The sequence below is a fragment of the Halorientalis sp. IM1011 genome (assembly GCF_001989615.1).
Lineage (GTDB): Archaea > Halobacteriota > Halobacteria > Halobacteriales > Haloarculaceae > Halorientalis.
Genome location: NZ_CP019067.1, coordinates 3,315,491 through 3,371,033, shown reverse-complemented (window position 1 = coordinate 3,371,033; position 55,543 = coordinate 3,315,491). Strand labels below are relative to the sequence as shown.

56 protein-coding genes and 3 rRNA genes (1 of these 59 only partly in view) are annotated in these 55,543 nt (G+C 65.5%); 29 read left to right on the top strand and 30 right to left on the bottom strand.

The features are described 5' to 3' along the window. Positions 1-5: 5 nt before the first annotated feature. Positions 6-302, bottom strand: a complete 297-nt coding sequence (locus BV210_RS17545; protein ID WP_077204668.1) for a PRC-barrel domain-containing protein — start codon at positions 300-302, stop codon at positions 6-8. Positions 303-438: 136 nt separating this feature from the next. Between BV210_RS17545 and BV210_RS17540 the strand changes: the two genes are divergently transcribed. Then, complete coding sequence (locus BV210_RS17540) at positions 439-954, top strand: hypothetical protein (protein ID WP_077207911.1); 516 nt, start codon at positions 439-441, stop codon at positions 952-954. 12 nt (positions 955-966) lie between these two features. Here the strand turns inward: BV210_RS17540 and BV210_RS17535 are convergent, their stop codons facing one another. The 6 genes from BV210_RS17535 to BV210_RS17510 form a co-directional block, all read right to left on the bottom strand. After that, the gene (locus BV210_RS17535) at positions 967-2,310 is read right to left on the bottom strand and encodes a metallophosphoesterase (protein ID WP_077207910.1); all 1,344 of its coding nucleotides are present in this window, start codon (positions 2,308-2,310) and stop codon (positions 967-969) included. Positions 2,311-2,374: 64 nt separating this feature from the next. Continuing rightward, the gene (locus BV210_RS17530; RefSeq protein WP_077207909.1) at positions 2,375-4,570 is read right to left on the bottom strand and encodes an LUD domain-containing protein; all 2,196 of its coding nucleotides are present in this window, start codon (positions 4,568-4,570) and stop codon (positions 2,375-2,377) included. Continuing rightward, complete coding sequence (locus BV210_RS17525) at positions 4,567-5,064, bottom strand: LUD domain-containing protein (RefSeq protein ID WP_077204663.1); 498 nt, start codon at positions 5,062-5,064, stop codon at positions 4,567-4,569. The genes BV210_RS17530 and BV210_RS17525 overlap by 4 nt, the downstream gene beginning before the upstream one ends. 84 nt (positions 5,065-5,148) lie before the next feature. Then, positions 5,149-6,132, bottom strand: a complete 984-nt coding sequence (locus tag BV210_RS17520; protein ID WP_077207908.1) for a TRC40/GET3/ArsA family transport-energizing ATPase — start codon at positions 6,130-6,132, stop codon at positions 5,149-5,151. 31 nt (positions 6,133-6,163) lie between these two features. Then, positions 6,164-6,460: a hypothetical protein gene (locus BV210_RS17515; RefSeq protein ID WP_077207907.1), complete on the bottom strand. Its 297-nt coding sequence runs from the start codon at positions 6,458-6,460 to the stop codon at positions 6,164-6,166. Positions 6,461-6,542: 82 nt separating this feature from the next. Further along, positions 6,543-6,779, bottom strand: a complete 237-nt coding sequence (locus BV210_RS17510) for a hypothetical protein (RefSeq protein ID WP_077204662.1) — start codon at positions 6,777-6,779, stop codon at positions 6,543-6,545. Positions 6,780-6,917: 138 nt separating this feature from the next. On the opposite strand from BV210_RS17510, the gene BV210_RS17505 reads away from it, so the two are divergent. Beyond that, positions 6,918-7,154, top strand: coding sequence for a hypothetical protein (locus BV210_RS17505; RefSeq protein WP_077207906.1), 237 nt, complete (start codon positions 6,918-6,920; stop codon positions 7,152-7,154). Here BV210_RS17505 and BV210_RS17500 read toward each other — a convergent pair whose 3' ends face one another. Beyond that, entirely contained in the window at positions 7,155-7,376 is a 222-nt protein-coding gene (locus tag BV210_RS17500; protein WP_077207905.1) for a hypothetical protein, read from the bottom strand. It lies immediately after the preceding gene. 108 nt (positions 7,377-7,484) lie between these two features. On the opposite strand from BV210_RS17500, the gene BV210_RS17495 reads away from it, so the two are divergent. Continuing rightward, positions 7,485-8,153 (top strand): hypothetical protein, encoded by a 669-nt coding sequence (locus BV210_RS17495; protein ID WP_216640632.1) that lies wholly within the window; start codon positions 7,485-7,487, stop codon positions 8,151-8,153. 25 nt (positions 8,154-8,178) lie between these two features. Here BV210_RS17495 and BV210_RS17490 read toward each other — a convergent pair whose 3' ends face one another. Then, positions 8,179-10,053: a carbon starvation protein A gene (locus BV210_RS17490; RefSeq protein WP_077207904.1), complete on the bottom strand. Its 1,875-nt coding sequence runs from the start codon at positions 10,051-10,053 to the stop codon at positions 8,179-8,181. A 154-nt stretch (positions 10,054-10,207) separates the two neighbouring features. Here BV210_RS17490 and BV210_RS17485 point away from each other — a divergent pair, with 154 nt between their 5' ends. The 6 genes from BV210_RS17485 (at position 10,208) to bioD (ending at position 15,422) form a co-directional block, all read left to right on the top strand. Further along, positions 10,208-10,501, top strand: a complete 294-nt coding sequence (locus BV210_RS17485; RefSeq protein ID WP_077207903.1) for a HalOD1 output domain-containing protein — start codon at positions 10,208-10,210, stop codon at positions 10,499-10,501. Positions 10,502-10,618: 117 nt separating this feature from the next. Then, positions 10,619-11,023 carry a thioredoxin gene (gene trxA, locus BV210_RS17480; protein WP_077207902.1) on the top strand — a complete coding sequence of 135 codons (405 nt, stop codon included), beginning with the start codon at positions 10,619-10,621 and terminating at the stop codon, positions 11,021-11,023. Between the two features lie 213 nt (positions 11,024-11,236). Further along, positions 11,237-12,367 (top strand): biotin synthase BioB, encoded by a 1,131-nt coding sequence (bioB, locus tag BV210_RS17475; RefSeq protein ID WP_077207901.1) that lies wholly within the window; start codon positions 11,237-11,239, stop codon positions 12,365-12,367. Positions 12,368-12,379: 12 nt separating this feature from the next. After that, entirely contained in the window at positions 12,380-13,480 is a 1,101-nt protein-coding gene (locus tag BV210_RS17470; RefSeq protein ID WP_077207900.1) for a transcriptional regulator, read from the top strand. Continuing rightward, positions 13,480-14,739 (top strand): 8-amino-7-oxononanoate synthase, encoded by a 1,260-nt coding sequence (locus BV210_RS17465; RefSeq protein WP_077207899.1) that lies wholly within the window; start codon positions 13,480-13,482, stop codon positions 14,737-14,739. The genes BV210_RS17470 and BV210_RS17465 overlap by 1 nt, the downstream gene beginning before the upstream one ends. Then, on the top strand, positions 14,736-15,422 hold the full coding sequence (gene bioD, locus BV210_RS17460) for a dethiobiotin synthase (RefSeq protein WP_077207898.1): 687 nt from the start codon (positions 14,736-14,738) through the stop codon (positions 15,420-15,422). The genes BV210_RS17465 and bioD overlap by 4 nt, the downstream gene beginning before the upstream one ends. A 140-nt stretch (positions 15,423-15,562) precedes the next feature. On the opposite strand, the gene BV210_RS17455 is transcribed toward bioD, so the two are convergent. Continuing rightward, positions 15,563-16,630 carry a phosphotransacetylase family protein gene (locus BV210_RS17455; protein ID WP_077207897.1) on the bottom strand — a complete coding sequence of 356 codons (1,068 nt, stop codon included), beginning with the start codon at positions 16,628-16,630 and terminating at the stop codon, positions 15,563-15,565. Beyond that, a complete protein-coding gene (gene acs, locus BV210_RS17450) occupies positions 16,627-18,732 on the bottom strand; it encodes an acetate--CoA ligase alpha subunit (RefSeq protein WP_077207896.1) in 2,106 nt (701 codons plus the stop codon). Before acs ends, BV210_RS17455 begins: the two co-directional genes overlap by 4 nt. 156 nt (positions 18,733-18,888) lie before the next feature. Between acs and BV210_RS17445 the strand changes: the two genes are divergently transcribed. Beyond that, a complete protein-coding gene (locus BV210_RS17445; protein ID WP_077207895.1) occupies positions 18,889-20,385 on the top strand; it encodes an aldehyde dehydrogenase family protein in 1,497 nt (498 codons plus the stop codon). Positions 20,386-20,409: 24 nt separating this feature from the next. On the opposite strand, the gene BV210_RS17440 is transcribed toward BV210_RS17445, so the two are convergent. Next, entirely contained in the window at positions 20,410-21,003 is a 594-nt protein-coding gene (locus BV210_RS17440) for a protein sorting system archaetidylserine decarboxylase (RefSeq protein WP_077207894.1), read from the bottom strand. Between the two features lie 88 nt (positions 21,004-21,091). Here BV210_RS17440 and BV210_RS17435 point away from each other — a divergent pair, with 88 nt between their 5' ends. Then, on the top strand, positions 21,092-21,463 hold the full coding sequence (locus tag BV210_RS17435) for a hypothetical protein (protein WP_077207893.1): 372 nt from the start codon (positions 21,092-21,094) through the stop codon (positions 21,461-21,463). 104 nt (positions 21,464-21,567) lie between these two features. Further along, complete coding sequence (gene dpsA / locus BV210_RS17430) at positions 21,568-22,113, top strand: DNA starvation/stationary phase protection protein DpsA (RefSeq protein WP_077207892.1); 546 nt, start codon at positions 21,568-21,570, stop codon at positions 22,111-22,113. Positions 22,114-22,194: 81 nt separating this feature from the next. Here the strand turns inward: dpsA and BV210_RS20370 are convergent, their stop codons facing one another. Both BV210_RS20370 and BV210_RS17425 read right to left on the bottom strand, forming a co-directional pair. Then, complete coding sequence (locus tag BV210_RS20370) at positions 22,195-22,365, bottom strand: hypothetical protein (RefSeq protein WP_172824918.1); 171 nt, start codon at positions 22,363-22,365, stop codon at positions 22,195-22,197. A gap of 40 nt (positions 22,366-22,405) precedes the next feature. Continuing rightward, complete coding sequence (locus BV210_RS17425) at positions 22,406-22,990, bottom strand: hypothetical protein (RefSeq protein WP_077207891.1); 585 nt, start codon at positions 22,988-22,990, stop codon at positions 22,406-22,408. Between the two features lie 139 nt (positions 22,991-23,129). Between BV210_RS17425 and BV210_RS17420 the strand changes: the two genes are divergently transcribed. From BV210_RS17420 to BV210_RS17410, 3 genes are all read left to right on the top strand, one after another. Then, entirely contained in the window at positions 23,130-23,708 is a 579-nt protein-coding gene (locus tag BV210_RS17420) for a hypothetical protein (protein ID WP_077207890.1), read from the top strand. Positions 23,709-23,818: 110 nt separating this feature from the next. Then, positions 23,819-24,316, top strand: a complete 498-nt coding sequence (locus BV210_RS17415; protein ID WP_077207889.1) for an HTH domain-containing protein — start codon at positions 23,819-23,821, stop codon at positions 24,314-24,316. Positions 24,317-24,408: 92 nt separating this feature from the next. After that, positions 24,409-24,903 (top strand): HTH domain-containing protein, encoded by a 495-nt coding sequence (locus BV210_RS17410; protein WP_077207888.1) that lies wholly within the window; start codon positions 24,409-24,411, stop codon positions 24,901-24,903. Between the two features lie 122 nt (positions 24,904-25,025). Here BV210_RS17410 and BV210_RS17405 read toward each other — a convergent pair whose 3' ends face one another. The 8 genes from BV210_RS17405 to BV210_RS17370 form a co-directional block, all read right to left on the bottom strand. Further along, positions 25,026-25,397: a Zn-ribbon domain-containing OB-fold protein gene (locus tag BV210_RS17405; protein WP_077207887.1), complete on the bottom strand. Its 372-nt coding sequence runs from the start codon at positions 25,395-25,397 to the stop codon at positions 25,026-25,028. After that, positions 25,397-26,551, bottom strand: a complete 1,155-nt coding sequence (locus BV210_RS17400) for a 3-ketoacyl-CoA thiolase (protein ID WP_077207886.1) — start codon at positions 26,549-26,551, stop codon at positions 25,397-25,399. The genes BV210_RS17405 and BV210_RS17400 overlap by 1 nt, the downstream gene beginning before the upstream one ends. A gap of 101 nt (positions 26,552-26,652) precedes the next feature. Next, the gene (locus BV210_RS17395) at positions 26,653-27,768 is read right to left on the bottom strand and encodes an ABC transporter substrate-binding protein (protein WP_077207885.1); all 1,116 of its coding nucleotides are present in this window, start codon (positions 27,766-27,768) and stop codon (positions 26,653-26,655) included. Between the two features lie 45 nt (positions 27,769-27,813). After that, the gene (locus BV210_RS17390; protein ID WP_077207884.1) at positions 27,814-28,923 is read right to left on the bottom strand and encodes an iron ABC transporter permease; all 1,110 of its coding nucleotides are present in this window, start codon (positions 28,921-28,923) and stop codon (positions 27,814-27,816) included. Positions 28,924-28,977: 54 nt separating this feature from the next. Next, entirely contained in the window at positions 28,978-29,835 is an 858-nt protein-coding gene (locus tag BV210_RS17385; RefSeq protein ID WP_157526091.1) for an ABC transporter ATP-binding protein, read from the bottom strand. Between the two features lie 130 nt (positions 29,836-29,965). After that, positions 29,966-30,262 (bottom strand): hypothetical protein, encoded by a 297-nt coding sequence (locus BV210_RS17380; protein ID WP_157526089.1) that lies wholly within the window; start codon positions 30,260-30,262, stop codon positions 29,966-29,968. A gap of 17 nt (positions 30,263-30,279) precedes the next feature. Further along, on the bottom strand, positions 30,280-31,860 hold the full coding sequence (locus BV210_RS17375) for an acyl-CoA carboxylase subunit beta (protein ID WP_077207882.1): 1,581 nt from the start codon (positions 31,858-31,860) through the stop codon (positions 30,280-30,282). 1 nt (position 31,861) lies between these two features. Then, positions 31,862-32,602, bottom strand: a complete 741-nt coding sequence (locus BV210_RS17370; RefSeq protein WP_077207881.1) for a beta-ketoacyl-ACP reductase — start codon at positions 32,600-32,602, stop codon at positions 31,862-31,864. 229 nt (positions 32,603-32,831) lie between these two features. Here BV210_RS17370 and BV210_RS17365 point away from each other — a divergent pair, with 229 nt between their 5' ends. The 6 genes from BV210_RS17365 to BV210_RS17340 are packed head-to-tail and all read left to right on the top strand — an operon-like array spanning position 32,832 to position 40,674. After that, positions 32,832-33,995 (top strand): alpha-1 4-glucan-protein synthase, encoded by a 1,164-nt coding sequence (locus tag BV210_RS17365; protein ID WP_077207880.1) that lies wholly within the window; start codon positions 32,832-32,834, stop codon positions 33,993-33,995. A gap of 41 nt (positions 33,996-34,036) precedes the next feature. After that, complete coding sequence (locus tag BV210_RS17360) at positions 34,037-35,245, top strand: extracellular solute-binding protein (protein WP_077207879.1); 1,209 nt, start codon at positions 34,037-34,039, stop codon at positions 35,243-35,245. A gap of 23 nt (positions 35,246-35,268) precedes the next feature. Beyond that, entirely contained in the window at positions 35,269-36,897 is a 1,629-nt protein-coding gene (locus BV210_RS17355) for an ABC transporter permease (protein ID WP_371340830.1), read from the top strand. After that, positions 36,894-38,048 (top strand): ABC transporter ATP-binding protein, encoded by a 1,155-nt coding sequence (locus BV210_RS17350; protein ID WP_077207876.1) that lies wholly within the window; start codon positions 36,894-36,896, stop codon positions 38,046-38,048. Before BV210_RS17355 ends, BV210_RS17350 begins: the two co-directional genes overlap by 4 nt. Next, entirely contained in the window at positions 38,032-40,062 is a 2,031-nt protein-coding gene (locus BV210_RS17345) for a glycosyltransferase family 39 protein (RefSeq protein ID WP_077207875.1), read from the top strand. Before BV210_RS17350 ends, BV210_RS17345 begins: the two co-directional genes overlap by 17 nt. A gap of 24 nt (positions 40,063-40,086) precedes the next feature. Beyond that, the gene (locus BV210_RS17340; RefSeq protein WP_077207874.1) at positions 40,087-40,674 is read left to right on the top strand and encodes a gluconate 2-dehydrogenase subunit 3 family protein; all 588 of its coding nucleotides are present in this window, start codon (positions 40,087-40,089) and stop codon (positions 40,672-40,674) included. Positions 40,675-40,680: 6 nt separating this feature from the next. Here the strand turns inward: BV210_RS17340 and BV210_RS17335 are convergent, their stop codons facing one another. Both BV210_RS17335 and BV210_RS20365 read right to left on the bottom strand, forming a co-directional pair. Then, positions 40,681-41,391 (bottom strand): dolichyl-phosphate hexose transferase, encoded by a 711-nt coding sequence (locus BV210_RS17335; protein WP_077207873.1) that lies wholly within the window; start codon positions 41,389-41,391, stop codon positions 40,681-40,683. Beyond that, positions 41,391-41,603, bottom strand: coding sequence for a hypothetical protein (locus BV210_RS20365; protein ID WP_077207872.1), 213 nt, complete (start codon positions 41,601-41,603; stop codon positions 41,391-41,393). The genes BV210_RS17335 and BV210_RS20365 overlap by 1 nt, the downstream gene beginning before the upstream one ends. Positions 41,604-41,879: 276 nt before the next feature. On the opposite strand from BV210_RS20365, the gene BV210_RS17325 reads away from it, so the two are divergent. From BV210_RS17325 to BV210_RS17315, 3 genes are all read left to right on the top strand, one after another. After that, positions 41,880-43,097: a CBS domain-containing protein gene (locus BV210_RS17325; RefSeq protein WP_077208096.1), complete on the top strand. Its 1,218-nt coding sequence runs from the start codon at positions 41,880-41,882 to the stop codon at positions 43,095-43,097. A 73-nt stretch (positions 43,098-43,170) separates the two neighbouring features. Beyond that, positions 43,171-43,617 (top strand): pyridoxamine 5'-phosphate oxidase family protein, encoded by a 447-nt coding sequence (locus tag BV210_RS17320; RefSeq protein WP_077207871.1) that lies wholly within the window; start codon positions 43,171-43,173, stop codon positions 43,615-43,617. 50 nt (positions 43,618-43,667) lie between these two features. Beyond that, positions 43,668-44,600, top strand: coding sequence for a TRC40/GET3/ArsA family transport-energizing ATPase (locus BV210_RS17315; RefSeq protein ID WP_077207870.1), 933 nt, complete (start codon positions 43,668-43,670; stop codon positions 44,598-44,600). Positions 44,601-44,733: 133 nt separating this feature from the next. Here the strand turns inward: BV210_RS17315 and BV210_RS17310 are convergent, their stop codons facing one another. Next, positions 44,734-45,165 (bottom strand): universal stress protein, encoded by a 432-nt coding sequence (locus BV210_RS17310; RefSeq protein ID WP_077207869.1) that lies wholly within the window; start codon positions 45,163-45,165, stop codon positions 44,734-44,736. Between the two features lie 132 nt (positions 45,166-45,297). After that, entirely contained in the window at positions 45,298-45,495 is a 198-nt protein-coding gene (locus tag BV210_RS17305) for a heavy-metal-associated domain-containing protein (protein ID WP_077207868.1), read from the bottom strand. Between the two features lie 574 nt (positions 45,496-46,069). Here BV210_RS17305 and BV210_RS17300 point away from each other — a divergent pair. The 3 genes from BV210_RS17300 (at position 46,070) to rrf (ending at position 51,138) form a co-directional block, all read left to right on the top strand. Continuing rightward, positions 46,070-47,542: ribosomal RNA gene (locus tag BV210_RS17300) — 16S ribosomal RNA — on the top strand. 359 nt (positions 47,543-47,901) lie between these two features. Beyond that, positions 47,902-50,841 (top strand): 23S ribosomal RNA (locus BV210_RS17295). Between the two features lie 174 nt (positions 50,842-51,015). Next, positions 51,016-51,138, top strand: a 5S ribosomal RNA gene (gene rrf, locus BV210_RS17290). The 16S, 23S and 5S rRNA genes sit together here, the layout of an rRNA operon. A gap of 71 nt (positions 51,139-51,209) precedes the next feature. Here the strand turns inward: rrf and BV210_RS17285 are convergent. Beyond that, complete coding sequence (locus tag BV210_RS17285) at positions 51,210-51,560, bottom strand: hypothetical protein (RefSeq protein ID WP_077207867.1); 351 nt, start codon at positions 51,558-51,560, stop codon at positions 51,210-51,212. Positions 51,561-51,680: 120 nt separating this feature from the next. Here BV210_RS17285 and BV210_RS17280 point away from each other — a divergent pair, with 120 nt between their 5' ends. Both BV210_RS17280 and BV210_RS17275 read left to right on the top strand, forming a co-directional pair. After that, positions 51,681-52,658 (top strand): BtrH N-terminal domain-containing protein, encoded by a 978-nt coding sequence (locus tag BV210_RS17280; protein ID WP_077207866.1) that lies wholly within the window; start codon positions 51,681-51,683, stop codon positions 52,656-52,658. Positions 52,659-52,723: 65 nt separating this feature from the next. Then, on the top strand, positions 52,724-53,383 hold the full coding sequence (locus tag BV210_RS17275; protein WP_077207865.1) for a trimeric intracellular cation channel family protein: 660 nt from the start codon (positions 52,724-52,726) through the stop codon (positions 53,381-53,383). A 165-nt stretch (positions 53,384-53,548) separates the two neighbouring features. Here BV210_RS17275 and BV210_RS17270 read toward each other — a convergent pair whose 3' ends face one another. From BV210_RS17270 to BV210_RS17260, 3 genes are all read right to left on the bottom strand, one after another. Next, positions 53,549-53,989: a MaoC family dehydratase gene (locus BV210_RS17270; RefSeq protein WP_077207864.1), complete on the bottom strand. Its 441-nt coding sequence runs from the start codon at positions 53,987-53,989 to the stop codon at positions 53,549-53,551. A gap of 86 nt (positions 53,990-54,075) precedes the next feature. Next, positions 54,076-54,900, bottom strand: coding sequence for an SDR family NAD(P)-dependent oxidoreductase (locus BV210_RS17265; RefSeq protein WP_077207863.1), 825 nt, complete (start codon positions 54,898-54,900; stop codon positions 54,076-54,078). A gap of 40 nt (positions 54,901-54,940) precedes the next feature. Then, positions 54,941-55,543: the 3' portion of a branched-chain amino acid ABC transporter permease gene (locus BV210_RS17260; RefSeq protein WP_077207861.1), read on the bottom strand. It continues 384 nt past the right edge of the window; 603 of the gene's 987 nt are visible here — the last part of the coding sequence; its start codon lies beyond the right edge, outside the window; its stop codon occupies positions 54,941-54,943.

Sequence of the window (55,543 nt, the reverse complement as noted above, 5' to 3'; positions counted from 1 at the left end):
GCAACTCAGGCCGTGATCTCTTCTTCCTGCTCTTCTTCGGGCGTCCGGAGCCGTTCGATGATGTCGCTGACGAGCACCACGTCCCCGACTGCCTGCACCCAGTCGTAGGGGAGGATGACGCCGCGGTTGCCGCGGGCGCGCTCGCCGAAGAGGTCGTGATTGATCTCGTGGAGGGCCAGCCCCGTGACCTGCACGTCGTCGAGATCGAGCCGCACGTCCTCGACTTCACCGACGAAGACACCGTTGCTCGAATACACTTCTCGCCCCACCAGTGCGGTAATTTCCTGCGTTGGTCCGTCCATACGAAACCCCAGCACAGCCTCCCTCTTAACTTTTGGCAGGTGTCTGACGAGCGTCAGCCGAGGCGATGCCAGAACCCGCCGCTCGCGGCGTGACCGATGGACATACGACGCTTCGGCCCGCAGTAGACCTACCCCCGTGACAGACGACAGGTCGCCCTCGATCACGGATCTCTACTACGCCGTGGAGACGGCACTGGTCGCACCCGGTATCGTCAGCCACGAGGCCGCCCACCTGCTCGCCTGCCGGCTGACTGGCGTCGGGGTCGTCGGGTCGTCCATCCTGAACCCCTTCGCCGCCGACGCGTATCTCGACCACGAGCCCGTCACGTCGTTCCCGGTCGATCTGCTGATCGCTGTCGCACCCCTCCCGGTCAACACGGGCCTCGCGCTCGCCGCGTTCGCGCTCGCGTCCGCTGCCGGAACACCGCTCGTTGCGATACCGTGTTACTGGCTCGGCGCGTGTTTCGCGTTGACCGCGTTCCCGAGCATCGGTGACACCGAGACACTGCTAGCGACGGCCGGTGACCTCCCGGGCCCGCTCCAGCCGCTGGGGTACCTGTTGGCTACGCCGGTCAGGCTGTTCACTGTGATCCCAGGGTCTGCTGGCGTCGCAGGATTCGTCTGGATACTCGTCCTCCTCGGAGTGACGTAGCCCAGCCCTCCCCTACTCGGCCGCTTCCGGGGTCGCTTCGGTCCCGTCCGTCCCTTTGTTCGGGACGACCGTCCGATCCGGGAGGTCGGTGTCCGGTTTCCGACCCACAGTGAGCAACCGTTCGGTCAGCGTGAGTTCCTCGGGACTCGGACTTGCCTTCTGGATCTCCTCGTACTCGACGGCGACGGCGTCCGATTCGGCGGCGATCCGGATCGCACAGAGCTGGTAGGACGGGTAGAAAACTGGTGGAAGGACGCCGATGATACCGTCACGGCGGTGGAGGCGCTTGAGCCACGTGCCGCTGTTGGCCAGCACACCGCCGTCCACCTCCTTGATTCCGGGACGGTGGGTGTGACCGTAGCAGAAGACGGCGGTCTCGGGGTTCGCATCGAAGATCTCGCGGGCGGCTTCCTCGTACGGGCCTTCGGCGTCGACCGTGATCGAGGTCTCGAAGACCCCGAATCGTTCGATGGTCTTGCGTACGTCCCGTCGAAGGAAGTACAGCGGGACACCCACGAGCAGGAGCAGGCCGGCGATGGTCACGTTGACCGCGAGCAGGAACCAGAGAGCGGTCCCAGCCCTGCCGAACTGGCCGAGGAACGTGGTTCCCCATTCGATCGGGGCCGACCAGATCCCGGCCACCGACAGGCCCGCCAGCACTGCGAGGACGGCGCTGATGTTGAACAGGAGCAGGAAGGGGACCAGCGCGTACCGCAGGAGCGGGTTCATCTCCAGGTAGAAGTACTTCGAGAGCAGCCACACCGGCATCCGTTCGGTCGGCGTGACCGCCTGCACGTCCTTCAGCCAGTTGTACCGCCCGCGGTCCGAGAGCTGGCCCGCCCGACTCGTCACGAGCGTGTTGTAGTAGTACCCCAGCGGCGAGGCGTGTGGATTCCCCCAGTCGTCGATCCGGTTGTTCGGGTCCCGCTGGTGCCCGTGTTCGAAGTACACGACGCTGTCGCCGACCCGTCGCGTGACGGACTGGTCCTGGACGAGGTCGACGTTGTACTCGGCGAATCGCTCGACGTACTCGTCGTAGGCGGCGAGTTCGTGGTCGTGGTTGCCCGGCACCAGCGTAATCGCGATATTTTCGCCGGTCACGCGCAACTGTTCGAACAGCCGCGGGTACGTCTCGACCAGCAGGTCGAACTTCGCCGTCCCCTCGACCGTCGTCATCTCCCAGAGGCCGAAGGCGTCGCCGTTGATCACGAGTTCGGCGTCCTCGTCGGTTCGCTCCAGGCGTTCGAGAAAGTCCAGTAGTTCCGCCAGAAAGTCGACCTCGCCCAGTTGCTCGTCACCCCCGATGTGGAGGTCGCTGATCACGTAGTAGACCCGGTCGTCGGCGTCGGGAGGCACTGCAACTGTCTCACGAACCCACCCTCAAAGGCCTTGTTCTTCGAGCGGTCGCGTGCGACGCGGGCTACCGTGGTGCGATCAGTTCGATCGGATGGGGCACCTCGCGCTCGTAGAGCACGTCGAGTTGCTCCTGACAGGAGGTGCCGCTGGCGGTCAGCGTCGCCCCCTCGACCTCGCCGAGGTCGTCCCGGAGGTGGTCGCCCACGTCCATGCTGACCTCGTAGTACTCGCTCTTGTAGCCGAAACTCCCCGCCATCCCGCAACACTCCACGTCGGAGGTGCGGACGCTATACCCCAGATCCGACAGGACGGACTCCGTGTACTCGTCGACGCCCATCGTCCGCTGCTGGCAGTGGCTGTGGTAGGCGATGTCGGCGTCGCCGTCGTCGCCCGGCGCGTCTAGCCCCTCCGCGTCGGCTCCGTTGTCCAGCAAGCCGTAGACGTACTCCATCACGTCGTAGCTGTTCTCGGACAGTCGTTCAGCAGAGCGCTCGGGCAGGAGTTTCCCGTAGTCCCGGCGGAACATCGCCAGGTCGCTGGGCTCTATCACCACCACGTCCCGCCCGTCGTCGACGTGGGTCACCAGCGCGCCGTGGACCGACTCGGCCCGCTCGCGGGCCGTCTCGATCATCCCCTGAGACAGTGGGGCCCGCCCGCTCTCCGGGACGGCGGGGACGTGAACCCGGACGCCGAGGGATTCCAGCGTCCGGATCGCGGCCTTTCCGCGTTCGGGGTCGAAGTAGTCCGTGTACACGTCGGGGTACAGCACCACGTCCCGGTCGGGGTCGGTCACCTGCGCGCCTCGGGCCCCGTACCACTCCCGAAGCGTCTCCTCGGCAAACTCGGGGAGGTCGCGGCGCGGGTCGACGCCGAAGGCCTGCTCCAGCACCCACTTCCCCGGACGGCTCCCGGCGACGGTGTTGACCAGGCCGGGCGCGAGCGAACCGGTTTTCGCCAGCGTCCCGATATTGCCGAACAGTCGCTTCTGGAGGTCCAGCCCGGCGGGTTCCTCGTCGGGTGTCAGCCCCTCGACGAGGAAGTCGAACTCGTCTCCCTCGGCCTCGCGGTTGATCCGATCGCGGACGACCGTGTTGATCCACGGGATGTCGATCTCGACCGGACACTTCGGTTCACAGCGCGAACAGCCGGTACAGAGGTCGTTCATCTCGTCTGCACTCTGGAGGCCGTGGACCCCGGCCTCCCAGCCGGTGCCGATGCCGCCGGTGTAGGTCTCCCCGCCGAAGCCGTGGCCGCCGACCGCCTGGAAGTTCGAGCAGGCGTTCGAGCAGGCCCCACACCGGATGCAGTACAGCGTCTCCCGGAGGTCGTCGTCCTCGCGCATCCCCATCCGGCCGTTGTCCAGCAGGACGAGGTGGAACTCCCGCTCGTCGGCCGGCCGCATCTCGTCGGCCTCGAAGTCCGGGATCGGGGAGTCGACGGGCGGCGAGAGCAGGGAGACGTACGAGGTGATGTCCTGTCCTGTGCCGGTCTTGGCGATCAGCTCGGTGAACGGCTGGAGGTCCGCGAGGCTGGGGACGAGCTTCTCGATTCCCGCGACGGCGACGTGGGTGTCCGGCGTCACCGCCGTCTTCCGGGCGTTGCCCTCGTTCGTGACGAGCATCAGCGTCCCCGACTCAGCGACGACGAAGTTCGCGCCCGTCATGCCCACGTCGGCCTCGCGGATGTGCTCGCCCACCCGTTCGCGGGCGAACTCGGTGAGTTCGTTGGGGTCGCCGGTGAGGTCCGCCTCGAGGTCGAACTCGCTGTTGAACAGCTCGGCGATGTCCTCGGGCGAGCGGTGCATCGCCGGCCCGATCAGGTGGGACGGTGCTTCGTCCGCGATCTGGATGACGTACTCGCCGAGGTCGGTCTCGACCACCTCGTAGCCCGCCGATTCGAGGTGGTCGTTCACGTCGATCTCCTCGGTCGTCATCGACTTGCTCTTGACCAGTTTCTCTGCCTCCCGGTCGGCCATGATCCCCTCGACGATCCGGTTCGCGTCCGCGGCCGTCTGGGCGACGTGGACCTGCCCGCCGTTTTCCTCGACGGCCTCGGTGACCTGATCGAGGAGTTCGGGCAGGTTCTCGATGGCCGACTCCTTGATCCCACGGGCCGCGTCGCGCAGGTCCTCGTAGTCGTCGAACCGCTGGATGGCGTAGTCCGAGAGCTGATTCACCGTTCGGGTGTTCTGTGCGACGGCGTCGCCCTCGGTCTCCATCAGTTCCCGCAGGCGGTCGGCGGTGTCGCGGCGAGAGCTCATCGGTCCTCCAGCACGACGACGTGCGTCTCGGAGGGGCCGTGCACACCCTGCACGAGCGTCCCCATGTCGGCCGTCGCGCTCGGACCCGTCGCCAGGATCTGCGTATCCGCTCGGGCGGCGAAGTCCTCGCCGAGTCGCTCGTAGGCCGTCGGCATGTCGGCAACCACGTCGCTGGCCGCGACCACGGCGACGTGGCGGGGCGTGTAGAGGCTGACCAGTTCCTCGCCAGCCGTGCCCGAGGGAATCGCGACTGTCCCATAGTCGGCGATCCCCATCGTCGCCGGCGTGACGCCCGTGGCCGCCGATTCCAGCGCCGACGGGGACGGGTCGGTGTCGATGGAATCCGGCAGCGAAACCCCGTCGTAGGGCAGCGCCGTCCCGATCGCGGGTGATTCGACGGCGTCGGCGATGGCCTCGCCGGCGTCCTCGGCTGTCGTCCGGTGGACCTCCCCCGGAACGGACGACTCGAACGTCGAGAGCGACTCGGTACTCATGGTCGTGGTATCCGGTAGCAGGCACCTAATTGCTTTGCCTCGAATCGCGTGGAACGAGCCCTATCTCCGAGACACCGCCGCTGGCTACCCGGCGTTCACGAACGTCGGATCCTCGGGCGTGACGTCGACGTCGAGTTCTGCAGCCACGTCGTCGAGGAGATCGCCCTGAATCTCCCGGGTTCGCGATTCGATCTCTGCGACCAGGGGCGGGTCGAACCGCTCCCGGACGGTCGCGAGGCGGTCGCGTTCGGTCTCGATCCGATCCCGGAGGTAGCGCGCGCCGCGCCCATCCTCGTCGGGGTCGGGCTCGGGCGTGAGCCTGTTCGCGACGAGGCCCCGGACGCCCAGCCCCTCCGCGTCCATGTCCTCGATGGCCCGCTCGGTTTCGTTCACGGACAGCTGGTCGGGGTTCAACACGAGAAAGAAGGTCGCGTCGTTGCGCAGGGCTCCGCCAGCGAACTCGAAGAACGACTTCCGTTCCTGCAGGTGTGCCAGGATGGGATCGCCGTCCATCACGCGCCGGGGTTCCCGGTTCCCGATTGCGGCCTTCTCGAACAGGTCGATGCTCTCCCGGCGCTTGTCCATCAGCCGGTCGATCCACGACTCCAAGAAGTCCGGTAGTGCGAGCAATCGGAGCGTTCCCCCCGTCGGCGCGGTGTCGAAGACGATCCTGTCGTAGTCCCCCGCCGATCGCATCACGTCGACGAACCGGTCGAACAGCGCCGCCTCGTAGGCCCCCGGCGTCCGGTGGGCCATCTCGAGTTGCTGGTCGATCTCGTTGACCATCGGCGTGGACACCTGGTCGGAGAGCCGCGTCCGGATCTCGTTGAGGTGGCTGGTCACTTCCGCCTCCGGGTCGATCTCCAGCGCCGACAGCCCCTCGACGCCGTCGACCGGGCGGGGTTCGTCCCCGAACTCCTGTTCGAAGACGTCCGAGACCGAGTGTGCCGGGTCCGTGGAGACCACTAGCGTCTCCACGCCGGCCCGGGCACACTTCAGCGCGTAGGCGGAGGAGACGGTCGTCTTCCCGACACCGCCTTTCCCGCCGAAGAACACGAACGGCTCCACTACGACCGCCCCCGCGTGGCGATTCCAGGCATCAGAAGTGGTACCCCTCGGCTTTCCCTTCCAGTGGTGTCTCGCGGTCCCAGAGCCGGCGTTCCCACGCCCGGAACTCGTCTTCGAGGGAGGGGAGCAGTTCGGCCGTGTAGTACGAGACCGGCGACGGGATGCCGAACGCGTCCGGGAAACACGCCAGCATGAACGCGTCTTCGAGGTCCTCGGCCTCGTCTTCGATCTTCTCGTAGGCCGGATGTTCGATCATGCCGTGATAGAACCCGTGGATCCACTCCTCGAGGAGTTCCCGGTAGGCGGCGATCCGGTCGGCGAGTGTCATCGTTTCCCACGAACGGGCTCGCGGTGAAAAAGCTGTCCGCGCCGGCCGCCGACCGCAACGAGCCTCGGGTCCACCCGCCCACTCAACACGCACACCCCTCGCCGTGGCTCCGTTCGAACCGCATCGCGTCGCCACACTCGGGACACAGCGGCGTCCCCTCGTCGTCCCGAGCCAGTCCTTCCTCGTCGACTGCGACATCACGGACGCGGACGCTACAACCGTCACACCAGTACGCACCCGCCGACTCCTCACCCGCCGTGTCACGTCCGGCCTTCCTGTCCGGAGAGCGCATCCCGGTGACCGTGTCCATTATTCCCATGGTGCTAACTCTCGTCTATACCGGCTTAGTTCTCTCGGCGTCCGGAGTACACGAGGCGGTCTCTCTGGCACCGTCAGTACCGGGCCCCGTCGATTGCTGCCGAAAAGAGATAAGTGGCGGTCACTCCCTCTGTGGAGCATGGCCGACGAGAATCGCGACGACGCGGACCACGAGGGGTTCGAGGAGGGCGCGAGCGGTTCCAGCGGCGACCCCCGGGTCCTGTTGGCGATGAACGCGATCCTCTCGACGTTGTTCGCGCTCGTCGTCACGTGGGGGCTGGCCTTCGTGGGCGCGTACGAGTTCACGCTCGTCAACGTCGCCACCCTGGCGGCCATCCTGTTCGCGGTGACGTACCTGCTGGTGGGTCGAAACTGATCAGCGGCCGTACGTCAGCCGCTCCACGACAGCGTTCAGTCGGGCCGTGGCCCGCCGCGTCCACGCGACCGGCGAGACCCGTCGGATGGACGACTCCGATACCTCGATACGGTCGTCCGCGAACGGGTCCGTGCGGTCGGACTCGCCGTCGGCGTTCGCGGCGTCGACGACGGTCGTCATCGAACACCGGCCGCAGGCCTCTGTCGGTCGATCGTCGCTCATGATCGTCGCTTGCGCCCACAGGCGCATAACGATGCCGCCGGTTTCCTCGTCGTCTGGACTCGTCGAATCCGGCGACGAACTTTTACCGGCGATGCGATATCAGTGGATATGGAATATCGTGTCGGTGACCCGGACTCCAGTGACGTGGTGGCCGACGGCGGGACGGCCGAGGACGGGTCGGCCGCGGCCGAGGAGTTGCCCGCGGAGATCCGCGAGCAGGTGCCGACGTGGGACGACGAGTATCTCGACCGCGTGAGCGACCGGCTCATGTACAGCTACGACCTCGACCGTGACGTGACCGTCCGTGAGGAGTCCTTCGACCTCCGCGGCGAGTTACGCGTCCGGAACCAGAAGCAGTTCCTCCACCCCGCGTTGAGTTACGCCGACCACGAGAGCCGCGAGCACGTGTTCGCCCGCCGCGTCGACCGCCCGACCGTCGCGGACCTGAACCGACTCGTCGAACTGGGCCACGACCTCGCCGGAGACTGGATCGAGGCCGACGAGGAACACTTCGAGACGAACTTCACGTTCGTCCTCGTCGCCGACGCTATCCCCGAGGACGTGCGGACCCACGTCGACGGATTCCGTGAGCGCACGCTCCTGAAGCTGGGGTACTACGGCCACTACGAAATCCACCTGATCGTAGCCGCACCCGAGCGCGAGGCCCTCGTGGCGAGTACGGAAGCGGATCTGGCCGAGGCGTTCACGCTGTGGGAGACGGTCGAGCGAGAGCCCGAAGGATTCTTCTCGCGGCTGGCGAAGCGGTTCTGGACGTAACCGGAAAACGGAAGGACGGGTCCCGTCAGTCGTCGCCGGGTTCGGGGGCAGCGCCGCCGGTGCGGCGCACTTCCGAGATGTTCCGGTAGCCGATCCGGACCAGCGACAGCGCCAGGTAGACGAGGACGAGCGCGAGTACCATCTGGACGACCGACGATATCTGACCGCCGAGCCCCGTGGCACCGCCCTGAACGAGAGCGTTGAAGAGGTTCTCGTAGAACGCCAGCCACAGCAACGCCAGCACGGTGATCACGACCATGATCGCCATGGGAACGCCGGTGCTGACGAGCTGTTTGGATCCCTCCCAGTTGGCGAGCCAGACGGTGCCCGTGAGCAGGGCGAGCGCGGCGAGCAACTGGTTCGCGCCGCCGAACAGCGCCCACAGCGTCGCCCACTCGCCGGAGACGACCAGCGCGTACGCGAGGACGATCTGGACGAGCGGGTTGGTGTACCGTCCCCGGGCGAACGAGTCGAGGCCGCCGGCGAAGCCGGTCTCGGTCCCGCTGCCCTCCGTACCGACGATCTCCTCCATCATGTAGCGGCCGAGGCGGGCGGCCGTGTCGGTCGAGGTGAGCAGGAAGCTCACGAGCACCAGCGCCATGAAGGGACCGCCGTAGGCGACCGGAATGTTGAAACTCGTCAGGATGGTCGCGCCGCCGGCCGCGAAGTTCGGGAGCGCGCCGCCGATACCGCCGCCCGCCGCGTCGGAGGCGATGCCGGCGACCGCGAGCGTCGACAGCGCCGTCGCGGCCAGCAGCCCTTCACCGAGCATACCGCCGTACCCGATCAGGCGTGCGTCGCTCTCCTTGTTCAACTGTTTCGCCGTCGTCCCCGAGGACACCAGCGAGTGGAACCCGCTGATAGTGCCACAGGCGATAGTGACGAACAGCAGCGGGAACAGTGGGTACGGCGACACCGCGTCGACGCCGAGGAAGCCCGTGAACGGCTGGATGCTGTCGGCGACGACGAGCGGCTCCGCCGACGTGCCGAAGATCGTGCCGACGACGATCGCCAGCAGCGCCCCGCCGACGCCCGCGTACAGCAGGAACGACGAGAGGTAGTCCCGAGGCTGGAGCAGGATCCAGACGGGGAGCCCGCTGGCCAGCGCTGCGTAGATCAGGATGACCGGCACCCACGCCGCGACGTTCGGTTGCAGGACGGCGTCGGCGCTCGCGACGGCCCCGGGGAGCCAGGCCCCGTCACCGAGGAACTCGAGGAGTACCACGGTCCCCGCGGGATAGGAGACGCCCTCGACCGCCGGGAACAGCGCGATGGGGTACTGGATCCCGACCCAGACGCCGGCGAAGACGGCCGCGACGAAGGCGATCGTCCCCGGAATGAACGGTGCGTCGAACTGGTAGAGGTACACGCCGAACACGAGCGCGAGGAGGATGTAGACGAGGCTGGCGGTCGCCGCCTGCGGGTAGGCGTTCAGGACGATGCCCACCACGAGGGCGAACACCGCGACCACGAGGATGATGGTGAGAAAGGCGAACCACAGGAGCATGTCCTTGCCCCGCTCGCCGACGTACTCGCCGATGATGTAGCCGATCGACTTCCCCTCGTGACGCATCGACCCCGACAGCGAGATGAAGTCGTGGACGGCCCCCATCAGCGGGTTGCCGATGGCGACCCAGGCCAGCGCCGGCACCCAGCCCCAGATCGCGCCGGCCGTGATCGGGCCGACGATGGGCGCACCGCCAGCGATGCTGGAGAAGTGGTGCCCGAGCAACACCGGTTTCTTCGCCGGCACGTACTCCTGCCCGTCCTCGTACTTGTGGGCCGGCGTCTCCCGCGAGTCGTCGAGATCGACGAACCGCGACAGATACCGGGAGTACCCCACGTATCCGACCGTGAACGTCACCAGTACCGCGGCCACTATCCAGATTACCTGTACCATGTTAACACACGTTCGTTATATTCCCACTCGGAAGTTAAACGTTCGCCTCACAGTGCCGGATGGGTCTCTGTTCGGGCAGGAAACCGGGGCCAGCGTATTCAGCACCTGAAAGTACTGGCGGGTTTATATATCGGAGTAGTGTGAAGCAGGTGATATGGGTGCAAACGACGGTGAGGTGTACATCCTCCGGCCTGACGAGGATGGAGATACCGACGACGAGGAGGCCTGGGTCAGTCCGCAACCGGCGAGTCGGGTCGTGCTGGAAGCGGTCGCGAACGCAGTCGACGGCGATGTCGACGAGTTCGACGATCTCGACGCCTACGTGAATCTCGACGAATTGGCTGCCGTGTTCGACGACGAAGACGCCGAGGAGATCTCCTTCTCGATCGAGGGGCACGACGTGACGGTCGACGCCGCGGGCGACGTGACCGTCGACGTCGCAGACTAAGTGGGATATCGCGAGTGAGGCCCGGACCGACCGACGAGTCCGGCGAGCTTGCAACCGTCTGTGTCGTCCCGACGCACAGCCAACGGCGTTATACGGCATGCTACCGTACGGAAGCGTATGAGTGACGCCAGTGATTCGGACGATATCGAGTCGATTCGCGAGCAAAAGAAGGAGGAACTGAAGTCGAACCTGACGGGTGCCTCGACGGCCGACGAACCGGTCCACGTCGAGGACGGCGATCACTTCGCCGACCTCACCGGTGACGGGGTCGTCCTCGTGGACTTCTACGCGGACTGGTGTGGTCCCTGCAAGATGCTCGAACCGACGGTCGAGAGCGTCGCCGCCGAAACCGACGCGACTGTCGCGAAGGTCGACGTGGACCAGCACCAGTCGCTCGCCCAGCAGTTCAACGTTCAGGGCGTGCCGACGCTGATCCTGTTCGCCGACGGCGAAGCCGTCGAGCAGATCGTCGGCGTTCAGGACCAGGGGACGCTCGTCGACCTCGTCGAGCAGTACAGCTAACCAGGTCACAGTCCAGACGGACTGGCAGTTACCCGGACTGGGGCTCTCGCCGCCGTTGGTGGACGTCCAGTCGCCGTCACACTCGTTTTCTCCAGCCCTCTCGACGGTAGGTAGCGGCCATCTCGTCTGGAGTATCTCCCGATACGGGGTGAGTCGATCGGAGATACCCGTCACTCCCCTAGCTTTATCACCTCGTCAACTGCCTAGAGAATTGTGGTTTACGAGACCGGTAACCGGACGATAGACGACGCCGTCGAGCGAGTGCTGTCGGGCGAGTCGCTCGACCGCCGTGACGGACTCGCTCTGCTGGCACAGCCGGTCGAGGAACTCGCGGCTGCGGCCGACTACGTGCGGTCACAGCTGGGCGACGGCACGGTCGACGCCTGTTCCATCGTGAACGCGAAGGCGGGCAACTGCGCGGAGGACTGTGGCTTCTGTGCGCAGTCGGTCCACTTCGACACCGGCATCGAGACGTACGGGTTCCTCGACCCCGAGGAGATACTGGCCGCGGCGAAACGCGCCGAACGCGACGGTGCCCAGCGGTTCGGCATCGTCGTCGCGGAGAAGGGCGTCTCGAAGGAGAACCGCCCCGAGGAGTGGCGGGAAGTCCTGCGGGCGATCAGGCTGGTTCGCGACGAGACCGACGTGGAAGTCGACGCCAGCCTCGGTATCCTCACACGTGAGGAAGCCGAGATTCTCGCCGACGAAGGAATCAACCACTACAATCACAACATCGAGACCTCACCGCGTTTCTTCCCGGAGATCGTCGACACCCACTCCTTCGAGGACCGGGTGGAGACGCTGGAACTGGCCAAGGACGTTGGGATGGACCTCTGTGCGGGCGTCATCCTCGGGATGGGCGAGACGCCGACCGACCGCGTGGACGCGGCTGTCGCGCTCCAGGACATCGGCGTCTCCTCGCTGCCCGTCAACATCCTGAATCCCGTCGCGGGGACGGATCTCGGCGAGAAACTGGGCGATTCGGCCGCCATCGGTACCGAGGAGATAATCGAGACTATCGCAGTCTACCGGCTGTTGCACCCCGAAGCACGGGTGCGGCTCACCGGCGGCCGCGAGGTCAACCTCGATCAGGACGAACAGCACCTGCCCTTCGAGGCGGGTGCAGACGGCATCCTGACCGGCGACTACCTCACCACGGGCGGACAGTCGCCCGGCGACGACATCGAGGTGATGGAGCGGGCCGGGATGGAGCCGAACATGGCGGAAAACGAGTTCGACGCGGAGGCCGTCAAGGCCCGCGCCGGCGAGGAGCCGACGGAGGGAGAGACGGACCTGGAGACGGCCGCTGGAACGGCGACGAGCAACGCGGAACTGGACGATTAACCTTCGATATACATGAACGACGTGAACTTCGCGATACTGGGATGCGGCGGAATCGGCCGACGAACGCTCGAAGTCTCCAGGGACAAGGACCATCTCACGCCGGTTGCGGCGTGTGACCGAAACGGGGTCGCCGTCGATCACTCCGGACTGGACGTGGACGAACTGCTCGGGGCGACTGAAGGCAACATCGCGAGCGAGTCGCGGAGCGACTCGGAGCGAGCGAGCGGAGAACGAAGTGAGCCGCGAGCAGACGGCGGGACCGCCGCTGCCAGCGGCGCCGACGGCATCAAACAGACCGGCGAGAACGCCGGCGTCGCGGCCTCGGTACAGGCAGACTCGACCGAGACGCCCATCGATGACGTGATCGAAGCGAGCGACGCTATCGACGCCGTGTTGATCGCGCTCCCGAACTTCGAACACGACTTCATTCCCCGGGTTGCCGACCGGTTCGCCGACGCTGGATACTCGGGCGTACTCGTGGACGTACTCAAGCGCTCACGGGTCATCGACATACTCGACGACCGCACCGAGGCGTTCGAGGAACAGGGCATCACCTTCGTCTGCGGCGCGGGCGCGACGCCGGGCTTCCTGACCGGCGCGGCGGCCATCGCGGCCCAGTCGTTCGTCGAGATCGAGGCAGTCGAGATACGGTGGGGCGTCGGACTCAAATCGGGGTACGAGGACAACCGCGGCACGGTCCGGGAGGACGTCGCCCACCTGCCCGGCTACGACATCGACGACGCCCGGGAGATGAGTGACGCAGAGATCGAGGCCGTCATCGACGACCACGACGGCGTCATCGAGTTCGAGGACATGGAACACGCCGACGACGTGCTCCTGGAGCGGGCCGGGATCTGCGACGCCGAGGACGTGACCGTCGGCGGGATTCTGGACGTGACCAGCGACGAGAAACCGACGACGACCACGGTCAGGGTCACCGGGAGGACCTTCGACGGCGAGACCGGGACGAACACCTTCGAACTCGACGACGCGACGAGCATGGCGGCCAACGTCAACGGCCCGGCGCTGGGCTACCTGAAGGCCGGCGTTCGCCGCAACCGCGCCGGCGAGTACGGCGTGTTCGGCCCCGCCGACCTGATGCCCGGGTTCTGATGTCCGGCGACACAGACGCCGCACCCGCGGACCGCACCCGCAGCACCACCGACCGCGGATTCGACCCCAAAGCGAGACTCGCCGAGCGCGAGCAACGTGGGCTCCGTCGTGATCTGACCCCCGTCGCCGAGGTGACGGCTCGGACCCCCATCGCCGACGATCCGAAGGGCGATCCGGTGGCCTTCGACGGCCCCGAGCAACTGCTCTTCGCCACCAACGACTACCTCGGACTGGCGTGTGACGACCGAGTCCAGCGGGCCGCCGCCGAGACCGCCCGCGAGGTCGGCACCGGTGCAGGCGCGAGTCGACTCGTGACCGGCGACACGCTGACCCACCGCGCGCTTGAGCGCGACCTCGCCGACACCAAGGAGGCCGAGCGCGCACTGGTCTTCTCCTCGGGGTACGCGACCAACGTCGGCGTGATCGCCGCGCTCGGGCCCGACGTTGTGTTCTCCGACGAACTCAACCACGCCAGTATCGTCGACGGCTGCCGACAGGCCGGTGCGGAGACCGTCGTCTACGACCACTGCGATCCCTCGGACCTGCGAGGGAAGATGGACGAGAGAGCGAGCAGAAGCCAGTCCACTGGCGACGAATCCTGGCTCGTCCTCACCGACTCGGTGTTCAGCATGGACGGCGACGTGGCTCCGCTCGCCGACATCTGTGACACCGTCGAAGCGTTCGGCGCGTGGCTGCTGGTCGACGAGGCCCACGCGACTGGCCTCTACGAGGACGGCGGTGGGATCGTTCAACGCGAGGGCCTCTCGGATCGGGTCCACGTCCAGATGGGGACGCTCTCGAAGGCGCTGGGGAGTCAGGGCGGCTACGTCGCCGGTAGCGAGGCCCTGATCGAACACCTGCTGAACGCCGCGCGCTCGTTCGTCTTCTCGACGGGACTCACCCCGCCGGCGGCCGGCGCTGCCCGCGAGGCGCTCCGGATCGCCCGCGAGGACGACACCCACCGCGACCGGCTCTGGGAGAACGTCCGACGCCTCCGGGACGGTCTGGAAGACGCCGGCTTCGAGGTGTGGGGTGAGACGCAGATCCTTCCCGTCGTCGTCGGTGACCGCGAGGACGCGATGGCCCTCGACGCTCGCCTCCGTGACCACGATATCGTCGCGCCGGGAATCCGACCGCCCACGGTTCCGGAAGGGACGAGTCGGATCCGCGTCGCGCCGATGGCCACCCACACCGAGACCGAGATCGACCGCTGTCTCACGGCCTTTCGCGAGGCTGGGCACGAACTGAACCTGCTATGACCGGCGGAGTCGACGAGCCTCGGGATCTTGCCGTCGTGGGTACCGATACCGGCGTCGGCAAGACCGTCGTCACTGCGGGACTGGTCGGCCGACGCCGCGAGGAGGGACTCGACGCCCGCGCGATCAAGCCGTGCCAGACCGGCTACCCGCCCGACGACGACGCGGCATTCGTCACCGAGGCCTGCGACGACGAGTCCGCCGCGACCTGTCTCCGGCGACTCGAACCCGCGCTCGCACCGGCCGTCGCTGCCGAACGGACCGGCGAAGATCTTTCCTACGAGAGAATCATTTTCGGCTGTCGAGACGCCGTCGCAGATGCGGAAGTCGGGATCGTCGAGGGAATCGGCGGCCTCCGTGTCCCGCTCGCGGACGGACGGGAGGTCGTCGATCTCGTGTCCGATCTGGACCTGCCGGCGCTGGTTGTCGCCCGCTCCGGACTCGGGACGCTGAATCACACCGCGCTGACCGTCGAGGCGCTCCGCCGGCGAGACGTGCCGGTCGCTGGGGTCGTCCTGAACGAGTACGCGAGCGAGACCACGGCCGAGCGGACCAATCCAGACGCGTTGCAGGAGATGACGGGACTGCCGGTCGAGACGATACCGCCACTGCCGCTTGACGACCCGAGTGACGCGGTGGCAGGGGTTCGGGAGCACCTGCCGGACTCGCTGGTTCCAGCGGAGTGACAGCCCGGCCGCTCCGGAGTCGAGAACACAGGGAAACCAGGGGGCGTGTGCCCCCCGCGTGTGACACTACGGAGCCAACTGGCTCCACTCGTCGGTGGGCCCGAATCTGTATAAGTCTGAACCCTCACTCCTGACGCCGTTCACTCCCCGAGCGCGAGCAACCCGTCCACGTCGACGGCGTCGGCGAGCAACTCGCCCATCCGCTCTACGGTCTCGGGGTCGCGCGTGCGGCCGCTCCGGACGACGGCCTCGGCGCGGTCGATGGTCGTCCGGGTGTCGCCCTGCACCAGCAGGATGGGTGTGCCGCTCTCCTCCGCGCGGCCGACCACGGCACCGCTCGGGCGGTGGCCGCCCGTGAGCAGGAGACACTTGACGCCTGGTGCGCTGAGTGCGGCCGTCTGGATCTCCGATCGGTCGCCGCCGGTGATGACCGCGGCCTCGCGGGCTCGTCGGAAGCCCGAGAGGGCGGCCTCTCGCCCCATCGCGCCGACGAGGAACCGTTCGACGTAGGCGTCGGTCGGCGCGTCGCCCGTCAGCACGTCCGCACCCAGTTCGCTGGCGAGTTCGCCGACAGTGACAGCCGACAGCTCCTGCACCTGCGGGATTGCACCGAAGACCGTCACGCCCCGCTCCCGGAGGAACGGGATCACGTCCTCGGTGAGTTCGTCGAACTCGTCGTCGGAGACGCCGTTGAACAGCACACCCCCGAGTCGGTCGCCGAAGGCGTCGGCAGCCGCCAGCACGTCGTCCAGGTCCGCGGGTTCGTCGTAGTTGGCCAACAGCAGGACGCGGGCGTCGAGCAGGTCCGCCATGTCGGGATCGGTCAGATCGATGATCCCGCCAGTGGTGTACTCGCCGGCCCCTTCGATCACGACGACGTCCTTGTCCTCGGCGATCGTCGCGTAATTCTCGGTGACGCTGTCGTGGAGCGCGTCCAGGTCCTCCCGGCCCCGGACGACCTCCTGGACGAACGTCGGCGAGTAGACGATGGGCTCCATCACGTGCATCTCCTCGTCCAGGTCGAGGATGTCCCGGGCCAACATTGGATCCTGGTCGAGGGTCTTCCCGACGGCGCTCTGGAGGCGGGTACCCTTCGGTTTCATGTAGCCGACCGACTGTCCGGCGTCGGCGGCGTGGCGGGCCAGCGCGAGCGTGACGGCCGTCTTGCCTGTACTTGCCTCGGTCGAACTGACGAGTATCGGGTTCATAGTTGCTCCTGATCGATAGTGAGTCGCACGTCGACCGCCGAGACGCCCTCGGGAGTCGCGACGAGCGGGTTGATGTCCAGTTCCAGTATCGCGGGGAAGTCCGTCACCAGCTGTGAGAGCCGCTGGATCGTCTCGACGACGCCGGCCTCGTCGACCGGCTCGCGGCCCCGCGCCCCCCGCAACAGCGGCGCGGATTCGATCTCGTCGATCATCGCCTCCGCCTCGGGTTCGCTCACCGGCGCGACCCGCAGCGTCGTGTCCTCCAGCACCTCGACGAAGATGCCGCCCAGACCGAACAGCACGAGTGGTCCGAACTGCGGGTCGCGGTTCGTGCCGACGATGGTCTCGGTTGCGTCGTCCAGATCGAGCATCTCCTGGACCTGCACGCCGAGGATGGTCGCGTCGGACTGGTAGTTGCGCGCCCTGGTGACCAGGTCCTCGTAGGTGTCGGCCACCTCCTCGGGGGGTACCCCCACCTCGACGCCGCCGATGTCGGACTTGTGGAGGATGTCCGGGCTGACGATCTTCATCACGACGCCGTCGCCGTCGTCGATGCGTTCGGCGGCTTCGCGTGCCTCGGCGGTCCCGTCGACGATCTCGCCGGCCGGTGTCGGAATGCCGTAGGCCGACAGGAGGTCCATCGCCTCGACGCCGAGGCTGTTGGTGTCCCGGCGCTTGGCCGATTCGAGAACCTCGCGGGCGCGCTCGCGGTCCACGTCGAACTCCTCCGGCTCGGTGTACTCGCGGGCCCGAATCTCGCGGTACTCACGGAGCGCGTCGAGGCTCCGGACCGCCCGCGCGGGATCGAAGTACGTCGGGATGTCGGCCTCTCTCAGGATCGACTGGGCCTCTCGCGTGGAATCCCCACCCATCAGCGACGCCGCGATCGGCGTCCCGTACTCCGCCTGAAGTTCGACGGTGGCCTCGGCCAGGTCCTCGAACGTGAGCGTCGCGGTTGGGCAGGCCAGCACGATGGCCGCCCCGACGTTCGGGTCCGCCAGCGTGATACGAATGGCCTCCCGGAACCGCTCCACGTCGGCGTCCCCGATCACGTCGATCGGGTTGTAGACGTTCGCGCCGTCCGGGAGTGCCTCGGTCAGGCTGTCGATGGTGTCGTCGGCGAAGGACGCCAGATCGAGGTCGGCGTCGCCGATCGCGTCGGTCGTCATCACGCCCGGCCCGCCGGCGTTGGTGACGATGGCCACGCCGTCGCTCTCCGGGAGGGGCTGGCCCGCGAGGATGCCGGCGTAGTCGAACAGTTCCTGAACCGTCTCGACACGGAGGACGCCGGCCTGTTCCAGCCCCGCCTCGTAGGCGCGTTCGCTGCCGGCCATCGTCCCCGTGTGGGAGGCCGCCGCCGACGCACCCGCCTCGGTCCGGCCCGATTTGACCATCAGGATCGGGGTGTTCTGCGTGACCTCACGGGCGGTCTGAATGAACTCCGAGCCGTTCTCGATCCCTTCGAGGTAGGCCAGGATTACGTCCGTCTCCGGGTCGTCGCCCCACTCTGCGACGAAGTTGCGTTCGTCGAGGACCGTCTTGTTTCCAAGCGACACGATATCTCTGAAACCGACGTCGTTGTCGTTGGCCCAGTCCAAGACCGCGGTGACGAACGCGCCGGACTGACTCATAAAGGAGATCGATCCGGGCCGGGCGTTCTCCGGCCCGAAGGTCGCGTTCATGTTCACGGCGGTGCTCATGATTCCGAGGCTGTTGGGGCCGACGACGTTGAGGTCGTACTGCTCGGCGACGTCACGGAGGCGGCGCTCGCGGCTCGCCCCGTCGCTGCCGGCCTCGCTGAACCCGGCCGTGATGACGACCACGTTCTCGACGCCGGCCTCGCCACAGCCCTCGACCACGTCGACTGCGATGGCTGCCGGCACCACGACCACCGCCACGTCGACCGTCCCCGGGACCGACCCGATGTCCTCGTAGCACTGCTTGCCGAGGACCGTCTCGGCGTTGGGGTTGACGGGGACTACCTCACCCTCGAAGTCGGCGGCGAGGTTCGACGTGATGGCGCGGCCGACGGATCCCTCGCTCTCGGTCGCGCCGACGACCGCCACCCGGTCCGGCGCGAACATCGTAGCTAGCTCGCCCATCACCGGGCGGTTCGCCACCACGACAGATATAGCTCGGGAAACCGGCCAACGTGGTTGGTACGGTCGGGCGCGGTCCCGCACAGCGCCGCACGCAACTGCACGTGAGGTGGCAACAACGCCCAAAGTGATTCCAGCCCACCTACATCTATGAGCGAAATGCGCTCCGCTGGGCCGTCGGAGTACGCCATCGAGGCCGACTGGAACGCCCTCCTCGTCGACGGCGAGTGGACCGAAGGCGACGAGACGATTCCCGTCGAGGACCCGTCCACTCGTGAAACGGTCGCGGAGGTCCCGGCAGGGACCGAAGCCGACGTGGACGCGGCCTACGAGGCGGCGGCCGCGGCACAGAACGACTGGGCAGAGACACCGCCGGCGAGGCGGGAAGGCGTCCTCACCGATCTCGTCCAGGCCATCGAATCCCACCGCGACGAACTAATCGAATTGCTCGCTGCCGAAGTTGGCGGCAGCCGGATCATGGGTGAGACGTCGATTCAGATCACCCTCGACCACGCCCGCGAGGCGGCGACGTACCCGCGCCGGCTGGAGGGCCAGCACAAGGGCTCGAACATCTCGGGGAAGGAGAACGTCGTGGAGCGCGGCCCGGCCGGGGTCGTCACGGTCATCTCGCCGTGGAACTTCCCGCTGAACCTCTCGATGCGTGCCATCGGGCCGGCGGTCGCGACCGGGAACACCGTGGTCTGTAAACCCGCGACGAACTCCCCGATCACCGGCGGACTGGTCTTCGCCAAACTGTTCGAGGAGATCGGACTCCCGGACGGAGTGGTCAACGTCGTCACCGGAAAGGGGTCGGAGATCGGCGACCGCGTCGCTGGCCACCCCGAGAGCGACGCGGTGACGTTCACAGGGTCGACGCCGGTCGGCCGCGGGGTGGCCGCGACGGCCGCCGAGAACCTCGCCACGCCCGTGATGGAACTGGGTGGGAACAACCCGCACATCGTCACGGCCGACGCCGACCTCGACCGCGCGGTCGACGCCGGGGTCTTCGGCTCGTTCGTCCACCAGGGTCAGGTCTGCATCTCGATCAACCGCCACGTCGTCCACGAGGCCGTCTACGACGAGTACGTCGACCGCCTCGTCGACCGGGCAGAGGATCTCCCGACCGGCAGCGCCCACGATCCGGACACCATCGTCGGCCCGATAATCGACGAGTCCCAGCGCGATCAGATGCTCGAATACGTCGCGGAGACCGTCGATGCAGGTGCGACGCTGGAAACGGGCGGCGAGACGGTCCCGCTGGATGGCGTCGACGACTCGCTCGTGGTCGAACCCACAGTACTAAGCGGCGTGGACAACGACATGCCGGCGGCCTGTTTCGAGCATTTCGGCCCGATCGCGCCGGTGATCGCGGTCGCGGACGTCGACGAGGCGGTCGCGGTCGCCAACGACACCGAGTACGGCCTCTCCGGATCGGTCCACGCCGACGACGAGGGGACGGGGAAGGCCATCGCCCGGCGCATGAACACTGGTCACGTCCACGTCGGCGATCAGCCGATCAACGACGAGGCACACGTCCCCTTCAGCGGCCAGCGGGCCTCCGGGATGGGTGGATTCAACAGCGACCTGATCCTCGAGGAGATCACCGAGACGAAGTGGATCTCAGTTCAGCACGAATCTCGCGAGTACCCGTTCTGAGCGGGGACTGGTCCCGGCCTTCGGTCACCGATCTACGAGCCGCGTCTCGCCGGCGGTCACGGTCTCCCCCTTCGAGACACGGAGATCATCGCGGCGCACGTCCTCGGGCATGAGTACGTCCACCCGACTGGAGAAGGAGATGTGGCCGATGCGCTGGCCTCGCGCGACCGTCTCGCCCGGTTCGACGTAGGGGTGGATCCGCCGTGCGACCGCGCCGGCGATCAACACGACGGTGTACTCCTCGAACTCGATCCGGACCTTTTCGTTACGGTCCGATTCCTTGGTGAAGGCGGGCCAGTGTTTCCCCGGCGAATGGACCACCTCCTCGACGGTGCCGGTCAGTGGCGCGCGGTTGACGTGTACGTCGGTCAGGTTCATGAAGATCCCCACGCGAAGCCGGTGATCCTCCTCGCGGACGACCGAAACCTTCCCGTCTGCCGGGGCGAGAAGACCGTCCGTCGGGGGGGACCGATCCGGATCACGGTGGAAGCCAAGCGCCGCGCCGCCGGTGAGGAAGGCGACGGTGGCCCAGACGAGCGAGAACGGTAGCAGAAAGAGCCCGACGACCGCGGGCGGGGCCGCGTACCGCCAGGAACCGCGGGCGAAGCGAGCGCACATACCACCCGGTTCGGTCCCGGCGGAATGAACCTATCGGACCCTGTCGTCGGCGACGGCGTTTTTGTCCCGGCCGTTCCTCGTGGGAACGATGACCGACGACTCCCTCGCCCCCTTCGACGACGACCTGCTCGCGACGGTCGCCAGCCGTCACGATGTCGACGAGCCCACTCTCCGGGACCTGCTGACCCGCCACCAGAAACAGGTCCGGGACAACCCCGGCGTCGAGGACATCGTCTACGAGTGGCGCTCGCAGTTCCACGGACAGCCGGTGGTCGAGCGGACCGACGACACCTACTTCCTGCGCCTGCGCGCCCACGTCTGGGACGAGTTCGCCGACGCCCTCGACATCGCCGAGACGGACCTCCACGCCCTGCTCGACGCCCACGAGGAACAACTCCGACGGGATACCGGTGCCGGTATCGGCGACGACGAGCGAGCGATGGTCCTGAAACGTTCCTGACCGAACCAGTTCGGTTTCGGCTTGCCGAAATCAATTTTAGGGATGGAAAAAATAGTTTCTCGAACCCAAAGTTTATGATACCTCCGAACCACTGTTCGAACGAGATGAGCACCGAGAAAACCGTTCGGAAGGAGTTCGGAGAAGTCGAAGCGAACGAACTTCGACTCGAACAGGAGAAGGCCGAACAGATCGTCGAGGCGCTGAACGACGACCTCGCCGACACGTACGTCCTCTACCACCAGCTTCGGAAACACCACTGGAACGTCGAGGGTGCGGAGTTCCGCGACCTCCACATCTTCCTCGGCGACGCCGCCGAGAACGCCGAAGCGGCGGCCGACGAGATCGCAGAGCGCCTGCAGGCCATCGGCGGGACGCCCGTGGCGAGCATGCCCAACCTCTCCGAGCGGGCCGGCGTCCCCCACGAGGACGGTGACGTGTACCCGATCCGCACGTCGCTGAAGAACGATCTGGAGATCTACGGCGACATCATCGAGAACCTCCGGGAACACATCGAACTCGCGACGGAACTCGGCGACCACGCGACCGCCGAGATCCTCCGGGAAATCCTCGTCGAGACCGAGGACGACGCCCACCACCTCGACCACTACCTCGAAGACGACACGCTCGTGTTCGACACCAGCGCCGAATAGGACCGCCGGACCGCGAGAAGAGTCGCGATCGAAAACTTCGTTCTTTTTTGCGGTGAACGTCAGCCGCCAGCTGCAGGTCGCTCAATCCCGACACTCGACGGTCAGATCCGTCGCGATCCAGCCGTCGGTGTTGCCGTCCTCGGTGAATACCGTTCGCTCGTCGGTCGCTCTGTGACACTTGATCAGTGGCGCATCTTCTTCCGGTTCTGGCGCCGCCTCGGACTCGTCGACGGTATCCGGCGCGTGACTCATTACCCGACCTTAGGCGCGCCTAAATCTAAAAGGGTTTTGGTTACCCTAAACCGATCCAGTCGGTGGTGACGTCGTGGTCGGGGACGTGCCAGCGCTGCTGGGGTCGCGGCTGGGTCTGTACCTCCACGACCGCGTCGAACAATGGTTCGAGCCGACGGACGAGATCGCTGTCGTAAGTCCCGGGAACGTGGACGTGTCCCAGCGCGCTCACGCGTTCCAGTTCGGTGAGGACGGCATCGAAGAATATGGACCGGGCCGCAGTCGCGTCAGAGGCGGCCGAGCCGAGACAGATCCGCAACTCCGACGGGTCGAGACCCCGCGCGTGGTCGTCGATGGTCTCGGCGACTCGGTCGGCAAGCGTCGACGACTGCATGACTGCGCCCGCCCGGCAAGCCGCGGCCTGTGTCGGACGCGCGCGGACCTCCGTGGCTCCGTGGTGACAGTTCGCGGTCAACTGGGCCTGGTCCGTGTCGACGACGAGACGTTCCCGATCGCCGGACCCGAGCAGCCGCTCGCAGACCCGTCGCTGTCCGTCCGGCGTCCCGACGACGAGAATCCCGCCCCCGCGGCGCTCGAGCCCCGATAGCGCGCCGGGGAACTTGGCTGCCACGGATGTCGTGCTCATACGTCGTAATTTTCGCCCTCGATGCCATAATATTTGTGCAGATTTCGGCGCTCGAAACGGAGTCGGCGAGTGGTCGATAGCGGACGGTCGGCGGCGTGGGAGGACCCGGGCTTAAGACCCGACGCCGCGTAGGGTCGGTATGAGCGATTCGGCCAGCGACGAGGACCTCGCGCGGCTCGCGGCGGACCTCGCACGGTCGCTTCGAGACCTCCAGCGCGAACTCGAACCCGGACGGCGGCGTCGACTCCGCCCCCCTTCGCCGCGGGAACTCCTCCGATTCACCGACGAGGTAGCGATCCCCGGTGCGATCCTGATTCTGGAGACGAACGTCCGTGCACTCCGCCTCCTGCAGCGGGCCATCCGGCTCTCCGATCCCGACCGCGGCCTGACCGACGAGCGCGACACCGCCGTCCGGGACCGGGCGGTCCAACTCAGTCGGACTACCGTTCGGAAACTCGACGACGTGCTGGCAGACGTTCAGGACGCGATGGAGGGGCGATCCACCGACGACGACGCCCGGCGCGTCCTCGAGGAGGCGCGGTCGCTCCGCGACGAGATCGACGATCGACTCGCCGACTCCGAAACTACGGACGCCGACCTCGACGTCGAATCCGGCGGGGCGTCGGTCCCCGTCGACGTGGACGCCGAACTCCAGTCGATAAAAGACGACATCGACGACGGCGGGGACAGCGACGGTGACGGCGGTCGATCCAACTGAAGTGGACCACCCTCTCTCTGTATTGCTCCCGAGAGTCCCGTGGGGTACAGTGTCAACGACCCCTAACATAGCAGGCTTTATTTATTCCAGCGTTGCATCCAGTAATACGAATGTCCGGTAACGGGAGCTCCACCGGGACACGGGTGGAACTGTTCGCTCGGTCCTCGCTGCCCGAGGTCGCAGCGCGGCGACGCGACGACGTGGCGGGCCGACTGGAACGACTGGCGAGGGAGGGCCACGTCGACGACGTGACGATCGATACCTGGGAGAAGAAAGTGCCGCTGTCAGAGGGGGACAGCCACGAGCGATACGAGCGGTTCAGCGAGTGGGCCGAAAACACCGGCGTCTCGCTCGACCCCTTCTTCGACACCCGGTCGTGTTACTCCATGGAGACCGGCGAACGAGGCAGGTGGCTGGTCCGCCCCGCCCTCTGTCTCGCCGTCTACCGCGACGGTGACCTCGACGCCGTCTATCCCCACTCGACCACCGACGGCTCCCGGTCCGTCCTCGACTGTCTGCGCGCCATCGAGGCAGGGTCTGGCCGAGTCACCGACACGCTGGAATCCGACGGGACCGAATGGCGGGACCCCGTCGAAGTCTCGGACTGAGTACCTGCCGGTTCCCGACCGTTCTCGACACCCATGCCTGTGTGACATCTTCCCGAACAGCTAAGCACGCTGGCGGCGTTGCGGATGCACCCATGACCCACATTACGCGAGCGGAACTGTTTCTCCGCGAATCGGTTGCGGCCGGGGCCCGGACAGAACAGGCCCGGGTTCAGGGTCGTCTCCAGTCGCTGTCCGCCGCGGGCGTCATCGCGGCTCTGTCGGTCCGACGGTGGCCCCACCGGGTGACGGTCGGCGATGCAGATGCACGCCGCGAGTTCGCCCTCTACCGGGAGTTCGAGGCCTGGGCCGACGCCCACGGTGTCCGCCTCGCGCCCGCCTTCGAACGCCACGACTGCCACAACAGTTTCACCGACAGCCACTACACGACGGTCGTCCTCCCCGTAACGTGCCTGGCGCTGTACGACGACGAGGACCTGATCGCGGTCTACCCCCACTCTTCGGAGGCCGGGATCAGAACGGTCCTCGACGGCGTCTCCATGCTGGAAGCCGAGAGCGGGCTGGCAACCGAGCGGACACGTCCATGGAATCAGCCGCGAGCGGCGAATCAGGCTCCCCCAAACCGCTAGAAATCGCGGTCTTCGCTTCTACTGGGACAGTCGGAATCTTCGGTTTCAGCTTTCGGTTCGGGCGGAGCCCTCACTGAGAAAGCTGAAACCTCCGATACGAACTCTCGGTTCGGACAGGGTCCTCACTGGGAGAGTTCGAATCGGTACCCGCCCCACTCCTGATCCGCATCCGCCGGCTTGAGTCCGACACCGGGTTCGCGCAACTCCTCGACGTAGACCGGTTCGACCTCGTCGCCGGTCTCCACGTCGGCGTTGTCCGCGACCTGCCCGAGGGCCCGCACCGACGTGCCGTCCACCTCGAACTCGACGAACGCGAGCACGTTCGGCTCGCGAACGCCGGGCGGCGTTGCCGTGCTCTTCGTCCACGTGACGACCTCTCCCGTGCGCTCGCTCAGGTCGATAGTTTCGGCGGGTTTCTCGCCACACTCCGGACAGCGTGGGTGCGTGGGGTACTTCACGTGACCGTTCGGACAGCGGATGGCGTCCATCGACATTATCGTGCCTCCATGATCGTGGTGATGACGCAGTTCCCGAAGCCGCCGACGTTGCAGGCCAGCCCCGTCTCGGCGTCGACCTGCCGGTCGCCGGCCTCACCGACCAGTTGCTCGTAGATCTCGTAGCCCTGTGCGACACCGCTGGCCCCCAGCGGGTGGCCCTTCGACTTCAGCCCGCCGGAGGTGTTGATCGGCAGTTCGGCGTCGATCTCGGTGCGACCCTCCTCGACCATCTTCCAGGCCTCGCCCTTCTCGGCGATGTCCAGCCCCTCCATCTGGAGGAACTCGAGAATCGTGAACATGTCGTGCAGTTCGGCCACGTCGAGGTCCTCGGGTCCGATTCCGGCCATCTCGTAGGCCTCTGCGCCCGACTCCACGACGCCGCCCATCGTCGTCGGATCGTCGCGCTCGTGGACGACGTGGGTGTCCGTCGCGCCGCCGATGCCCGACACCACGACGTACTCGTCGGCGTACTCCTCGGCCACCTCGACGGGGCAGAACATGAGCGCCGAACTCCCGTCCGTGATCGGACAGAAGTCGTACAGCCGGAGCGGATCGGCGATGATCGGGCTCTCCAGCGCATCTTCTTCCGTTATCTCCTTCTGGAACTGGGCCTTCGGGTTGCGGGTGCCGTTCTCGTGGTTCTTGACGGCGACTTTGGCGAGACTGTCCCGTGGTGCGTCGAACCGTTCGAGATAGTGTCGCGCCGTCATCCCGGCGAAGGACGGGAGGGTGACGCCGTGTTTGTACTCGGCGGGGTGGGTGATGGAGGCGATGATGTCCGTCGCGCCGCCGGTGCCCTTGTGGGTCATCTTCTCCCCACCGACGAGCAGGGTCATATCGCTGGCTCCGGACTTGATCGACTGCCAGGCGGCGTACATTCCGGCCCCGCCGCTGGAACTCGTCTGGTCGACGCGCTGGCTATAGGCCGGCATGAGGCCCAGGTCGTGGGCCAGCGCGTTCATGATCCCCGTCTGTCCCTCGAACTCCCCGCTCGCCATGTTCGACACGTAAACGTGGTCGACGGCGTCGGGTTCGACGCCAGCGTCGTCCAGACACGCCTCACCAGCCTCCGCCAGCAACTCGCGTATCCAGGCGTCTCGCTGGCCGAACTTGGTCATCGACCCGCCGATGATGGCAACCTCCCTGTCCATATCACCTCACACTGCGACGGGCGGTAACGTAAACCCCGATGCTTCCGCGATATTCGCTGGCTTCGAGCCCCCTGGAGGACGATCAGCGCCCGGCCGTCAGCTCAGAAGTTTCCGTTGACGACGTCGCTCACGGCCTGGCGGTCGAACAGCTCGCGATCCACGCCGTAGAGTTGCTGTGCGGCGCGTTCGGTCAGCACCATGTTCGTGATCGGGCCCTGGTAGAGCGTGCCACCGCGGTAGACGTCGCCGTTCTCGACCGCCGTCAGCTGACTCGCCGTGTCGTGGTTCTCCATGAACGAGACCACCGTGTCCTGGAACTCAGCGGCCGTCTTGGCCTCGTTCCCGCGGAGCAAGAGCACGTCGGGGTCGACCTTCAGCAGGGTCTCGTAGTCGATGCGGCCGCGGTTCTCGTGGAAGTCCTTGACGTCGGTGTTGGCGAACGCGTCCTCGACCCCGAGGTCGCGCCACTGCTTGAAGCTCGTCCCCTCGCCGATCAGGTACGGGGAGAACTGCTCGGGCTCGTCCACCGGCTGGGGCCACACGATGGCGACCGACGGCCGCTCGCTCTCGGCCGGGACGACGCCGTCGACCTCGGACTGGAACTCCTCGTGGAGGGACGCGAACTCCTCGTAGCGGTCCTGGCGCTGGAACACCTGCGAGAGCTTCTCGAAGGCCTCGTAAAGCGTGTAGTACCGGTAGTCCTCGTGGAAATCGTACGCCCGCGAGAAGATGCTGTTCCCGAAGAAGGGGGTGCCGGTCGATTTCACCTCGTCGATCGCCTCCTGGTCCCAGTTGTCGCTCCGACTGATGATGAAGTTCGGGTCCATGACGAACACGTCGGCGTCCTCGCCGAGCGACAGGAACTGCTCCTGTCCGAGTTCGCCGCCCCAGAGTGTGGTCATACTGCTCTTGTCGACGCTCACGTCCGGAATCTCGTCGTAGTACTGCGTGTGGTACCGCGAGGTCAGGTACACCCCCTCCGGGGGCTGGACGCCGAGCGCGACGCCCATGTCCGCCCACCCCCCGTTGTTGGCGACCCAGGTCTCGGGGACGCCGTCGAACTCGACTTCACCCATCGGTTCGATCGAGACCGTGTACGGATCGGTCTCGCCGTCTTCTCCGCCGCCGAACCCGGTGCACCCCGCGAGCATCCCGCCCGCAGCCATGGCTGCACCCGTCTTCAACACTGTCCGCCTCGGTTGCGTGTTGCGCCCCATATTTTTAGGCTGGCCTAAAAACACATAACCGCTTCGGATCGTCGATCAGAGTTCGCCCATCGAGTCCTGTTTCCGCATCAGATAGAGGAAGTAGGGGCCACCGAGCAGGCCAGTGACGACGCCGACGGGGATCTGTGCCGGCTGGAGAGCCAGGCGCGCGCCCACGTCGGCCGCGACCATCAGGGCCGGCCCGGCGAACAGACAGCCGACCATCAACTGCCGGTAGTCGGTGCCGACGACGTTGCGGACGATGTGGGGGATGACGAGGCCGAAGAATCCGACGACGCCGGCCACCGCGATGGCGGCGCTGGCGGCGAGGATGCCCACCCCGGACAGGATGAGCCGGACGCGCTCGACGCGCATTCCCAGCGACCGCGCCGTCGTCTCCCCGAGCAACAGGACGTTCAACTGTCGGGCAGCGATCAGCGCCAGTGCGATCGAGATCACGGTCGGGACCAGCGCGATCCGGACCTGCTCCCACCCGACACCGGTGAGCGAGCCGGTTACCCACGCCATGGCGGTCTGGACGGTGCCGATGTCGTCCGCGAAGAAGTATAGCCCCCGCTGGAGCGAGTGAAAGACCATGTTCACGATGACTCCCGCCAGCACGAGTCTGAGCGGGCTCGTGCCTCCCTTCCAGGCGATGGCGTAGACGATCAGGAAGGCCGTCGCACCGCCGAGCGCGGCCACGAAGGGGAGGAAGGGCGTGAGACTGCTGAAGACGACGAGTGTCGCGAGGACGGCGAAGCCCGCGCCGGAACTCACGCCCAGCACGAACGGACTGGCGAGTTCGTTCCGCGTCACGGCCTGGAAGATGGCCCCCGAGACGGCCAGCGCCGCGCCCGCGAGGATTGCGACGACCACCCGAGGCATCCGAATGGTCCAGACCACCAGACTCCGGGGATCGAGCTGGGGGAGGTCACCGTCGAACAGAAAGGCGTTCCAGACCGCCGGATCGCGCCACACGTCTCGATCGAACACTGCAGTGATCGTCTCGGACCACGTCATCGGGTAGGAACCGTAGCGTACCTGGATCAGGCCCGCGACGACGGTCACGGCGAGACAGGACAGACAGAAGACGACGAGCGACCGCGTCAGCCAGCCGTCCCGCTCTCGCGTTCCGGCGGACGACGATACCTGCTGGGAGGTTTCCATTTGTTTAGGATGGCCTAAAAAGACGGATAGGAGTTACGATACGGCGCGGAGTGTTCAGAGCGGTTTTTTCGGGCTGATTCGGACGTCCGCGTCGGTCGTGACGGCGGCGTCGACGTTGAACACGTCGGCGAGCAGTTCCTCGGTGATCACCTCGCGGGGCGGCCCCCAGTCGTAGACGTCGCCGTCTTCGAGGGCGACCACGTAATCCGCGAAGCGAGCGGCCTGTTCGATGTCGTGGAGGACGACGCCGACGGTCACGTCCTCTCGCTCGTTCAGTGACCGCACCACTTCGAGGACCTGTAGCTGGTGGTGCAGATCGAGGAACGTCGTCGGTTCGTCGAGCAGGAGCACGTCTGTCTCCTGTGCGAGGACCATCGCGATCCAGACCAGTTGCTTCTGTCCGCCACTGAGGCTCCCGACGTGGTCGTCGCGCAGGTGGTCGATCCCGGTCAGGTCGATCGCTCGCTCGACGGCCTCCCGGTCCGCCTCCGAAACACCCTCGAAGAAGCCACGATGTGGGTACCGGCCGTGGTAGATCAGTTCCTCGACGCTGATGCTCTCGGGCGAGTTGTGTTCCTGTGAGAGAAAGCCCAGTTCCCGGGCGAGTTCCTTCTGCTCGTAGGTGTGGATCGACTCGCCGTCGAGCACGACCGATCCGTCCGACGGTTCGAGGTGTTTCGAGAGCGACTTCAGGAGCGTACTCTTCCCGCTGCCGTTCGGGCCGACCAGCGCCGTGATCTCCCCACGTGGAAGGTCGATCCGGTCGCAGGTCACGACCGGTTCGTCGGTCCCCGCGTACCCGACGATCAGGTCTTCCGCGAACAGGTGACTGTCCGCCTCGGCGGTTTCGCGGCCGGCCGTCCGTGTCTCCCGCGACCGCTCCACCGAACCGGTGTCGGCGTTAGCGCCCACGTCCGGTCACCCCGCCGCTGCCGGAGCGTCCGCAACCGTCTGGCTCGTTCATTGCTACAAGTTTTAGGCCCACCTAACATCAATGTTTGCAACCCGAGTCAGGTGGAGTCGATGCGGAATCGACCACGACTCACAGCGACCGCGCGGCGGCCTGCCACTCCCGGCCGCGCTCGACGTTCCGGGGCCGGCGTCGCGAGCGAACGCCGCTGGATTCGAACCGCCCCGCGAGCGTCCACTCCGAGATCGTCTCGGGACTGCTCTCCCCGGCGGTCGCTTCGGCGGCCGCGCGTTCCCGGTCGGTCCAGTGGGTCGCGATGGCGGCCGCGACGGCCGCTGCCTCGCGGTCGGTCGGCACTGAACCGTCGAACTCCAGTCGCCGCAGCAAGTCGTCCAGGTCGATTTCCAGAATCTCGTCGTCCCCCTTCATGTCGAGCCTCGCGGCGGTCATAGCGGGATGTTCCCGTGGTCTTTGGGCGGCGTGTCTTCGCGCTTGCGTTCGAGCAGTTCGAGGTCGTCGATCAGCCGTTTGCGCGTGTTCTGTGGCTCGATCACGTCGTCGAGGTAGCCCCGCTTGGCCGGACCGTATGGGTGGGCGAACTCCTCGCGGAACTCGTCCATCAGTTCCTGGCGTCTGGCATCCGGGTCGTCGGCCGCGGCGAGTTCCTTCCGGTAGAGGATGTTGACTGCGCCACGCGGGCCCAGCACCGCCATCTCCGCGCCGGGCCAGGCGTAGTTCACGTCGCTCCCGAGGAACTTCGATGACATGACGATGTAGGCCCCGCCGTAGGCCTTCCGGACGACCACCGACATGAGCGGGACGGTCGCCTCGGCGTAGGCGTAGATCAGTTTCGCACCTCGGCGGATGATCCCGTCGTGTTCCTGATCGGTACCGGGCATGAACCCGGGCACGTCCACCAGCGTCGTGATGGGGACGTTGAACGAGTCACAGAAGCGGACGAAGCGGGCGGCCTTCTCGGAGGCGTCGATGTCGAGCGTCCCGGCCGAGACGCGGGGCTGGTTGGCGACGACGCCGACGACGCGGCCGTCGAGTCGGGCGAACCCCGTGACCACGTTGCGCGCGAACCCGTCGTGGACCTCGAAGAAGGAATCCTCGTCGACGATTCCCTCGATCACCTCGTTCATGTCGTAGGGTTTGCGCGGTTCCTCGGGGACGATGTCGACGAGTTCGTCGCACTCCCTGGTCGGATCGTCCCACGGCTGGACCCGCGGCGGGTCGGCCATGTTGTTCTGGGGCAGGTACGAGAGGAGTTTGCGGATATCGTCCAGCGCTTCCTCCTCCGACCGCGCCGCGAAGTGGGCGACGCCCGACTTGGTGGTGTGAGTCTTCGCGCCGCCGAGTTCGGCCTTCGAGACCTGCTCGCCAGTGACCGTCTCGATCACGTCCGGGCCGGTGATGAACATGTGGCTGGTGTCCTCGACCATGAACGTGAAGTCGGTCAGGGCGGGCGAGTAGGTCGCGCCGCCGGCACAGGGCCCCATGATCGCCGAGATCTGCGGGATCAGGCCTGAGGCCTCCGTGTTGCGATTGAAGATCTTCGCGAAACCCACGAGCGAGTCGACGCCCTCCTGGATGCGCGCGCCGCCGGAGTCGTTCAGGCCGACGACGGGAACGCCGTTCTCGATGGCCTTGTCCATCACCTTGCAGATCTTGTCGGCGACGACCTCGCCGACCGAGCCGCCGAGCACCGTGAAGTCGTGGGCGAAGACGAAGAGTTTCCGGCCGTTTACCTCGCCGTAGCCGGTGACCACGGCGTCGCCGGGGAACGTCTTCTCGTCCATCCCGAACGACTGGGCGCGGTGTTCGACGAACGGGTCGACCTCGCGGAAGGTGTCGTCGTCGAGCAGGTAGTCGACCCGCTCGCGCGCGGTCATCTTTCCCTTCTCGTGCTGGCGCTCGATGCGTGCCTCCCCGCCGCCGAGTTCGGCTTCGCGGCGGCGCTCGCGGAGTTCCTCGACCGGGGACTGTTCGGTCTGGTCGGACGCTTCTTCCTCCTGTTGGCTCATGTTACCACTCCATGCCGCCGTTGACGGCCATCACCTGGCCGGTCATGTAGCCTGAGTCCTCGCTGGCGAGAAACCGGACGATTCCGGCGACGTCGTCGACCGTGGCGAACCGATTCAGGGGGATCCGGTCGAGAATCTTCTGCTGGACGCGCTCGGGCACGTCGTCCAGCATGTCGGTCTCGACGAATCCGGGGGCGACGCAGTTGGCGGTCGACCCGGTGGAGGCGAGTTCGAGCGCCAGCGTCCGGGTGAAGCCGAACAGGCCGGACTTCGTCGCGGCGTAGTTGGCCTGGCCGTAGTTACCTTGCTGGCCCACGACCGACGAGATGTTGACGAGTCTGCCCTCGTCGGCGGCCTTGATGTCCTCGAAGAAGGCGTTGGTCGCGTTGAAGACGCCGCCGAGATTCACGTCCATCACCGTCTCCCAGTCCTCCTTGGTCATGTTCTCGAACTTCTTGTCGATGGTGATCCCCGCGTTGTTGACCAGCACGTCGGCCGATCCGTACAGTTCGCCGACCCGTTCGGCCATGGCGTCGACCTCGTCCTGGTCCGAAACGTCGGCCTGTAACGGGACGGCCTCTCCACCCGCCTCGTCGATCCGGTCGGCGACCTCGTGTGCCGCCGCTTCCGAGGACCGGTAGTTGACGACGACGGTCGCCCCGTGACGTCCCAACTCCTCGGCGATGCCGCGGCCGATACCTCGTGATGCACCCGTTACCACACAGATCTGGTTTTCGAGCATGGTTAGATATCTCCGGCGTGGCCACCGTCGTACCCTCTCTGTCAACCGCACGACAGTGTGGCCACACCCCTCTCCTCACGTACTTCTGCCCATGCACTCGCAGATAATAGTTCCCCTTATACAGCTGTAATCAAAATCCGTAGTGTATAATGTGGTATCGAGATTCCTGTCAGAGGACGCCGGGAACACGACAGTTACTTTTGGCTTCCCTAAAGAGAGGTGCCTACGAATGAGTGCTGACGTTTGCGTAATCGTGCCGACGATCCGGGAGTTCGAGTGCATGCGGACGTATTTCGAGAACGCGCGCGAGCACGGGTTCGATCTGGACCGGTTGCACGTCGCGCTGGTCACGGAGGACTTCTGTGACACCGACGAGATGCAGGCGATGCTCGACGACGAAGGGGTCGAGGGCCGCGTCTTCGACGGGACCGCCCGCGAGGAGTGGTTCGAGGAGCAGGGCGTCGACGAGTACGCCCACCTGATCCCCGAGGCCAGCCACGCCCAGACGAGTTTCGGCCTCCTGTACATGTGGGCCAACGACTTCGAGTACGGCTTCTTCATCGACGACGACACGCTCCCCCACCCGGACTTCGACTGGTTCGGGACCCACTTCGACAATCTCGCCTTCGAGGGCACCGTCGAGTCGATCGGGTCCGACGAGGACTGGGTGAACGTCCTCTACCAGAACGTCGACGAACACGGGCTCTACCCGCGTGGGTACCCCTACAGCGCGATGGACGAGGAGATCGAGGTCGGCGAGGCCGAGGTCGAGGACGTGGTGGCCTCCCAGGGCCTCTGGACGAACGTCCCCGACCTCGACGCGGTCCGAATCCTGATGGACGGGGACCTGCAGGGGCAAGCCCAGACCCGCACCTCGACCGACGACTACGAGGGGAACTTCGTCGCCGAGCGCGAGAACTACCTCACCGTCTGTTCGATGAACCTCGCCTTCCGCCGGGAGGTCATCCCCGCGTTCTACCAGCTCCCGATGGACGAGAACGAGTGGGACGTGGGCCGGTTCGACGACATCTGGAGCGGCCTGTTCCTCAAGCGGGCCTGTGACGTGCTGGACAAGCGGATCATCAACGGGTACCCGCTCTGTGAACACAACAAGGCCCCGCGCTCGACGTTCTCCGACCTGAACAACGAGGTCCCCGGACTGGAACTGAACGAACACGTCTGGGAGATCATCGACGAAGTCGGCGACGACGCCGACTCGTACGCGGGCGTGTTCGCCGCGATGGCCGACGCGATGGCCGAGGGCGACTTCGACTACGAGAACGCCGCGTTCATCAACTACTGCGGCGAGTTCATGCGGGACTGGCTGTCCTGTCTCGAAGGGCTCCGACCCGGCTCGGTCTCGGAACACGCACCCACGTCTGCGGACGACTGAACCGGCAAGTATAAGTGTTTTAGGCCGGCCTAAATAAATATATGGAAGACGACGGAAACTCTCACGGACGGACCGTTTCACGCCGCCGCCTCCTGCAGGGCGGGGCGGTAGTCGGGACCGCGTCGGTCGCGGGCTGTTTCGGGTTGCTAAGTGACGGCGACGGGAACTCCACGCCCGGGAACGCGAACGTCACGGACTTCCGTGGGCAGGGCCCGCTCGTCGAGGGCGATTTCCGCGGGTCCGGACGGGTGGCACAGGGCCGGCCCTACCCAGGTGGGACGTCGATCAACGACCTCCCGGATCTCTCCGGCTCGCTCGCGCTCTACATCGGCGGTGGCGAGGGCGGCCTCTACATGGACCTGATCGACAAGCTCGAGACGATCTATCCCGATTTCTCGGTCAAGCCACGGAGCAACGACTCGACGTCGCTCGCCCAGAGCATCGTTGACGAGGCGAACTCGGGCGTCGATCGGGGCGACGTGTTCTGGTCGATCGACGCCAGTTCGCTGGGCTACGTCGCGAACAACGACGCGTACGAGCCACTCTCCGACGAGGCGGTCGCGCCCGTCGGAAACGCCCAGTTCGTCGGTGACGACAACGCCTGGGCGGGCGTCGCGGGTCGCGCGCGAGCCATCCCGTACAACACGAACCAGCTGAGCGAGTCGGACATTCCGAACAAAGTCCAGGAGTTCCCGGAGACGAGCGCCCTGCAGGGGACGATGGGCTGGGCCCCGACCTACGGGGCGTTCAAGTCCTTCGTGACCGCGATGCGGCTCATCCGCGGCGACGAGGCGACCCGCCAGTGGCTGGTCGACATGCGCGAGGCCGGCACTCAACGCTACGGCAACGAGTATGCTGTCTCGCAGAACGTCGCCGACGGGTCGCTGGCGGCCGGGTTCGCGAACCACTACTACTCGATCCGGGTCAAGAACCAGCGCCCCGACGCGCCGCTGGACCTGGCGTTCACCGAGGGCGACGCCGGCGCGCTCGTCAACGTCTCCGGCGCGATGAAGATCAAGGGCACCGACAAGGGCGACCTGGTCGACAACTTCGTGCGCCACCTGCTCTCGGCGGAGGCCCAGGAGTTCTTCGCGACGGTGAGTTTCTCGTATCCGATGATCGAGGGTGTCGAACCTGTCACGGACCTGCCGACGGTCGACGAACTCAGCCCGCCGGACATCGACCTGGCGAAGCTATCGAACGTGCAAGAGACCACCGACCTGATGGAGTCAGCTAACGTCTCCCCATGACCGGCCAGGAGGACTTAGAGCGGATGAGCGGCAAGTCCGCAGACAGGTCCTCCACTATCGATACCGGCCTGACGTTGCTCGCTGCGGCCATCGCCGCCATCCTCGTCGTCCCCATCGCGTGGCTCGCCGTCGATGCGGCGGGGCTTGGGTGGGCGGCGGTCGAACTCGCAGTCGAGTCCCGAACGACCGCGGTGCTAGTACGGAGCCTCGCCCTCGTGGCGGTCGTAACGGGTGCGAGCATCGTGTTGGGCGTGGCGCTCGCGCTGTTGACTGTGCAGGGTGACCTGCCCTTCGAACGGTTCTGGACGATCCTCTGTGCGCTGCCGCTCGCGGTCCCCAGCTACCTCGGTGCCTTCGCGTTCGTCTCGGCGTTCGGCCCGAACGGGACACTCGCCGATCTGTTGGCCCCCATCGGCGTCGAATCGCTCCCCTCCGTGTACGGTTTCGCGGGCGCCGCGTTCGTGTTGACGCTGTACACCTACCCCTACGTCTTCCTGACGACGCGGGCGTCGCTGCTCTCGCTCGACGGGACGCTCGTCGAGGCAGGGCAGACGCTCAACTCCGGTCGCTGGGAGGCGCTCAAGCGGGTCACCATACCGCAGATACTCCCCGGGATCGCCGCGGGGTCGCTGCTCGTGGCGCTGTATACGCTGGCGGACTTCGGGACGCCAAACATCATGCGCGTGGAGGTGTTCACGCAGTTCATCTACGCGCAGTACAACGCCTTCGCCCGGGACTACGCGGTGGTCCTCTCGCTGCAGTTGCTGGCCGTCACCGCCGTCATCCTCGCTATCGAGTCCCGCATCGGTGCCGACGAGTCCGGTGCCTACGAGAGCGGGGGCAATCGCGGAGCGGTCGCCCTGGATCTGGGTGCCTGGCGGTACCCCGCACTGCTGGTCCCGGTCGCCGTCTTCGCGCTCGCGATCCTCGTGCCGATCGGTATCTTCGGCATGTGGCTCACGCGGGGCGGCCCTGGGTACCAGGCCGGACAGATCGCGTTCTCCTGGGAGTACGCCTGGAACTCGACGAATCTGGCGCTGCTGGCCGCCGTAGCCTCCGTGATCGTTGCCTTACCGATCGCCATCGCGTCGGCCCGGTCGGACTCCCGACTGGCGGCGCTGGCCGACCGCGTGTCCTACGTCGGGTACGCGACGCCGGGCATCGTGCTGGCCATCGCCCTGCTCGCGTTCAGTCTCGACCTGTTGCCGACTCTCACGGATCTGACGGGCGTCGACGTGGTAGGGCTCTTCTACAAGACGATCCCGATGCTCGTGTTCGCGTACGTCGTCCGGTTCATGCCCCAGGCGATCGGGTCGATCCGAACCTCGACGCTCCAGGTCGACCGGGAACTGGTCGAGGCGGCACAGACGCTCGGTCGGTCGCGATTGCGCGCCTTCCGGTCGGTGACGCTCCCGCTGATTCTCCCGGGGGTCGCCGCCGGTGCGGCGCTGGTCTTTCTGACGACGATGAAGGAGTTGCCGGCCACGCTGATGCTCCGCCCGCTGGGGTTCGATACGCTCGTCACGTACATCTGGACGGTCGAGGAGGCGGGCTTCTACGGACAGGCGGCTGTGCCGGCCCTGATCCTCGTCGTCGTCTCCGGCCTCTCGATGGCCGTCATCCTCTCACAGGAACGCGGTGACTCATCATGAACGATTCGACACAGACCACGACACAGACGGAGACGGAACGGGTCGTAACGGCGACCCGGGATGGACAGTCCGAGGAGGCGATCCTCGAACTCGACGACGTGACGCGGACGTTCGGCGACGAACGTGCCGTCGCCGACTTCTCGCTGTCTGTCCACGAGGGGGAACTGCTGACACTTCTCGGCCCGTCTGGCTGTGGCAAGACCACGACGCTTCGCCTGCTGGCCGGTCTCATCCGCCCCGACAGCGGGACCATCGCCGTCGACGGCGACGTCGTCGCCGGTAACGGCCGGTTCGTCGAACCGGACAAACGCGACGTGGGGCTGGTCTTCCAGGATTACGCACTCTTCCCCCACCTCTCGGTCGGCGAGAACATCGCCTACGGCATCGACGACTGGGACAGCGAGGCGACCGAGGCGCGGGTAGAGGAACTGCTCGAACTGGTCGGCCTGGCCGACTACCGGGACGCGAGCCCCGACGACCTCTCTGGCGGCCAGCAACAGCGGATCGCGCTGGCGCGCTCGCTGGCTCCCGAACCGGACGTCCTCCTGCTCGACGAACCGTTCTCGAACCTCGACGTCTCCCTGCGCAAGCAGATGCGCGAGGAGGTGCGACGTATCCTGAAAGAGACAGGCGTCACCGCCCTCTCGGTCACTCACGACCAGGAGGAAGCCCTCTCCATCAGCGACCGGGTTGCCGTCATGTCCGAGGGCCACATCGAACAGGTCGGTCGGCCGGAGGTCGTCTTCCAGCAGCCCGAATCCCGGTTCGTCGCGGAGTTCCTCGGCCAGGCCGGTTTCGTCTCCGGCCGCCTCGACGAACACACCATCGAGACGGGGCTGGGGGCACTCGACACCGACATGATCCAGGGGCTCGGGCCGGAGTACGACGGAGCCGATATCGACGTGCTGGCCCGGCCCGACGACCTGCGAGCGATTCCGGCCGAGGACAGCGACGGCGACGGCGTGATCGTCGAACGCGAGTACACCGGCCCCTCGTTCGTCTACACCGTCGAACTCGACTCCGGCGACGTGGTCTACTGCGAACACAACCACTCCGACCACCTCGATCTGGATCGGCGGGTCCGCGTCGATCTCGTCTCCGACCACCGGCTCGCCTGGTTCCCCACCGAGAGCGATGGCCGCCGGGAGTGACGTTCGGTCGCGGACGTGGCGGATCGGCGTCGTCGCGCTCGCAGCCGTCGCCGCTATCGCAGTCTGGATTCTCGCCACCCGTCTGTTTCCGTACCACTCGCTGAACCACGACGAGGGGGTCTACCTCCAGCAGGCGGCGATGTTGCTCGACGGACAGCTGTTTCTCTCCCCACCCGTCGAAGGCGTCTTTCGACCCTGGTTCTTCGTCGAGGACGCCCGCGGGCTCTACTCCAAGTACGCACCGGTAGTGCCTGCGCTGTTCGCCGTCGGGAAGCTGTTCGGTGGGGCGCGGCTCGCACTCGCCGGGATCGCCGCCGCGAACGTCGCGCTGGTCGCGCTGGTCGTCCGGGAACTGTTCGACCGCCGGACCGGCCTCGTCGCTGCCGTGTTCGTCCTCGCGTCCCCACTGTTCCTGCTCGACTCGGCGGTGTTCCTGCCGTACGCACCGACGACGATGCTGAACCTCGCCTTCCTCTACGCGTACCTCCGGGGAGATCGGACCGGGGACTACCGCTGGGCCGGGGCGGCCGGCGCGGCCGTCGGACTGGCCTTCTTCGCGCGGCCGTACACCGCGGTGCTGTTCGCGGCCCCCGTGATCGGGCACGCGCTGTGGACGCTCTACCGCGACCGCCGCGATGCCCTCCCGCGACAGGTCGTCACCGCGGCGGTCGGACTGGCTGGCGTCGTGCTCACGCTAGGGTACAACGCCGTGATGACCGGATCGCCGCTCGTCTTCCCGTATCAGGCGTTCGCGCCGGAAGACGGGCTCGGCCTCGGCCATCGCGAGATACTCGGCCACGAGGTGGAGTACACGCTCGAACTCGCGCTAGAGGCGAACGCGCTGGTGCTCGAACAGGTGACCACCACCTGGGTGGCGGGCGGGTTGCTCGGGACTGCAGTGGCCCTCGGCGGAATCGCCGTCGCCGTTCGGCGCGGACTCTCGGCACGACAGGGGATCCTCGTCGGACAGATCGGAACGATCGCCGCGGGGAACGTCTTCTTCTGGGGCAACTTCAACATCCTGGGCGTGCTCGACCGGGCCGGTGACGGGCTGATCGCCTCGCACGGCCCCTACTACCACTTCGACCTGCTCCTGCCGTTCGGCGCCTTCGCGGCCGTCGGTGCGCTGGCGATCCTCCGGGGCGTCCGCCGACTGGCCGACGAGCGCCTCGACCCACGAGGGGTGCAGATTGCGGTCGTGGCCGTGATCCTCGTGGGCGCGGGGGTACTGGGTGGCGTAACGGTGGCCAACGCCGATCGCCCCGTGTCGATGAACGAGCGAGCGACCGAGACGTACGCGGGGGCGTACGAACCCTTCGAGGAGCAGTCGCTCGACGGCGGACTCGTCTTCCTGCCGACGCCGTACGGTGACTGGCTGAATCATCCGTTCCAGCCGCTCCGGAACGACCCGGGATTCGACGGGGAGACGGTGTACGCCATGGACGAACGCCCCTTCGCGGTCGTGGACGCCTACCCCGACCGGTCGCTGTATCGCTATGCTCTCCGCGGTGGGTGGGAACCGTACAGCGGTTCGCCCCGTGGCTCGCGAATCCAGCGCGTCGATCACGCCGCCGGCGAGTCGGTCACGATGAACGCGACCGTCGGCCTCCCGTCGACGTACCGATCGGTGTCGGCGACCCTCACCGCCGACGAGGAGAGCGTAACCGTCGGCGCGCGCAACGCGACCGACTCCGCCACCGCCCGCATCCGCTTCGCCGACGACGGCGTCCGACTCGTCGGCCCGGGCTGGCGGTCTCACGAGCCGATCCAGTACGACGACAGGGAGGACGTGTCGCTGACGCTGTTCGTCGACAGCGGCCCCGGTGCGAGCTTCAGTTACCGGTTCGAGACACCAGTCCGCCGCGACGACGGTCGCGTCCGCGCGCTCACGCCCCGGATCGAACGCTGCGTCGCCATCGGCGAGTGCGGCGGGGACGCCGGCTACGTGCCCGACCTCGCGCCCGACTGGGCGACGGTCCGAACCGACCTGACGACCGGAGAGGGGAACGGATAAGCCCGTGAGCGACCAGTGACCGATATGGAACTGACCCGACGAGACGCCGTGGCCGCGCTTGGAGCCCTCGGCGTCGCTGGCGGCGCGGCGGCGCTGTCACAGTCGGACGACGGGGACGGGAAAACCGACGAGCGAGCGACGACGCCGACCGAATCTGACGACGATCGGGCGTCCCTCTCGGATCACGACCTCACGACCGCGGTGGCGGTCGCCGAGTCGATCTACCCGTCGGCCGTGGAGAACGTCGAGGGGTTCGTGACCGACTTCCTGCGCGGGCGCGTGGCCGACGACCCCGAGCGGGCCACGGATATCGGCGAGACCGTCGACTACCTCGACGGCTACGTGTCGACGTGGTACGACGTGGATGCGTTCGTCTCGCTCCCACCCGAAACCCGGACCGAGGTGTTCTCGGACATGAACGCGGACACGGTGGACCCCGAACCCGACGGGGGAGACGTCCAGCGCGTGCGTTACTACCTGATAAACGACCTGCTCTTCGCTCTCTATGCCTCCCCGACGGGCGGCGAACTCGTCGGCATCGAGAACCCGCAGGGCCACCCGGGCGGAACGACCAGCTACCAGCGGGGACCACAGTCCGAAACCGAAAATTAGGCCCGTTCAGCGCAGTCGTTCTTCGATCCCGACTTCGAGGATGGATCTGGCGATGGCGTAGCCGCCGCTGATGGGATCGAGTTTCGTCTCGCCCGCGCGCTCGCTGTACTCGATGGGGACCTCGCACACGTCGTACTCCCGCATGAGGGGTCTGATGAGCAGTTCGGCCGACAGGCCGGTGTTCTCGGTCCAGTCGATCTTCTCGATCACTTCGCTCCGGTACGCTCTCATTCCGGTGGTCGTGTCGTGGACCCGCTCGCCGAGCAGGACACTCGCCAGCGCGGCGAAGGCGTGGTTCCCGAATCGGTTGAACGTGGGCATGGTGTCGGCCCCGTGGTAGAGCCGGTCGCCGCTGACCACGTCGTAGCCCTCGTTGATCCGGTCGAGGAAGTCGGGCAACCGCTCCATCGGGTAGGTGTCGTCACAGTCCGTCGTGACGACGACCGGTCTCTCCGCGGCCTGCAGCGCCGCCTCGACCGCCACGCCGTAGCCCTGGGGTTCCTGCTCGATGACGCGAGCCCCGTGGTCGCGGGCGATCTCCGGCGTCCGGTCGTCGGACCCATCGACACAGACGACCTCCGCCCGACCACCGGTCGCGTCGTCGATGTCGTCGAGCACCGTCCCGATCGCCGCTTCCTCGTTGTACGTCCCCATGACGACACTCAGATCGTCGAACGTGAATCGCTCTGTCTCCGCTCGTGCCTGCTGTAGACTCATTACGTACCCGTCAGTACGTGGGGCTCTTGAACTTTTAGGTTCGCCAAAACCAGAGTGTCGGTGGACCAGAGACACTCGGCGAACAAGTCGGCGGCGACTGTCGCGACTTCGTCGCGTTCGCCGTCGCCCTCGAAGAGATGGCCGGCACCCGCGACGACGTGTCGTTCCGTCTGACTGGAGAGTTGCTCCGCTGCGGTGCGATCGAGCGACACCACCTGCCGGTCGGCACCGCAAGCGTCCCTACCAGTTCGACGCCGTCGACCGGGATCGAGACCGGGTTCTGGGACGCTGGATCCATGCTACCGCCGTCGCGGTCTCTGCCCGTCAGTCACGAAGATCGTTGTAGCCGCCGTAAGGACCACTGATGCGTCCCGTCTGGTTACCAGTCGGTGATAACCACCGCGGGGTTCTTGGGTGAGTCAGCCGAACTTTCAGGTGTCGACGAATCGCCAGTCAACCGGCAGTTCGGTGCGGCCAACGGACAGATCATGGACATTCAAGAGATCATCTCTCAGGAGTTCGTAGCGCACAGTCCCGACACACGAGTCTCGAAGCTCGTCGGGACCTTCGAAGATCCCGACGTGACGGGGGTGATCGTCGAGGGCGACGAGTTCGAGGGTGTCGTCACGCGCCGCCAACTCGCCACGTCCCGCCGGCCGCCAACGGAAAAACTCGGCTCGCTGGCCTGGTCGGTCCCACGGCTCAGACCCGACGAGGACGTCCAAAAAGTCGCCCAGCTTATGATCGACAGCGACGCACAGCTCCTGCCCGTCTTCGAGGGACAGGAACTCGTCGGTGTGGTCACTGCGGACGCCATCCTCGACGCGGTTCAGCCCTCGCTCGACGCGGCGACGGTGGCCGAGGCCACGACCCGTGACCTGATCACGCTCGCCCCGGACACCCCGGTCCGTGAGGCCATCCACCGCTTCCGAGAGGACCGGATCGCCCACTTGCCCGTCGTCGACGACGGGACAGCTGTCGGCATCCTGAGTCTCTTCGACGTGACCGACCTGACGGTCCAGCGCCCGGGGACGAGTCAGGGTGGAAACACGAGCGGGACCCCCAGCGTCGGTGGCTCGCTCGACTACAGCGCCGGCCGCACCCGCAGCGGCGGGTTCGGCTCCCGCGAGGGCGAGCGCGAGGGGGTACTCGACCTCCCCGTTCGGGACGTGATGGTCTCGCCGGTCCGGACGATCCACCCCGAGGCGACGCTCGAAACCGCCGTCGCCGAGATGTTCGAGATCGGCGGCTCCTCGCTGGTCGTCACCGAGAACGGCCAGCCCTACGGCATCCTGACCAAAACGGACGTGCTAGACGCGCTCACGTGGGAGGCCGGCGGCAACCGAGCCGTCCAGATCTCCGGCTCCGACCTGATCGAGGACGTGAGCTACGAGGATATCGCCGACATGATCGAGGGGTTCGACGAGCGCGACCGGGGCATGAACGTCCTCGACGCGCGGATCCACTTCCACGAACACGACGAGAAACGCCGGGGGACGCCGCTGCTGCTCGCGCGCATCCGCCTGCACACCGACCGCGGGCTCTACATGGCCTCCGGCGAAGGCTACGGTGCAAAGCAGGCCCTCAACGAGGCCCGTGACGTGCTGGAGCGGCGCATCCGCGACGAGAAAACCCGCGGTCGAACCAAGAAACACCCCGACGAGGCGTTCTGGGAGCGCCGCTTCGGCTGGCTGCTCGAAGAGTGACGGCCGACCCCTACGTCTCGGCGAACCGACAGCCACGCAAGCGGTTTTCCGTCCCAACGTGGGACGGGCAAGTATGCAGGGACTCCGCTGGATCACCCTGACCGACGACGAGATCGATACCTTCCTCGGTCGTGGCGGGACCGGCATGCTGTCGTTCACGACCGAGTTTGACCAGCCGCCCGTGTTGCGCCCCGTGTCGTACGGCTACAACGCCGACGCGGGAACCTTCTTCTTCCGGCTCTCGGTGCCGCCGGGTGCCGAGAAGACGCCCGTCCTCGACAACCCGGTCGCGTTCGCCACGTTCGACAGGGCCGACGACCGCTGGCACAGCGTCGTCGCGACCGGCGCGCTCGAAGTACTCGACGAGTTGCCCTACGAGGCGAGCGCCGTCCACGAACTGTGGGACGTTCGCATCCCGGCCGTCGACATCTTCGACAGACCCCGTGACGAAGTCGAGTTTCGGACCGTCAGGCTGGTCCCGGAGCGGCTGTCCGGGCGCAAAGAAGTCCGCTCCGAGTGAGTGTGGGACCGGCGGGCGGCTATTAGTGGCTGTCGCCCGTCCCGATAGACATGCCGAAATTCGTCCTGTACGGTGGCAAGGGTGGTGTCGGGAAGACGACCTGTGCCGCCGCGACTGCGCTCGAACTCGCGGGCCGCGGTGACCGGACGCTGCTCGTCTCGACCGACCCGGCCCACTCGCTGGGTGACGCCTTCGACGTGTCGCTCGCCGGCGAACCGACGGCTATCGACGACGACCTCTGGGGCGTAGAAGCCGACCCGGAGCAGGGGCAGGCGGCCTATCAGGGGATCGTCTCGTCGCTTGCAGCCGACTTCCGGGACGCCGGCATCAGCCTGACCGACGAGGACGTCGAGCAGTTGTTTCGGGCAGGGTTCGTCCCGGGGAGCGACGAGATCGCCTCGCTGCAGTTTTTCCTCGACTACGCCGACGACGAGTGGGACCGCGTCGTCTTCGACACCGCCCCGACCGGCCACACGCTCCGGTTGTTGACGCTGCCCGACGTTCTCAGCGAGTCGCTCACGACGGCGACGAAAGTCCGGGGTGAGGTCCGACGGCTCGTCAGCACGGCCCGGAGCATGGTGATGGGGCCGGCCGCGTTCTGGGGAAAGGGTAGCGAAGAAGACGAGATCGAGGCGTTCCGGGATCGGATGGACCGCGTCGCGGCGCTCCTGCGTGACCCCGAGCGAACGGACTTTCGAGTCGTCCTGTTGCCGGAGACGCTGGCTATCGAGGAAACCCGGCGGCTCGTCTCCCGGCTCGAATCGTACGACGTTCCCGTCGAGACGCTGCTCGTCAACCGGGTACTGGAAACTGTCGAGGGGGACTGTCCACGGTGTCGAACCCGCCACGAGAACCACCAGCGCCACCTCGACCGCATCCGCCGGGAGTTTCCCGACAGGGAGATCCAGGTCCTTCCGGATCTCGGGCCGGAAGCCTACGGGCGGGACGCGCTCGAACGCCTCGCCGACCGGATCGAGATCTGAGAAGGCAGGGCAGGGGACTGCTCATACTGCCGGACGGAAGTTCGTAAATATCATTCGTCGAATCTGTGCAGTGACACTGTTGGGACCGTCGTCCTCGACACCCGTCGGATGTGAAATCCGCCGTCCGCCAGTATCAGTCCGCTGGTTCCGTTCCAACCGTGAGCACCGGCACGGGTGCCGACCGCACCACCTTCTCGGTCACGCTCCCCAGCAGGTAGCGGTCCAGTCCGGTCCGCCCGTGGGTCCCCATGACCACGAGGTCGATGTCGTTCTGGTCGACGTACTCGAGAATCGCCCGGTAGGGGGCCCCCTCCGCGACACTCCCCTCGACGGTCCCCACGTCGGCGGCCCTGGCGGCGTCGATCACGTCCTGAATCGCCCGTTCGCCGGTCGATTCGATCGCGTCGAGTACTTCCGGAGCGTCCCCCTCGTCTATCGGCGGTTCCTCGACCACGTAGAGCGTGTGCAAGGTCGCGTCGTACCGTTTCGCGTGGTCGATGGCGTGATCGACAGCCGCCTGTGCCGTGTCGCTGCCATCGGTCGGGACCAGTATCGAATCGTACATACTCGACGTTCGGCGGCCGAGGGTAAATGTTCACCGTGCGTTCCCACTGCGGGGGAACCACAACGGGGGAGCCCCAGTCCCAGGGTACCAGCACGACCGCCATCCGAGACGGGCGGGCTGGGGTCCCGTTCCCTATCCGTCGGCGTCGTATCCCGCGTCCTCGACCGCCTCGACGAGCGCTGCCTCGTCGGCATCCCCCTCGACGGTCGCCGACGCCGCTTCGCGATCGACGCTGACTGCCGTCACGCCGTCGACGTCTTCGAGCGCGTCCGCGACGGTCTGCTCGCAGTGTTCGCAGCTCATCCCTTCGACTGTGATGGTCTGGACCATGCGCGTACGTACGCGGGCCCGATTTTTGTCGGTTCCCCCTTCGAAACCGAGTCCACCGACCGACGAAACCTTCGGTCCCGTTTCGGTGGATGCAGGGACTTTCGATTACAGATCCACACAGAGGTCCACGGGTACGGTGTGGGAATATTGGAATCTGCCGGAAACCTATCGAAAACGAGAATATGAAAATAAAACGAGATTCGGCGTCACGTCTCGTGGTCTCGGTTCGCACACGGTCTCGCTATCGACGGGTATTTACGTACCACCCTCATCGAATGGAATGCACACGACGGATGGCGGCGAGCGGGGGTCGCCCGCTACGCCATCCACGCCCAAGACGAGTTTCCTCGTCGATGATGGCGCTGTGAGCGGGACCGCACTCAGTGCGATCTCGCTCCCCACGTTCAGTGGGGCTGCGGAAGTATGAGGATTCCACCCCTGCGGCCTCGCCGTACAGATGGTATCTGATGTGAGCCTTGACAGTTCGGTGATACTGTATCGAATTGCTCGATACGTTGTCACCGATTGACGGACACATAGCGTGTCTCCGCCAGCCCCCCATGATTGGGGAACCATTCCGGTTGATCCTGCCGGAGGCCATTGCTATCGGAGTCCGATTTAGCCATGCTAGTCGCACGAGTTCAGACTCGTGGCAGATAGCTCAGTAACACGTGGCCAAACTGCCCTACAGATCGCGATAACTTCGGGAAACTGAGGCTAATAGCGAATACGGCTCTCACGCTGGAGTAGCAGAGAGCTGGAAACGCTTCGGTGCTGTAGGATGTGGCTGCGGCCGATTAGGTAGACGGTGGGGTAACGGCCCACCGTGCCGATAATCGGTACGGGTCGTGAGAGCGAGAGCCCGGAGACGGAATCTGAGACAAGATTCCGGGCCCTACGGGGCGCAGCAGGCGCGAAACCTTTACACTGCACGACAGTGCGATAAGGGGACTCCGAGTGCGAGGGCATACAGTCCTCGCTTTTGTACACCGTAAGGTGGTGTACGAACAAGAACTGGGCAAGACCGGTGCCAGCCGCCGCGGTAATACCGGCAGTTCGAGTGATGGCCGCTCTTATTGGGCCTAAAGCGTTCGTAGCCGGCCACGCAAGTTCGTCGGGAAATCTGCCCGCTTAACGGGCAGGCGTCCGGCGAAAACTGCGTGGCTTGGGACCGGGAGACTCGAGAAGTACGTTCGGGGTAGGAGTGAAATCCCATAATCCCGAACGGACTACCGATGGCGAAAGCATCTCGAGAGCACGGATCCGACGGTGAGGAACGAAAGCTGGGGTCTCGAACCGGATTAGATACCCGGGTAGTCCCAGCTGTTAACGATGCCCGCTAGGTATGGCACAGGCCATGAGCCTGTGCTGTGCCGAAGTGAAGACGCAAGCGGGCCGCCTGGGAAGTACGTCTGCAAGGATGAAACTTAAAGGAATTGGCGGGGGAGCACTACAACCGGAGGAGCCTGCGGTTTAATTGGACTCAACGCCGGACATCTCACCAGCACCGACAGTGTGCAGTGAAGATCAGGTTGATGACCTTATCGGAGCCACTGAGAGGAGGTGCATGGCCGCCGTCAGCTCGTACCGTGAGGCATCCTGTTAAGTCAGGCAACGAGCGAGACCCGCGTTCCTAATTGCCAGCAGCAACCACGTGTTGGCTGGGTACATTAGGAAGACCGCCACGGCTAACGTGGAGGAAGGAACGGGCAACGGTAGGTCAGCATGCCCCGAATGTGCTGGGCAACACGCGGGCTACAATGGCCGAGACAAAGGGTTGCAACCCCGAGAGGGGGCGCTAATCTCCGAAACTCGGTCGTAGTTCGGATTGCGGGCTGAAACCCGCCCGCATGAAGCTGGATTCGGTAGTAGTCGCGTGTCAGAAGCGCGCGGCGAATACGTCCCTGCTCCTTGCACACACCGCCCGTCAAAGCACCCGAGTGAGGTCCGGATGAGGCCACCATGCGGTGGTCGAATCTGGGCTTCGCAAGGGGGCTTAAGTCGTAACAAGGTAGGCCTAGGGGAATCTGGGCCTGGATCACCTCCTACAACACGGGACTGGGCCGACGCGCCCAGCCCACAAGTCCTGTCCGACGGACAGGCAACGGTGACAGCCAGCCATCTCGGCTGGCAACCGAACTGTCAAGGTTCACTCCCTCTCAGAGGGATAGACCGATCGCTCGGTGGTCGAGCACTGCATTACGCAGCTTCCCCGGTTCGATTCCGGGTCGGTCACTACCGCGGACGGCGATCCCGTCTGCGCAACCGATGCACCATCCCGCGAAAGCGTGGTTGGGAAGGGTACGATGTCGCACGCATAACCGCCGCGTGTGAACGATGACGACCGTGTGTACGTGCAATCCAGACGTCAACTGGACCCGTTTCATCGTGGAACGTGTGTCCGACATCAATTGGCTACTGTGCCACTTGGTGGATGGCTCGGCTCGAGCGCCGACGAAGGACGTGCCAAGCTGCGATAAGCCTGAGGGAGCCGCACGGAGGCGAAGAACTCAGGATCTCCGAATGGGAATCCCCACCGCAATTGCTTCGCGCAATGGGGAACGCCGGGAATTGAAACATCTCAGTACCGGCAGGAAGAGAAAACGAATGTGATGTCGTCAGTAACCGCGAGTGAACGCGACCTAGCCCAAACCGAAGCGCGCGAGGTTTCGACCTCGTTGCGCAATGTGGTGTTTGGACTGACTCTCATCGTCTGACAGTCTTCACGAAGTCTCCTGGAACGGAGCGTGAAACAGGGTGACAACCCCGTAATGAAGACCAGTACGACGTGCGTCAGTTCCAGAGTATCGGGGGTTGGAAATCCCTCGTGAACACGGCAGGCATCGATCTGCTAAGGCTAAATACGACTCGAGACCGATAGTGAAAAAGTAGCGTGAGCGAACGCTGCAAAGCACCCTCAGAAGGGAGGTGCAATAGGGCCTGAAATCGAGTGGCGATGGAGCGACGGGGCATACAAGGCCGTAGCACGAACGACCGAAGGGCGACCTTCCAGTAGGACTGCTGCGGAGCCGATGTTCCGTCGTACGTTTTGAAAAACGAACCAGGGAGTGTGTCTACGAGGCGAGTCTAACCCGTTCATCGGGGAAGGCACAGGGAAACCGACATGGCCGCAGTGCTTTGCACGAGGGCCGCCGTGTTCAAGCGCGGGGAGTCTCGTGGACACGACCCGAAACCGAGTGATCTACGCGTGGGCAAGGTGAAGCGTGCCGAAAGGCACGTGGAAGCCTGCTAGGGATGGTGTCCTACAATACCCTCCCGTGACCTACGTGTAGGGGTGAAAGGCCCATCGAACTCGGCAACAGCTGGTTCCGACCGAAACATGTCGAAGCATGACCTCCGCCGAGGTAGTCCGTGAGGTAGAGCGACCGATTGCCGTGTCCGCCCTCGAGAGAGGTCGGCGCGGCTGTCAAACTCCAAACTTACGGACGCTGTCGACGCGGGGAGTCCGGTATGCGGGGTAAGCCTGTGTACCGTGAGGGAGACAACCCAGAGCTGGGTTAAGGTCCCAAAGTGTAGACTAAGTGCGATCGAAGGTGGTCTCAAGCCCTAAACAGCCGGGAGGTGAGCTTAGAAGCAGCTACCCTCTAAGAAAAGCGTAACAGCTTACCGGCCGAGGTTTGAGGCGCCCAAAATGATCGGGGCTCAAGTCTACCACCGAGACCTGGCCGCAGGAGTTACATCCTGACCGCGTAGGTCGGCGATCCGATTGGGTGGAAGCACGGGCGAGAGCTCGCGTGGACCGATTGGTTACGAAAATCCTGGTCAAAGTAGCAGCGATAGTCGGGTAAGAATCCCGACGGCCTTACGAGCAAGGGTTCCTCGGCACTGTTCGTCAACCGAGGGTTAGTCGGTCCTAAGTCACACCGTAACTCGAACGTGACAAAAGGGAAGCTGGTTAATATTCCAGCACCATCACACGCTCAAAGTCGACGCTTTGGGGCAATCCGGTCCGGGCCTTCGCCCGGACGAACCATCGAACCTCGTGGAAGCCGTAATGGCACGAAGCGAGCGAATGGTGGGATAGCGCAAGCCGGACGTACCCAGAGCCCGTGAAAAGACGAGTGTGATGTCCGTACCGAGATCCGACACAGGTGCTCGTGGCGGCGAAAGCCAAGGCCTGTCGGGGACAATCGACGTTAGGGAATTCGGCAATCTAGTCCCGTACCTTCGGAAGAAGGGATGCCTGCCTCGGAAAGAGGCAGGTCGCAGTGACTCGGGGGCTCGGACTGTCTAGTAACAACATAGGTGACCGCAAATCCGCAAGGACTCGTACGGTCACTGAATCCTGCCCAGTGCGGGTATCTGAACACCTGGTACAACAGGACGAAGGACCCGTCAACGGCGGGGGTAACTATGACCCTCTTAAGGTAGCGTAGTACCTTGCCGCTTCAGTAGCGGCTTGCATGAATGGATCAACCAGGGCCCCGCTGTCCCAACGTCGAGCCCGGTGAACTGTACGTTCCAGTGCGGAGTCTGGAGACCCCCAAGGGGAAGCGAAGACCCTATAGAGCTTTACTGCAGGCTGTTGCTGGGACATGGTCGCTGATGTGCAGGGTAGGTAGGAGCCGTTATACAGGTGCGTGCGCCAGCACGTCGCCGAGGCACACATGAAACACTACCCGTCAGTGACTGTGACCCTCACTCCGGGAGGAGGACACCAATAGCCGGGCAGTTTGACTGGGGCGGTACGCGCTTGAAAAGATATCGAGCGCGCCCCAAGGCCATCTCAGCCGTGTCGGAGACGCGGCGAAGAGCGCAAGAGCATAAGATGGCTTGACAGTGTTCTGCACAACAAGGAACGCTGACGCGAAAGCGTGGTCTAGCGAACCTATGCGCCCGCTCGATGCGGGCCATAGATGACAGAAAAGCTACCTTAGGGATAACAGAGTCGTCACTCGCAAGAGCACATATCGACCGAGTGGCTTGCTACCTCGATGTCGGTTCCCTCCATCCTGCCCGTGCAGCAGCGGGCAAGGGTGAGGTTGTTCGCCTATTAAAGGAGGTCGTGAGCTGGGTTTAGACCGTCGTGAGACAGGTCGGCTGCTATCTATTGGGGGTGTCATGGTATCTGACGGGAACGTCCGTATAGTACGAGAGGAACTACGGATGGTTGCCACTGGTGTACCGGTTGTTCGAGAGAGCACGTGCCGGGCAGCCACGCAACACGGGGTAAGAGCTGAACGCATCTAAGCTCGAAACCCACCTGGAAAAGAGATACCGCCGAGATCACTCGTAGAAGACGAGATCGATAGACTCGGGGTGTACGCGCCGAGGTGACGAGGCGTTTAGCCCGCGAGCACTAACCGATCGAAGCCACCAATCATACCGCAACTGGACACACAGACCCGATGAATCGGGTCCAGGCGTCAACTGGATTGCACGTATATACGGTCGTCCGCACCGTACCACTGAAAGAGAAGCCTTTCAAGCCTCGAACGTCAACTGACGTTCGAGACACCGACGTTGGACATGTCGCGGTTCGATTCCGCGAGTCGGCGTTAAGGCGGCCACAGCGGCGGGGTTTCCACCCGTACCCATCCCGAACACGGAAGTTAAGCCCGCCTGCGTTCCGGGGCCTACTCGAGTGCGCGAGCCTCTGGGAGACCCGGTTCGCCGCCTCCACTCATTTCGACCCCTGCAGGGCATCACGCCCTGCGGGGGTCTTTTCATTTCGAACGCAAACAGCGACTGCGTCACTCGGTTGCGTCGCCCAGAATCTCCGTCAGGCGGCTCTTGCCGAGTTCCTCGATGAGGACCGAGAGTTCGAGGACGCGCTCCGCGCCGAGTTCGTCGACGAGCGCCTCGATCTCGTCGGCCGTGAAGGTGCGTGCGAGACTCGCCATCGTCTCGACGATCTCGCCGGTCCGCTCCGCGGCGTCCTGCCCCGGTGACATCGTCAGTGGACGGTTGACGAACTCCCCGTCCTTGTAATAACAGAACCGCAGCTCGTTCTCGTCCGCATCCTCCGGTGTGACGATCTGGACGACACCGCGTCCGTCCTCCCACTCGTCGACCGTTCGTTCGAGCAATGTCCTGTATCGCATATACACAACGTTTCTCGCTTGGGTACGTAAGCGTTATGGATTGTGTAGCGTTTAAAAATAGTATGTTCATATACCAACCGACGGCCGTATCCTTTTGGTGGTGTCGCGTCACAGTCCGGTATGTTCGGTGACTATCGACATTCGGTCGGCGATCACTGCGGATCCGCCTCTCTCAGGAACCTCTCCAGGTACTACGACTGGGGACTCGAGGAAGCGTCGTGTTTCGGCCTCGGAGCCGGCATCGGCTTCGAGTACGGGGAGTCCGAGACTGCCTCGCGACTGATCATGGGGCGAAACCCACACCTTGAAACGACGTTTTTCGATACGCTGGGAATCTCGATCGCAGAGGGTGACGGGCAGTCGAAGGAGACGGCCTGGGATGCCCTCGAAAAGCGACTCGAATCGGGACCCGTCCTCTGTTTCGTCGACCTGTACTACCTCCCGTATTTCGGAAGCTCCACTCACTTCGGGCCCCATACGATCGTGGTCCTCGACGTCGACAATGAATCGGTGACGATCTCGGACAGCGAGTTCGACGAGCCACAGACCGTCACCCGAGCGACGTTCGACGACGCCTGGAGCTCCGACCACGGGTTCTGGCCGGTCGAACGCAGGTGGCTCGCCGTCGAGGAGCCAACACCGACAGTCGCGACTGAGACCGCGACGCTGGCGGCGGTCGAACGAGCAGCGACGATCATGCTGGACGGCGACGACGAATCCGGAAGTGGCGGTGTGGCGACGATCCGAACGTTCGCGGACGACCTCCCGACGTGGACGCGGTTCGACGACCTGCAGTGGACCGCGCGCTTCGCCTATCAGAACATCGAGCGCCGGGGCACGGGCGGCGGTGCGTTCCGCCGCCTCTACGCGACCTTCCTCGATACCCTCGGCACGGACGCGGGACTCGCCCCCGAGTTCGCCGACCGAATGCGCCGGATCGCCGACGACTGGACGGCCCTCGCCGGGGTCCTCGAAGCGATCAGCGAAGCCGATGACGGGGCTACGCGCCGAGACCAACTCGCGGAAGCCAGCGATCTCGCACACGATATCGCGGATCGCGAAGAATCCCTGTTTTCCGACCTCCAAGCGGCAGTATAGGGTCCAACACGGTACGGTGAGCTGTCTCGGAGCGCTTAAGAGAGTCGTTCCACGAGAAACGAGCAATGGGGCAGGATCTTCTGATCGTACTGTTCGGCGATCCGTTCGCGGTGATGAACACGATCGGGTTGGTCGCCTTTGCCCTCGTGGGATCGTCGAAGGCGATCCGCGAGGAGTTCGACCTGCTCGGAATCGCGATCGTCGGGCTGGCGATGGCGTTCGCCGGCGGAGTGACACGAGACATCCTCGTGGCACGAGTTCCGTTAGCACTGCAGGCTCCGATCGAGATCAGTCTGGGATTGCTCGGCGTCGGGTTGGCGATCGTGTTGCGCGTCTCACTCGACTCTCCGGACACCCATCCGATCACTCTCGTCGCGGACGCGATCGGACTCGCCGCGTTCGCGACGACCGGCGCGATAGTCGCCACCGATGCGGGCGTGACGGTCGTCGGCGTCGTCGGTATCGCGACGATCAATGCAGTGGGCGGTGGTGCGTTCGCCGACATCCTGCTGGATCGAGCGCCCTTTATCCTCTTCGACGATTTCTACGCGACCTGTGCCGTGCTGGGCGGGAGCGCGTACTTCCTGCTGGGAACCATCGGCATTTCCGGCGACATCGCTGCCGGGGCCTGTGCCGCCGTGACCGTGCTAACACGGTTGTTCGCAGTCAATCGCGGCTGGAACCTGCCGACGCTACAGGAATTGGGCCTCGTGCGGGAGCAGTGATCCACCAAGCTATAAGACCGACGACCGCGAATCCATCCCTGCGGCAACGAGAAACGGTCAATCGTTACCATGAGTGTCTGCGTTTCCCGATGCCGCGAAGACGGGCCCACGCCGACCGTCGGGCACCGAGGTTTCGTCATCCCCGTCTTCAGGAATGCTCCCGCCTCACTCCTCGCGACAGCGGACCATACTGAGCGTCGTGTATGACATAGTCGTCGTTCCGTTCTGATTCCGGAGGTCGACGGTGAAATCCACGTGTCCGCGGTCGCGGTCGTCCCGCGATAGCGACGTGATCTCCGCCTCGCCAGTGATCCGATCGCCCGCGTACACCGGCTCGTACCACCGGAGTTCGTCGACGCCGCGTCCGCCCAGGACGGCGATGTCGGCGAATGCCGACTCGACGAGAAACCGCATCGAGAGCGACGCCGTGTGCCAGCCGCTGGCGACGAGCCCGTCGAAGACCGAGTCCGCACTCGATTCAGCGTCGAGATGGAACGGTTGCGGGTCGAACTCACGAGCGAACGCCGTGATCTCCTCGGCGGTGACGGTGTACTCGGGAAAGGGGAACGTCTCCCCTAGTTCCAGATCCTCGTAGAACCGTGTCATACACTCCAGACTGTGTTCCCAGAGAGATAAAACGTACCGTCGGCAGGTACGAGCGGTCTCGCGGCGGGGTCGATCCCGTCCGATCCTCACTCGAGTACCGGCGAAACGTCCGTCTGGTCGGGCGGAGCGCCACCGACACGTATCGTCTCGCCGGTCACGAAACTCGCCATCGAACTGGCCAGGAACAGCATGGTATCGGCGACCTCCGCCGGCGAGCCCACGTCCCTGTCGACGTGGGACCGGTCGTGTGTGAGCCGGTCGGCGTCCGCGAAGAGCCCCGCAGCGCCGGGGGTGAGCGTCGGCCCCGGTGCGACGGCGTTGACCCGGACGTCCTCGCTCGCCCACTCGTTGGCCAGCGAGGCGGTCAGGTTCCGGACACCGGCCTTCGCCGCACCGTAGTGACTCATATCGGCTGCCCCGTACAGCCCAGCTATCGATGCGACGTTGACGATTCGGCCGCCGCCCCGCAGGTGTGGATACGCCTCGCGCGCACAGAGGAACGGCCCGCGGAGGTTGACGTCCTGCACGAGATCCCACGCCTTCACCGACATCGACGCGGACTCTTCCTCGGTCGACATGCCGGCGACGTTCAGCAACACGTCCAGATCGCCCAGCGTGGCCACCGCCTCGTCGATCAGTTCGACGATGTCGTCGGGATCGGACAGGTCGGCGGGAATCGTCGCCACCCCGACGTCGAAGCTCTCGCGGAGTTTGGTCTCGGTCTCGGCCAGATCGTCCGCCAACCGGTCCGAGATGGCGATGTCCGCGCCCGCAGCGGCGAACGTGAACGCTGCCACTCGTCCCATTCCGTTGCCCGCGCCGGTCACCAGTGCCTGCTCACCGTCCAGACGGAGTCGGTCGGCGACGCCAGACACGTCACTCGGCTCTATCTCCGGAACTGTTGTGTCCATAGGTACCACCGAACACGGACCCAAATAAATCGTGGGGAAGTCACTCCCGGAGCGCGCGGACCAGGATGGTCCCGACGAAGACGATGCCGAGGACGATGGTCCAGTCGGTCAGGAACGGGGAGACGGCCTCCCTGATCCCGATGAACGCGATGGCACCGAAGACCGGGCCGACGACCGACCCCGCGCCGCCCAGGATGACCATCGCGACGCCTTCCCCGGACCAGAGCCAGTACAGGTGCTCCGGGGAGACGGCGCGGTAGTAGAAGGCAAAGAGCAGGCCGCCGAACGCACACAGCACGGCGCTGAGCGAGAACGACGCGAGCTTGTAGAAGAGCACGTTGTAGCCGGCGAACGCGACGCGGTCCTCGTTCTCGCGGATCGCTATCAGCACGGACCCGAACGGGGAGTTGACGACCCGCCGAACCACGTAATAGACGGCCACGAGCAACACGACGGCGATGTAGAAGTACTCGACGGTGGATAACTCGAGGTGAACGACGCCGGGGATGCCGAAGTTCGGGTATTCGAGGCTGATCAGGCCGTTGGAGCCGCCGGTCAGTCCGAACGGCTGGTTCTGTGCCAGAACGTAGACCACCTGAGAGAACGCGAGCGTCAGCATGGCGAAGTAGATCCCGTAGCTCTG

Bases quoted from the DNA above. Each gene is read 5' to 3' on its own strand.
- BV210_RS17390 (WP_077207884.1), bottom strand. From the start codon at position 28,923: ATGGAAACCTCCCAGCAGGTATCGTCGTCCGCCGGAACGCGAGAGCGG.
- BV210_RS17505 (WP_077207906.1), top strand. From the start codon at position 6,918: ATGGCCGACGAGAATCGCGACGACGCGGACCACGAGGGGTTCGAGGAG.
- BV210_RS17285 (WP_077207867.1), bottom strand. From the start codon at position 51,560: ATGCGATACAGGACATTGCTCGAACGAACGGTCGACGAGTGGGAGGAC.
- BV210_RS20370 (WP_172824918.1), bottom strand. From the start codon at position 22,365: ATGAGTCACGCGCCGGATACCGTCGACGAGTCCGAGGCGGCGCCAGAA.
- BV210_RS17405 (WP_077207887.1), bottom strand. From the start codon at position 25,397: ATGTCGATGGACGCCATCCGCTGTCCGAACGGTCACGTGAAGTACCCC.
- BV210_RS17270 (WP_077207864.1), bottom strand. From the start codon at position 53,989: ATGACACGGTTCTACGAGGATCTGGAACTAGGGGAGACGTTCCCCTTT.
- BV210_RS17370 (WP_077207881.1), bottom strand. From the start codon at position 32,602: ATGCTCGAAAACCAGATCTGTGTGGTAACGGGTGCATCACGAGGTATC.
- BV210_RS17465 (WP_077207899.1), top strand. From the start codon at position 13,480: ATGTCCGGCGACACAGACGCCGCACCCGCGGACCGCACCCGCAGCACC.
- BV210_RS17265 (WP_077207863.1), bottom strand. From the start codon at position 54,900: ATGGACACAACAGTTCCGGAGATAGAGCCGAGTGACGTGTCTGGCGTC.
- BV210_RS17415 (WP_077207889.1), top strand. From the start codon at position 23,819: ATGTCCGGTAACGGGAGCTCCACCGGGACACGGGTGGAACTGTTCGCT.
- BV210_RS17525 (WP_077204663.1), bottom strand. From the start codon at position 5,064: ATGAGTACCGAGTCGCTCTCGACGTTCGAGTCGTCCGTTCCGGGGGAG.
- BV210_RS17435 (WP_077207893.1), top strand. From the start codon at position 21,092: ATGACCGACGACTCCCTCGCCCCCTTCGACGACGACCTGCTCGCGACG.
- BV210_RS17275 (WP_077207865.1), top strand. From the start codon at position 52,724: ATGGGGCAGGATCTTCTGATCGTACTGTTCGGCGATCCGTTCGCGGTG.
- BV210_RS17420 (WP_077207890.1), top strand. From the start codon at position 23,130: ATGAGCGATTCGGCCAGCGACGAGGACCTCGCGCGGCTCGCGGCGGAC.
- BV210_RS17360 (WP_077207879.1), top strand. From the start codon at position 34,037: ATGGAAGACGACGGAAACTCTCACGGACGGACCGTTTCACGCCGCCGC.
- BV210_RS17305 (WP_077207868.1), bottom strand. From the start codon at position 45,495: ATGGTCCAGACCATCACAGTCGAAGGGATGAGCTGCGAACACTGCGAG.
- BV210_RS17355 (WP_371340830.1), top strand. From the start codon at position 35,269: ATGAGCGGCAAGTCCGCAGACAGGTCCTCCACTATCGATACCGGCCTG.
- bioD (WP_077207898.1), top strand. From the start codon at position 14,736: ATGACCGGCGGAGTCGACGAGCCTCGGGATCTTGCCGTCGTGGGTACC.
- BV210_RS17425 (WP_077207891.1), bottom strand. From the start codon at position 22,990: ATGAGCACGACATCCGTGGCAGCCAAGTTCCCCGGCGCGCTATCGGGG.
- BV210_RS17510 (WP_077204662.1), bottom strand. From the start codon at position 6,779: ATGGGAATAATGGACACGGTCACCGGGATGCGCTCTCCGGACAGGAAG.
- BV210_RS17345 (WP_077207875.1), top strand. From the start codon at position 38,032: ATGGCCGCCGGGAGTGACGTTCGGTCGCGGACGTGGCGGATCGGCGTC.
- BV210_RS17440 (WP_077207894.1), bottom strand. From the start codon at position 21,003: ATGTGCGCTCGCTTCGCCCGCGGTTCCTGGCGGTACGCGGCCCCGCCC.
- BV210_RS17340 (WP_077207874.1), top strand. From the start codon at position 40,087: ATGGAACTGACCCGACGAGACGCCGTGGCCGCGCTTGGAGCCCTCGGC.
- BV210_RS17455 (WP_077207897.1), bottom strand. From the start codon at position 16,630: ATGAACCCGATACTCGTCAGTTCGACCGAGGCAAGTACAGGCAAGACG.
- BV210_RS17365 (WP_077207880.1), top strand. From the start codon at position 32,832: ATGAGTGCTGACGTTTGCGTAATCGTGCCGACGATCCGGGAGTTCGAG.
- BV210_RS17320 (WP_077207871.1), top strand. From the start codon at position 43,171: ATGCAGGGACTCCGCTGGATCACCCTGACCGACGACGAGATCGATACC.
- acs (WP_077207896.1), bottom strand. From the start codon at position 18,732: ATGGGCGAGCTAGCTACGATGTTCGCGCCGGACCGGGTGGCGGTCGTC.
- BV210_RS17335 (WP_077207873.1), bottom strand. From the start codon at position 41,391: ATGAGTCTACAGCAGGCACGAGCGGAGACAGAGCGATTCACGTTCGAC.
- BV210_RS17315 (WP_077207870.1), top strand. From the start codon at position 43,668: ATGCCGAAATTCGTCCTGTACGGTGGCAAGGGTGGTGTCGGGAAGACG.
- BV210_RS17310 (WP_077207869.1), bottom strand. From the start codon at position 45,165: ATGTACGATTCGATACTGGTCCCGACCGATGGCAGCGACACGGCACAG.
- BV210_RS17545 (WP_077204668.1), bottom strand. From the start codon at position 302: ATGGACGGACCAACGCAGGAAATTACCGCACTGGTGGGGCGAGAAGTG.
- BV210_RS17490 (WP_077207904.1), bottom strand. From the start codon at position 10,053: ATGGTACAGGTAATCTGGATAGTGGCCGCGGTACTGGTGACGTTCACG.
- BV210_RS17515 (WP_077207907.1), bottom strand. From the start codon at position 6,460: ATGACACTCGCCGACCGGATCGCCGCCTACCGGGAACTCCTCGAGGAG.
- BV210_RS17530 (WP_077207909.1), bottom strand. From the start codon at position 4,570: ATGAGCTCTCGCCGCGACACCGCCGACCGCCTGCGGGAACTGATGGAG.
- BV210_RS17485 (WP_077207903.1), top strand. From the start codon at position 10,208: ATGGGTGCAAACGACGGTGAGGTGTACATCCTCCGGCCTGACGAGGAT.
- BV210_RS17470 (WP_077207900.1), top strand. From the start codon at position 12,380: ATGAACGACGTGAACTTCGCGATACTGGGATGCGGCGGAATCGGCCGA.
- BV210_RS17400 (WP_077207886.1), bottom strand. From the start codon at position 26,551: ATGGACAGGGAGGTTGCCATCATCGGCGGGTCGATGACCAAGTTCGGC.
- trxA (WP_077207902.1), top strand. From the start codon at position 10,619: ATGAGTGACGCCAGTGATTCGGACGATATCGAGTCGATTCGCGAGCAA.
- BV210_RS17395 (WP_077207885.1), bottom strand. From the start codon at position 27,768: ATGGGGCGCAACACGCAACCGAGGCGGACAGTGTTGAAGACGGGTGCA.
- BV210_RS17380 (WP_157526089.1), bottom strand. From the start codon at position 30,262: ATGAAGGGGGACGACGAGATTCTGGAAATCGACCTGGACGACTTGCTG.
- BV210_RS17325 (WP_077208096.1), top strand. From the start codon at position 41,880: ATGGACATTCAAGAGATCATCTCTCAGGAGTTCGTAGCGCACAGTCCC.
- BV210_RS17375 (WP_077207882.1), bottom strand. From the start codon at position 31,860: ATGAGCCAACAGGAGGAAGAAGCGTCCGACCAGACCGAACAGTCCCCG.
- dpsA (WP_077207892.1), top strand. From the start codon at position 21,568: ATGAGCACCGAGAAAACCGTTCGGAAGGAGTTCGGAGAAGTCGAAGCG.
- BV210_RS17280 (WP_077207866.1), top strand. From the start codon at position 51,681: ATGTTCGGTGACTATCGACATTCGGTCGGCGATCACTGCGGATCCGCC.
- BV210_RS17350 (WP_077207876.1), top strand. From the start codon at position 36,894: ATGAACGATTCGACACAGACCACGACACAGACGGAGACGGAACGGGTC.
- BV210_RS17445 (WP_077207895.1), top strand. From the start codon at position 18,889: ATGCGCTCCGCTGGGCCGTCGGAGTACGCCATCGAGGCCGACTGGAAC.
- BV210_RS17495 (WP_216640632.1), top strand. From the start codon at position 7,485: ATGGAATATCGTGTCGGTGACCCGGACTCCAGTGACGTGGTGGCCGAC.
- BV210_RS17410 (WP_077207888.1), top strand. From the start codon at position 24,409: ATGACCCACATTACGCGAGCGGAACTGTTTCTCCGCGAATCGGTTGCG.
- BV210_RS17500 (WP_077207905.1), bottom strand. From the start codon at position 7,376: ATGAGCGACGATCGACCGACAGAGGCCTGCGGCCGGTGTTCGATGACG.